At 71.6% G+C, this 55,499-nt stretch carries 50 protein-coding genes, 1 other RNA gene and 2 pseudogenes (1 of these 53 running past the window's edge); 36 read left to right on the top strand and 17 right to left on the bottom strand.

Annotation, left to right across the window (positions count from 1 at the left end; all coding sequences use genetic code 11):
• The 3 genes from ACLBYG_RS23995 to ACLBYG_RS23985 form a co-directional block, all read right to left on the bottom strand.
• On the bottom strand, window positions 1-89 hold the 5' end (the start) of the coding sequence (locus tag ACLBYG_RS23995) for a hypothetical protein (protein ID WP_447683137.1). Its footprint begins 601 nt before the window's first position; the window shows 89 of its 690 coding nt (coding positions 1-89); its start codon is at window positions 87-89; the stop codon falls past the left edge of the window.
• Between the two features lie 153 nt (window positions 90-242).
• On the bottom strand, window positions 243-464 hold the full coding sequence (locus ACLBYG_RS23990) for a hypothetical protein (RefSeq protein WP_447683136.1): 222 nt from the start codon (window positions 462-464) through the stop codon (window positions 243-245).
• 104 nt (window positions 465-568) lie between these two features.
• Window positions 569-1,393, bottom strand: a complete 825-nt coding sequence (locus tag ACLBYG_RS23985) for a cobalamin B12-binding domain-containing protein (RefSeq protein WP_447683135.1) — start codon at window positions 1,391-1,393, stop codon at window positions 569-571.
• Window positions 1,394-1,782: 389 nt separating this feature from the next.
• Here ACLBYG_RS23985 and ACLBYG_RS23980 point away from each other — a divergent pair, with 389 nt between their 5' ends.
• Complete coding sequence (locus ACLBYG_RS23980; RefSeq protein ID WP_447683134.1) at window positions 1,783-2,013, top strand: DUF6894 family protein; 231 nt, start codon at window positions 1,783-1,785, stop codon at window positions 2,011-2,013.
• Window positions 2,014-2,310: 297 nt separating this feature from the next.
• Here ACLBYG_RS23980 and ACLBYG_RS23975 read toward each other — a convergent pair whose 3' ends face one another.
• Both ACLBYG_RS23975 and ssrA read right to left on the bottom strand, forming a co-directional pair.
• Window positions 2,311-2,604: a hypothetical protein gene (locus ACLBYG_RS23975; protein ID WP_056530538.1), complete on the bottom strand. Its 294-nt coding sequence runs from the start codon at window positions 2,602-2,604 to the stop codon at window positions 2,311-2,313.
• A 264-nt stretch (window positions 2,605-2,868) separates the two neighbouring features.
• Window positions 2,869-3,041: a transfer-messenger RNA gene (ssrA, locus tag ACLBYG_RS23970) on the bottom strand.
• A gap of 163 nt (window positions 3,042-3,204) precedes the next feature.
• Here ssrA and ACLBYG_RS23965 point away from each other — a divergent pair.
• Both ACLBYG_RS23965 and msrA read left to right on the top strand, forming a co-directional pair.
• A complete protein-coding gene (locus tag ACLBYG_RS23965; RefSeq protein ID WP_447683133.1) occupies window positions 3,205-3,360 on the top strand; it encodes a hypothetical protein in 156 nt (51 codons plus the stop codon).
• Window positions 3,361-3,522: 162 nt separating this feature from the next.
• A complete protein-coding gene (msrA, locus tag ACLBYG_RS23960; protein ID WP_447683132.1) occupies window positions 3,523-4,041 on the top strand; it encodes a peptide-methionine (S)-S-oxide reductase MsrA in 519 nt (172 codons plus the stop codon).
• A 226-nt stretch (window positions 4,042-4,267) separates the two neighbouring features.
• On the opposite strand, the gene ACLBYG_RS23955 is transcribed toward msrA, so the two are convergent.
• From ACLBYG_RS23955 to ACLBYG_RS23940, 4 genes are all read right to left on the bottom strand, one after another.
• On the bottom strand, window positions 4,268-5,023 hold the full coding sequence (locus ACLBYG_RS23955) for an ABC transporter ATP-binding protein (protein ID WP_447683131.1): 756 nt from the start codon (window positions 5,021-5,023) through the stop codon (window positions 4,268-4,270).
• Between the two features lie 8 nt (window positions 5,024-5,031).
• A complete protein-coding gene (locus ACLBYG_RS23950; RefSeq protein WP_447683130.1) occupies window positions 5,032-6,867 on the bottom strand; it encodes a branched-chain amino acid ABC transporter ATP-binding protein/permease in 1,836 nt (611 codons plus the stop codon).
• Window positions 6,864-7,739, bottom strand: a complete 876-nt coding sequence (locus ACLBYG_RS23945; protein WP_012329745.1) for a branched-chain amino acid ABC transporter permease — start codon at window positions 7,737-7,739, stop codon at window positions 6,864-6,866. The genes ACLBYG_RS23950 and ACLBYG_RS23945 overlap by 4 nt, the downstream gene beginning before the upstream one ends.
• A 63-nt stretch (window positions 7,740-7,802) precedes the next feature.
• On the bottom strand, window positions 7,803-8,966 hold the full coding sequence (locus ACLBYG_RS23940; protein WP_020094897.1) for an ABC transporter substrate-binding protein: 1,164 nt from the start codon (window positions 8,964-8,966) through the stop codon (window positions 7,803-7,805).
• Between the two features lie 510 nt (window positions 8,967-9,476).
• Between ACLBYG_RS23940 and ACLBYG_RS23935 the strand changes: the two genes are divergently transcribed.
• Window positions 9,477-10,670, top strand: coding sequence for an alpha-hydroxy acid oxidase (locus tag ACLBYG_RS23935; protein WP_447683129.1), 1,194 nt, complete (start codon window positions 9,477-9,479; stop codon window positions 10,668-10,670).
• 627 nt (window positions 10,671-11,297) lie between these two features.
• On the opposite strand, the gene ACLBYG_RS23930 is transcribed toward ACLBYG_RS23935, so the two are convergent.
• The gene (locus ACLBYG_RS23930) at window positions 11,298-11,834 is read right to left on the bottom strand and encodes a DUF2059 domain-containing protein (RefSeq protein ID WP_100251818.1); all 537 of its coding nucleotides are present in this window, start codon (window positions 11,832-11,834) and stop codon (window positions 11,298-11,300) included.
• A 207-nt stretch (window positions 11,835-12,041) separates the two neighbouring features.
• On the opposite strand from ACLBYG_RS23930, the gene ACLBYG_RS23925 reads away from it, so the two are divergent.
• A complete protein-coding gene (locus tag ACLBYG_RS23925; protein WP_026605213.1) occupies window positions 12,042-12,335 on the top strand; it encodes a hypothetical protein in 294 nt (97 codons plus the stop codon).
• 63 nt (window positions 12,336-12,398) lie between these two features.
• Here ACLBYG_RS23925 and ACLBYG_RS23920 read toward each other — a convergent pair whose 3' ends face one another.
• The gene (locus tag ACLBYG_RS23920) at window positions 12,399-13,061 is read right to left on the bottom strand and encodes a ribonuclease H family protein (RefSeq protein WP_020094902.1); all 663 of its coding nucleotides are present in this window, start codon (window positions 13,059-13,061) and stop codon (window positions 12,399-12,401) included.
• A 275-nt stretch (window positions 13,062-13,336) separates the two neighbouring features.
• On the opposite strand from ACLBYG_RS23920, the gene ACLBYG_RS23915 reads away from it, so the two are divergent.
• A complete protein-coding gene (locus tag ACLBYG_RS23915; protein WP_447683128.1) occupies window positions 13,337-14,548 on the top strand; it encodes an MFS transporter in 1,212 nt (403 codons plus the stop codon).
• Between the two features lie 85 nt (window positions 14,549-14,633).
• Here ACLBYG_RS23915 and ACLBYG_RS23910 read toward each other — a convergent pair whose 3' ends face one another.
• Window positions 14,634-15,044 carry a group III truncated hemoglobin gene (locus ACLBYG_RS23910; RefSeq protein WP_447683127.1) on the bottom strand — a complete coding sequence of 137 codons (411 nt, stop codon included), beginning with the start codon at window positions 15,042-15,044 and terminating at the stop codon, window positions 14,634-14,636.
• Window positions 15,045-15,234: 190 nt separating this feature from the next.
• On the opposite strand from ACLBYG_RS23910, the gene ACLBYG_RS23905 reads away from it, so the two are divergent.
• From ACLBYG_RS23905 to ACLBYG_RS23895, 3 genes are all read left to right on the top strand, one after another.
• Complete coding sequence (locus ACLBYG_RS23905; protein WP_091978509.1) at window positions 15,235-16,320, top strand: efflux RND transporter periplasmic adaptor subunit; 1,086 nt, start codon at window positions 15,235-15,237, stop codon at window positions 16,318-16,320.
• The gene (locus tag ACLBYG_RS23900; protein ID WP_447683126.1) at window positions 16,317-19,430 is read left to right on the top strand and encodes an efflux RND transporter permease subunit; all 3,114 of its coding nucleotides are present in this window, start codon (window positions 16,317-16,319) and stop codon (window positions 19,428-19,430) included. The genes ACLBYG_RS23905 and ACLBYG_RS23900 overlap by 4 nt, the downstream gene beginning before the upstream one ends.
• Before the next feature lie 246 nt (window positions 19,431-19,676).
• Entirely contained in the window at window positions 19,677-20,219 is a 543-nt protein-coding gene (locus ACLBYG_RS23895) for a TetR family transcriptional regulator (RefSeq protein WP_447683125.1), read from the top strand.
• A gap of 174 nt (window positions 20,220-20,393) precedes the next feature.
• Here the strand turns inward: ACLBYG_RS23895 and ACLBYG_RS23890 are convergent, their stop codons facing one another.
• Window positions 20,394-22,091, bottom strand: a complete 1,698-nt coding sequence (locus ACLBYG_RS23890) for an IlvD/Edd family dehydratase (RefSeq protein WP_447683124.1) — start codon at window positions 22,089-22,091, stop codon at window positions 20,394-20,396.
• A 471-nt stretch (window positions 22,092-22,562) separates the two neighbouring features.
• On the opposite strand from ACLBYG_RS23890, the gene ACLBYG_RS23885 reads away from it, so the two are divergent.
• The 10 genes from ACLBYG_RS23885 to ACLBYG_RS23840 all read left to right on the top strand — a co-directional run bounded on the left by ACLBYG_RS23885 (window position 22,563) and on the right by ACLBYG_RS23840 (window position 32,541).
• Entirely contained in the window at window positions 22,563-23,486 is a 924-nt protein-coding gene (locus ACLBYG_RS23885) for a CDP-diacylglycerol diphosphatase (protein ID WP_447683123.1), read from the top strand.
• 434 nt (window positions 23,487-23,920) lie between these two features.
• Window positions 23,921-24,943: an ABC transporter substrate-binding protein gene (locus tag ACLBYG_RS23880; protein ID WP_056530566.1), complete on the top strand. Its 1,023-nt coding sequence runs from the start codon at window positions 23,921-23,923 to the stop codon at window positions 24,941-24,943.
• On the top strand, window positions 24,940-25,692 hold the full coding sequence (locus tag ACLBYG_RS23875; protein ID WP_447683122.1) for a succinate dehydrogenase/fumarate reductase iron-sulfur subunit: 753 nt from the start codon (window positions 24,940-24,942) through the stop codon (window positions 25,690-25,692). Before ACLBYG_RS23880 ends, ACLBYG_RS23875 begins: the two co-directional genes overlap by 4 nt.
• Window positions 25,689-26,018, top strand: coding sequence for a succinate dehydrogenase membrane anchor (locus ACLBYG_RS23870; RefSeq protein ID WP_020094913.1), 330 nt, complete (start codon window positions 25,689-25,691; stop codon window positions 26,016-26,018). The genes ACLBYG_RS23875 and ACLBYG_RS23870 overlap by 4 nt, the downstream gene beginning before the upstream one ends.
• Window positions 26,015-26,392 carry a succinate dehydrogenase, cytochrome b556 subunit gene (locus ACLBYG_RS23865; protein WP_091978503.1) on the top strand — a complete coding sequence of 126 codons (378 nt, stop codon included), beginning with the start codon at window positions 26,015-26,017 and terminating at the stop codon, window positions 26,390-26,392. The genes ACLBYG_RS23870 and ACLBYG_RS23865 overlap by 4 nt, the downstream gene beginning before the upstream one ends.
• A gap of 30 nt (window positions 26,393-26,422) precedes the next feature.
• Complete coding sequence (locus tag ACLBYG_RS23860; RefSeq protein ID WP_447683121.1) at window positions 26,423-27,295, top strand: fumarate hydratase; 873 nt, start codon at window positions 26,423-26,425, stop codon at window positions 27,293-27,295.
• A 10-nt stretch (window positions 27,296-27,305) separates the two neighbouring features.
• Window positions 27,306-27,917, top strand: coding sequence for a fumarate hydratase C-terminal domain-containing protein (locus ACLBYG_RS23855; RefSeq protein WP_447683120.1), 612 nt, complete (start codon window positions 27,306-27,308; stop codon window positions 27,915-27,917).
• Entirely contained in the window at window positions 27,914-29,638 is a 1,725-nt protein-coding gene (locus tag ACLBYG_RS23850) for an L-aspartate oxidase (RefSeq protein WP_447683119.1), read from the top strand. Before ACLBYG_RS23855 ends, ACLBYG_RS23850 begins: the two co-directional genes overlap by 4 nt.
• Before the next feature lie 13 nt (window positions 29,639-29,651).
• The gene (locus tag ACLBYG_RS23845) at window positions 29,652-31,277 is read left to right on the top strand and encodes a thiamine pyrophosphate-binding protein (protein WP_447683118.1); all 1,626 of its coding nucleotides are present in this window, start codon (window positions 29,652-29,654) and stop codon (window positions 31,275-31,277) included.
• Between the two features lie 259 nt (window positions 31,278-31,536).
• On the top strand, window positions 31,537-32,541 hold the full coding sequence (locus tag ACLBYG_RS23840; protein WP_447683117.1) for an ABC transporter substrate-binding protein: 1,005 nt from the start codon (window positions 31,537-31,539) through the stop codon (window positions 32,539-32,541).
• Window positions 32,542-32,558: 17 nt separating this feature from the next.
• On the opposite strand, the gene ACLBYG_RS23835 is transcribed toward ACLBYG_RS23840, so the two are convergent.
• On the bottom strand, window positions 32,559-33,305 hold the full coding sequence (locus tag ACLBYG_RS23835; RefSeq protein WP_056530594.1) for a sulfite exporter TauE/SafE family protein: 747 nt from the start codon (window positions 33,303-33,305) through the stop codon (window positions 32,559-32,561).
• A 338-nt stretch (window positions 33,306-33,643) separates the two neighbouring features.
• On the opposite strand from ACLBYG_RS23835, the gene ACLBYG_RS23830 reads away from it, so the two are divergent.
• The 10 genes from ACLBYG_RS23830 to ACLBYG_RS23785 all read left to right on the top strand — a co-directional run bounded on the left by ACLBYG_RS23830 (window position 33,644) and on the right by ACLBYG_RS23785 (window position 45,354).
• Window positions 33,644-33,973 carry a UxaA family hydrolase gene (locus tag ACLBYG_RS23830; protein ID WP_447683116.1) on the top strand — a complete coding sequence of 110 codons (330 nt, stop codon included), beginning with the start codon at window positions 33,644-33,646 and terminating at the stop codon, window positions 33,971-33,973.
• Window positions 33,974-33,980: 7 nt separating this feature from the next.
• On the top strand, window positions 33,981-35,261 hold the full coding sequence (locus ACLBYG_RS23825) for a UxaA family hydrolase (protein WP_447683115.1): 1,281 nt from the start codon (window positions 33,981-33,983) through the stop codon (window positions 35,259-35,261).
• Between the two features lie 136 nt (window positions 35,262-35,397).
• Window positions 35,398-36,762 (top strand): cation:dicarboxylate symporter family transporter, encoded by a 1,365-nt coding sequence (locus ACLBYG_RS23820; RefSeq protein ID WP_331289321.1) that lies wholly within the window; start codon window positions 35,398-35,400, stop codon window positions 36,760-36,762.
• A gap of 12 nt (window positions 36,763-36,774) precedes the next feature.
• Entirely contained in the window at window positions 36,775-37,716 is a 942-nt protein-coding gene (locus ACLBYG_RS23815; RefSeq protein WP_447683114.1) for an NAD(P)-dependent oxidoreductase, read from the top strand.
• A 4-nt stretch (window positions 37,717-37,720) separates the two neighbouring features.
• The gene (locus ACLBYG_RS23810; RefSeq protein WP_447683113.1) at window positions 37,721-38,710 is read left to right on the top strand and encodes an Ldh family oxidoreductase; all 990 of its coding nucleotides are present in this window, start codon (window positions 37,721-37,723) and stop codon (window positions 38,708-38,710) included.
• 75 nt (window positions 38,711-38,785) lie between these two features.
• Window positions 38,786-39,610, top strand: coding sequence for a GntR family transcriptional regulator (locus ACLBYG_RS23805; protein ID WP_447683112.1), 825 nt, complete (start codon window positions 38,786-38,788; stop codon window positions 39,608-39,610).
• Between the two features lie 89 nt (window positions 39,611-39,699).
• Entirely contained in the window at window positions 39,700-40,905 is a 1,206-nt protein-coding gene (gene sorA, locus ACLBYG_RS23800) for a SorA family sulfite dehydrogenase catalytic subunit (RefSeq protein WP_447683111.1), read from the top strand.
• 13 nt (window positions 40,906-40,918) lie between these two features.
• A complete protein-coding gene (gene sorB, locus ACLBYG_RS23795; RefSeq protein WP_447683110.1) occupies window positions 40,919-41,251 on the top strand; it encodes a SorB family sulfite dehydrogenase c-type cytochrome subunit in 333 nt (110 codons plus the stop codon).
• A gap of 28 nt (window positions 41,252-41,279) precedes the next feature.
• Window positions 41,280-42,404, top strand: a complete 1,125-nt coding sequence (locus ACLBYG_RS23790; protein ID WP_447683109.1) for a YeiH family protein — start codon at window positions 41,280-41,282, stop codon at window positions 42,402-42,404.
• Between the two features lie 619 nt (window positions 42,405-43,023).
• A complete protein-coding gene (locus tag ACLBYG_RS23785; RefSeq protein ID WP_447683108.1) occupies window positions 43,024-45,354 on the top strand; it encodes a putative bifunctional diguanylate cyclase/phosphodiesterase in 2,331 nt (776 codons plus the stop codon).
• Here the strand turns inward: ACLBYG_RS23785 and ACLBYG_RS23780 are convergent.
• Entirely contained in the window at window positions 45,343-46,356 is a 1,014-nt protein-coding gene (locus ACLBYG_RS23780; protein ID WP_447683107.1) for a crotonase/enoyl-CoA hydratase family protein, read from the bottom strand. The genes ACLBYG_RS23785 and ACLBYG_RS23780 overlap by 12 nt on opposite strands.
• 487 nt (window positions 46,357-46,843) lie before the next feature.
• Here ACLBYG_RS23780 and ACLBYG_RS23775 point away from each other — a divergent pair.
• From ACLBYG_RS23775 to ACLBYG_RS23765, 3 genes and pseudogenes are all read left to right on the top strand, one after another.
• Window positions 46,844-47,743: pseudogene (locus ACLBYG_RS23775) on the top strand (MASE1 domain-containing protein); the annotation flags it as partial.
• Window positions 47,744-47,794: 51 nt separating this feature from the next.
• Entirely contained in the window at window positions 47,795-48,292 is a 498-nt protein-coding gene (locus ACLBYG_RS23770; protein WP_447683163.1) for a GGDEF domain-containing protein, read from the top strand.
• A gap of 146 nt (window positions 48,293-48,438) precedes the next feature.
• Window positions 48,439-48,978 (top strand): L,D-transpeptidase family protein, encoded by a 540-nt coding sequence (locus ACLBYG_RS23765; protein ID WP_100251803.1) that lies wholly within the window; start codon window positions 48,439-48,441, stop codon window positions 48,976-48,978.
• Window positions 48,979-49,038: 60 nt separating this feature from the next.
• Here the strand turns inward: ACLBYG_RS23765 and ACLBYG_RS23760 are convergent, their stop codons facing one another.
• Window positions 49,039-49,992, bottom strand: a complete 954-nt coding sequence (locus tag ACLBYG_RS23760) for a LysR family transcriptional regulator (RefSeq protein ID WP_447683106.1) — start codon at window positions 49,990-49,992, stop codon at window positions 49,039-49,041.
• 95 nt (window positions 49,993-50,087) lie between these two features.
• Between ACLBYG_RS23760 and ACLBYG_RS23755 the strand changes: the two genes are divergently transcribed.
• The 4 genes from ACLBYG_RS23755 to ACLBYG_RS23740 all read left to right on the top strand — a co-directional run bounded on the left by ACLBYG_RS23755 (window position 50,088) and on the right by ACLBYG_RS23740 (window position 55,222).
• Window positions 50,088-51,269, top strand: coding sequence for an alanine racemase (locus tag ACLBYG_RS23755; RefSeq protein ID WP_447683105.1), 1,182 nt, complete (start codon window positions 50,088-50,090; stop codon window positions 51,267-51,269).
• Between the two features lie 179 nt (window positions 51,270-51,448).
• Window positions 51,449-52,090: an HAD-IA family hydrolase gene (locus tag ACLBYG_RS23750; protein WP_447683104.1), complete on the top strand. Its 642-nt coding sequence runs from the start codon at window positions 51,449-51,451 to the stop codon at window positions 52,088-52,090.
• Window positions 52,091-52,251: 161 nt separating this feature from the next.
• A complete protein-coding gene (locus tag ACLBYG_RS23745; RefSeq protein WP_447683103.1) occupies window positions 52,252-53,370 on the top strand; it encodes a metallophosphoesterase in 1,119 nt (372 codons plus the stop codon).
• 358 nt (window positions 53,371-53,728) lie between these two features.
• Window positions 53,729-55,222, top strand: a complete 1,494-nt coding sequence (locus tag ACLBYG_RS23740) for a diguanylate cyclase domain-containing protein (protein WP_447683162.1) — start codon at window positions 53,729-53,731, stop codon at window positions 55,220-55,222.
• A gap of 75 nt (window positions 55,223-55,297) precedes the next feature.
• Here ACLBYG_RS23740 and ACLBYG_RS23735 read toward each other — a convergent pair.
• Window positions 55,298-55,499: pseudogene (locus ACLBYG_RS23735) on the bottom strand (hypothetical protein); the annotation flags it as partial.

The following is a 55,499-nucleotide window of genomic DNA, read 5'->3' as shown; positions in this document are numbered from 1 at the left end:
GGGGACAGGTCGTCGAAGAGGGGAAGGCGGGCGCCGACCTCGGCCATGAGGTTGTCGGACCAGACGGCGCGGAGGGATCGGTCGGGCATCACCGCGGCCGATAGGGCACTTGCCGGGTGTCCGCAACGAACCGTCACCGCGGGCCCGAGGGACGGGCGCGGAACGGACCGTCGGACGCGGCATCGCTGGTCGCTCGCGACCGGCCCTGTCCCGCGCGTCGCCGCGGAAACCGTCCGATCAGACTACGATCTCACCGCGGTCAGTTCCTGGAGAGCGCAGTCGATCGCCCGGATGATCTGCTCGCTGGTTCGAACTACGTCAGCGTCTCGCGATAGAGCGACGACCGCTTGCTGCAACGCCCGGAACTGATCGAGCCGGATGGCCGGATCGAGACCGCGCGCGACGGCCGACTGTACGAGGCCGCGGACGAATTCATGCGCCAGTTGCTCGTCGAACGCCTGCAAATTCCGGATCTCTGCCTCTCAACCGCGACATGTCTAACACCGTCGGGATGAGAAGAGATCCGCGCAGCGCCGAGGCGCCGGATCCGGCCCCCGGCCGCACGGCGTCATCGCGCGAGGGTGGCCTCCGCGATCCGGACGGCCGATTGCGCGTCCGCGGCGACGGCGTCCGCGCCGACGACACGGGCGCTGGCAGGCTCCCGCACGAAGAGCGGCCCGCCGACGATGACGCGCAGGTCCGGGTTGCACGACGCGGCGCGCAGTTTCGCCACGGACACCGCCATCACCGGCAGGAGGATGTCGCAGGACAGCGAGATGCCGACCAGATCGAACTGTTCGGCGCGGACCAAGCTGGCGGGGTCCTCGTCCGCTCCGTTGGTCAGGACCACGTCCCACCCCGCCTCGCGGAAGAAGCTCGCCACGAGCGCGAGGCTGAAGAGATGGGTCTCACCGGGACAGGGCATCAGCAGGACGCGGCGACCGTTCGCCGTCACGTCCACGCCCTCCAGATCCGCACACAGGGCGCGGGTCAGGTTCTGGAGGCGACCGAGCGCGAGCGCCACGTCGAGGAAGTCGGCGGCATCGTCTTCCCAGAGCTCGCCCAGATACCGCGCTGCGGGTGCGAACAGGTCGAGCAGCAGGGCATCCAGCGACAAGCCCTCTTCCAGGAGCGCGCGCACCCACTCGGCGTGCGGTTCGCCCTCCATCAGCGCTTGAGCGAGAGCGGCAACGCGCTCAGGCGTCGGTGATCGCGTCGTCGACGCGGGCGACGGCGGATCCGCCCGATGCGCGAGCGCCAGACGCGGCAGGATCTCGTCCTCGACGATCCGGGCGAGACCGGCCTGGATGATGGCCGAGTTGCGTTTGGCCGCTCCGTGAACGGACCAAGTCCGTCGGTCGACGCGGGCGCGCGCGACACCGATACCGGCCATTTCAGGCATTGGCTCCCCCGCCGACGCGGCACTATATGTTTTGTATCGGCACTAGGCAACTCGATTAGCGAAATATAATTCCGATCGCGGACGGATGATTTTGGCTACAGCCTGACGGAACTCACGCGCGCCGCGACCGGTGCGGGCTGTACAGGTCGGTACCGGCACAGAACTGCCGCCTCGGATGACGGTTCCCGTCAATCCGGCACGGTGGACAGGGCGCTCCGGGGCGAACGATCTCTTCACCGAGAGAGCCGGTCCTTCCGCGCCGCGGCGATTGATCCAGGTGAGTGCCCGCGCGCCGCCTTTGTGCGAGCGTAGACGATTGTGGGCTCGGCGGCCGGTGACCGCGTGATGCGCGCTGCTATGTCCAGTCGGCGGAGAGCCCGATGCCGCGATATGTCATCGTCACATCCGATCACATCACGGTCAAGGACGACGAAGGCGTGCAACTTTCCGGTCGGGACGCGCTGCGCGACACCCTTCGCCGGCTGCTGACCGACATCCTGCGCGATGAGGGCTATCGCACCGAGGTGAACGCGTTCACCGCTCAAGCCTACGACGAAGCGGGCAAGCTCGTGATGAGCGCGAGCGCCAGCTTCTCGGCGACAGATGTGTAGGTTGCAGCCTGTCCGTCGCCGAGGCGCGGGCGCTCCGTGGCCGCGGAAGCAGATCGGGTTCTCGCTGATCGACGGTGCGGCGGGTACAAGATCAGGGATGACGGAAGGCCTGCCGCGCTCGGCTGGTTTCACCGGCGGTCACCCCGATTCCCTTGTCCTCGGCCGGGATCGCGGTCTCAACATTCCCGAGACGGAGCTTAGCCCAGGAAGATGGCGAGCAGTTCGCCGGAAACTGTCGCCGTGCGCGGACCGCCTGGACGGGCCCGCGCCCGGCGGCAGGCGCATCCACGGAGTGCCTCAGTCGCGCGCCGCCTCGACGCTGGCGCGATCGACCACGGCGCGCAGCGCCTCACCGCCCTCCATGGCGAACCAGGCCCGCAACATGTCCGTCGTCTCCGGCGTGTCGCCGGGCCGCTCGCGGAACAGGTCGGCGCAGCGAGCCAGCTCGCGCGCCACGAAGATCTCCAGGAAGGCCGCACCGCGGGTTCTCGCGAGTTCGGCGAGAGCGTCCTCCAGGACGCGCCGCATCATCTCGCCGACCATGGCCGAGATGTAGACGGCCTCCGCGCTGCCCTGTTCGGGCTCGTTCAAGCAAGTCTCCGATCTGCCCGGACGCGACCCCGAACTGAACAACGGGCAGACGATAAAGGCGGGTCCCGAGGCCGAAGCCTCGGGTTCTGTTGCTAGGCGTACCCACGCCCCGGAAGATTACGCCGCGAGGCGCATCTCCATGCCGACGTTGTCGTTGGCATTTAGAGTTTTGGTCAGGTGCCCGGAACGAGGGTTGCCCGCGCCGAGCCGGTCGAGTCCTTACCGAAAGCCGCATCTTACCCTGCCGAGGCAGGGCAGAACTCGCGATCCCTTTACCGCCCAGTCGAACCTGTTTCACCCCCAGCAGAAGCACCCTGGCAGCGCGCGATCCGCAACGCCGGACGCTCGCCCTCGTCCCCGCGCGGTATCCGGGGCAAGATGCTTCTGGTGGAGGCGCCGGGTACCGCCCCCGGGTCCTGAAGCGTTATTACGAACCGGTCATCAACCTCGCAGCCACCGTAACCCATCCCGGCCCGCCGGTCCATCGCGTGCACGCAGCGATCTCGGCCGGACATCGGTGGCGCCGCGGCCGCCGCGTGCCCATATGCGTGCGATCCCTCCGCGCAATCCCGTGCTCTGGGCTACGAAGCGGAGGCCGAGATGGCACGCGAACTCAAGACCGGCAAAGCGCAGGGCGTCACGCCCGAGGACTTCAACGAGCGCGTGAAGCGGCTCCTCGCCGACAAGCCGGATCCCCGCAAGGCCGAGCCGGCGCGGAAGAATTTCAAGGTCAACACGCCGCTCGTGCGGAGCTGACAGGCCGCTTCGGAGACGTTCGCCCGGCAGCGAACGTCTTCTCGGAACCCCGCGCGTGCTCGTGCAGGCATCGCAGGCATGGCAAGCTACGAGGCCGCAGCGCGAAGCGCCTCGGGATCCCTATATCTGCGCGATCAGTGGAACGGCTCAGGAGGAGCGACGATGGAAACCGAGAGGGCGGTGCTGGCCGGTGGTTGCTTCTGGGGCATGCAGGACCTCATCCGGCGCCAGGAGGGCGTCGTGTCGACCCGCGTCGGCTACACGGGCGGCGACGTGCCGAACGCGACCTACCGCAACCACGGCACCCATGCCGAGGCCATCGAGATCATCTACGACCCGGCGCGGACGAGTTTCCGGCGCATGCTGGAATTCTTCTTTCAGATCCACGACCCGACGACGCCGAACCGCCAGGGCAACGACAGGGGCCCGAGCTATCGTTCGGCCATCTTCTACACCGACGAGGGCCAGCGCCGCGTCGCCGAGGAGACCATCGCCGACGTCGACGCTTCCGGCCTGTGGCCGGGCAAGGTCGTGACCGAAGTGGCGCCGGCCGGCCCGTTCTGGGAGGCAGAGCCGGAGCATCAGGACTACCTGGAGCGGCGTCCCGACGGATATACCTGCCACTTCATCAGGCCCAACTGGGTGCTGCCCGCGCGCGCGCCCGCCACCCAGAACGCGTAGGCATATCGGCCCGAGGCCGCCGGACGGTCGGCGGCCTCGGGCTTCACGGTCGCGACGGTACCGCCGGCGGCCGCCGAGACGCGCCGGTCGTGACGCCGGCGGGCTCGCGGGCCGAGGCGCGTCCGACCGCCGCCGGACCGCCGCGTCGCGGACGCAATTCCGTCCGGCGGTGGTTGCGCGCGCCTCACCGCGCGAGCGACGAAGTCGCCGACGAGGCCCGGTGCGGTCAGCCCGCGAGTTCGGGCCTCGTCCGTCCGCCGAGATAGGCCGACCGGATCTCGTCGTTGGCCCAGAGGGCGTCGGGGGCGCCCTGCAGGACGAGCCGGCCCGTCTCCAGCACGTAGCCTCGATCGGCGACCGAGAGCCCCATCCGGGCGTTCTGCTCCACCAGCAGCACGGTGGTCCCGCGGCGGCGCACCTCGGCGATGATCGCGAACACCGCCTGGACGATCACGGGGGCCAGGCCGAGCGAGGGCTCGTCGAGGAGCAGGATGCGGGGCTTGGCCATCAGGCCGCGTGCGAGGGCCACCATCTGGAGCTGGCCGCCCGACAGCGTCCAGCCCAGGGCGTCGCCGAACCGGCGGATGTCCGGGAAGAGGTCGAACATCGCCTCGACCTCGTCGCGCAGCACCCGCTTGCCGAGGCCGGCGCGGTTGGACGCGCCCAGCATGATGTTCTCGCGCACCGTGAGCCCCGGGAAGACCCGGCGCCCCTCCGGGACATGGGCCACGCCGAGCCGCACGATCGCCTCGGGCTTCAGGCCCTCCAGCGGCCGCCCCTCCAGCAGGATCGTGCCGGCGGCGGGCCGCACCAGCCCGGAGATCGCCTTGAGCGTCGTCGACTTGCCGGCGCCGTTGGACCCCAGCAGCGTCACCACCTCCCCGGCTCCGACCGAGAAGGACAGGCCGCGCACGGCCTCGATCTCGCCGTAGCGGACGACGAGGTCGCGGATCTCGAGGAGTGGCGTGGCGGGCGTCGTCATCGCTGGGGTCACGCCGGGGCGAGGTCGGTCTTGAGGCTCGCCGCCGGACCGGCGGCGGCGTCCTCGCCGAGATAGGCCTGGATCACCGCCGGCTCGCGCAGCACGGTCGCCGTGACGCCGTCGGCGATGCGGCGGCCGAAGTTCAGCACGGTGACGTGGCTGGCCACGTCGCTCACCAGCGTCATGTCATGGTCGATGATCAGGATGGTCAGGCCCTTGGCGGCCATCCGGCGCAGGAGCACCGTGAGGGCGTTCTTCTCGCTCGAATTGAGCCCCGCGGCGGGCTCGTCGAGGAGCAGCAGCGCGGGGTTGCCGGCCAGCGCCCGCGCGATCTCGATCAGGCGCTGGTGGCCGTACGAGAAGCCGGAGATCGGCTCCAGCGCCCGCTCCTCCAGCCCCACGAAGGCCAGCGCCGCCCGGGCGCGGGCCTCCAGGCTCGCCCGGTCGCGGGCGCCCGAGGGGTTGTTGGGCCGCTCGGCGCCGATGACCACGTTCTCGAGGGCGCTCATGGAGCGGAACAGGCGGATGTTCTGGAAGGTGCGCCCGATCCCGGCCGCCGCCCGCCGGTGCGGGGACAGGCGCGTGACGTCCTGCCCGGCCAGCCGCACGGTGCCGCCCGTGGGGCTGTAGAGGCCCGACAGGACGTTCAGCGTCGTGGTCTTGCCGGACCCGTTCGGGCCGATCAGCGCGTGGATGCCGCCCCGCGCCACCGTGAAGCTCACCGCGTCCACGGCCTTGAGGCCGCCGAAGTGCTTGGACAGGTCCGACACCTCCAGCATCGGCGCGGCGGACGCCTCGCCCTGGCTCAGGGTCAGTTCGGCGGCGGGTGGTGGGACCGGGCGGCCGCGGCGCAGGCGCCGGACCTGGTCGCCGAGGAAGCCCCAGATCCCGTCGGGCATGAACACCACGATCAGGATCACCGCGAGCCCGTAGATCGCGAGGTAGAGCCCGGGGATCTCCTTGAGGAAGCGGAGCCATTCCGGGATCAGGATCAGCAGGGCCGTGCCGATGACGGCGCCCACCGGCGAGCCGACGCCGCCGAGCAGCGCCATCGTCAGGAACACGATCGACTCGGCGAAGGCGAACTGGTCCGGGCTGATATAGGTGAAGCTGCCGGCGAACAGCCCGCCGCCGAGCCCCGCCAGCAGCGCCCCGAGGGCGAAGGCCGCGACCTTGGTGCGGTAGATGTCGATGCCCGAGACCCCCGCCGCGAGCTCGTTGTCGCGCACCGCCCGCATGGCGCGCCCGAGCCGCGTCCGCGGCATGTGCCAGACGAGCCAGCCGACGACGGCCAGCACGAGCACGCACAGGGCGAGGTAGCTCTGCCCGTCCGCGAACAGGGCCGGGCGGCGGATGTTCGGCACGCCGTCGGGCCCGTGCGTGACGGGGATCCAGTTGGTGAGGACCAGCGTCAGGATCTGCTGGAACGAGATCGTCACCATGGCGAGGTAGTGGCCGCCGAGCCGCAGCGTGGAGGCGCCGAGCGCGGCGCCCAGCACGACCGCGAGACCGAGGCCGGTGAGCAGGCAGATCCAGAAGTTCAGGCCCCCGTCGACCGTTCCGAGCCCGACCGCGTAGGCACCGATCCCGAAGAAGGCGGCCTGGGCGAGGTTGATCTGCCCGCACAGGCCGAGCACCACGGTGAGGCCGATCACCGCGATGGCGTAGGTCGCCGCCTGCATCAGGATGTTGAGGGCGTAGCCGCTGAGCGGCGTCGTGGCGGCCACCGTCACCAGGGCGGCGGCCAAGACCGCGTAGGCGAGGCTCCCGAGGGGCAGGCGGCGCGGCGGGCGCGCCGGAGCCGCTGCGGCCGGGCCGGCGACGGTGGAGGGGCGACCGCTCATGCCTTCTCCGCCACGCGCTCGCCGAACAGGCCCTGCGGGCGCACGACCAGGAACACCACCAGCACCAGGAACGCGAAGGCGTCCTTGTAGGGGACCGAGATGTAGGCCGCCCCGAAGGTCTCGATGATGCCGAGCGCGAGGCCGCCGATGATCGCCCCGGTGACATCGCCGAAGCCGCCGATGATCGTCGCCGCGAAGGCCTTGAGGGCGATCGTGGCCCCCATCTGGATCGACACGAACAGCACCGGCGCCACCAGGATGCCGGCGATGCCGCCGAGCACCGCGCTGTACACGAAGGTCAGCATGATCATGCCGGCCACCGGGATACCCAGGAGGGCGGCCATCTCTTTGTCCTGGGACGTCGCCTGAAGCTTCTTGCCGACCAGAGTGTGCTCGAAGAACCAGTACTGGAACGCCACCAGGGCCGCCGTCACCGCGATGATCAGCAGGTACTGGCTGTCGAGGAAGACCGGCCCGAGCAGGAACCCTTGCGTCTCGAAGACGGGCGGGAGCACCTGGGGCTGCGGCCCGTAGAGGGCGAGCGTCGTGTTCGCCAGGAAGATCGAGGCGCCGATGGTCGAGATGATCACCGGCAGGTAGCTGCGGTGCCGCAGAGGGTAGTAGACGCCGAGATTGAACAGGGCGCCGAGCAGCGCCATCCCGCCGAGCGTCAGGAGGAGGGAGAGCCAGTAGGGCCACTGGAGGTCGACGGCGAAGACCACCATCAGGAAGGCCGCCACCATCGAGAACTCGCCCTGCGCGAAGTTCACCACGTTGGTGGCGCGGAAGATCAGCACGAAGCCGAGCGCCACCAGGGCGTAGACGGAGCCGATGCCGATCCCGGTGAAGAGGAGCTGCAGGATCAGGTCCATGCGGTCCGCACTCTCGCCTCCTTCTCCGGATGTCGTTCACGCACCCCGAACACGTCGGCCGGCTCACCCTTGGTAGAAGTCGATCCGCCGGTCGAAGACGATGTTGCCCTTGTCGTTGCGCACGACGTTGTAGCCGTGCAGGCCGTCGCCGTTCTTGTCGAAGTTGTAGGTTCCCTCGGCGCCCTCGTGGCCGCGCACCGCCAGGATCGCCTCGCGGACCGCCTGCGGGTCGGTCTTGCCCGCCGCGTTGATCGCCTTGGCGAGCACCGTGACCGCGTCGAAGGTCCAGGAGGACTGGTTGTCGGGCGCGATCTTCATCGCGGCGCGGTAGGCCTTGCCGTAGGCGCGCGCGGCGTCGCCCGACTCCTCGGCGTAGTCGGCCACGCCGTAGGTGCCGTAGAGGGACGGCCCGGCGAGCTTCAGGGCGGTGACGTTGGTGATCGAGGGCGAGCCGACCCAGGGCGCGGTGACGCCGAGCTGGCGCAGCTGCCGGGCGAAGATGCCGATGTCGTTCTCGAAGGTGAAGTACGAGCCGATCACGTCGGCGCCCGACTGACGGATCGCCAGCACGACCGGCGTGAAGTCCTGGCTCTGGTTGGTGTAGCCCTGGTCGAGGGCGACCGTGGCACCGCCCTTGGCGAGGCTCTCGGTCAGCGCCTTGGCGCCGCTGGTCCCGAAGGCGTCGGTGGAGTGGATGATCGCCCACTTCTTCTTACCCAGCCCGTTGACGCCGTGCTCGGCGATCACCCGGGCCGAGAAGGTGTCGTTGGGGCGGAAGCGGAACAGCCAGGGATTGCCGAGCTGCGTCAGGACCGGGTCGGTGCCGCCGAAGCAGACGGGTTTCCCCGTCTTCAGGATGTCGGGCGCCATCGCGTGGTTCTGGGTCGAGCGGATCGAGCCGAGGAAGCCGACGAGGTCGCCCTGCGACGCCAGTTTCGAGAAGGCGAAGACCGCGCCGGGATTGGTGGTCTGATCGTCCTCCGTGACGATCTCCAGGGGCTTGCCGAGCACGCCGCCGGCCTTGTTGACCGTCTCCAGGGCGATCTTGGCCCCGGCGAGCGCGTAGCGGCCGGCATCCGCGCCGGGCCCCGTCACCGGGAGCACCATGCCGATCCGGACGGTCGACCCGGCGCCCTGAGCGCAGGCCGAGCGGATCACCCCCGGCGCCAGGCCGCCCGCGACTGCGGATGCGGCCCCCGTCAAGAAAACGCGGCGCGTCGTCCTCATTGGCGTATCCGTCCCACCGCCGATGCTCAGGCCCGGCGTTGGCGACGATGGTCCCTATTCCGCGCGCCGATGTCTATCCTGCAAACCTTCGACGCTCAGCTTCGATGAGAAGAAGCTCTCGGATCGTCACTCGACCGCTTTCGCTGCGGTGCGGCGAAGGCGAAGACGATGACGGCGAGATACCGCTCGCATACACTCTGTCCTGACGCGCGCTCGGAACGCGAAGATCCGAACAGGCGCGATCCGGAATGTGTACTTTCAGGCAGAGATCCGGCGTTCCTCTGCGGCGCGGGCGAGCGCAACAGGCGCTATAGGATCGGTGTACGCGCGGGAGAGGCCTGACGCGACCGGCGCATTCGGCGAGGAGGCGCTTCCGTTTTCCAGCGAACCGTTGCACCGTCGAGCTTCCAGCACGGGGCATCGCGGCCTGAAGCGCGCGGCGTACGAGCGGGCGCGAGCCCGCCTCAACCGCGACCGGCCCCGTCATCCAGTCGCGAGGCCGAACCTCCCATGGCGCCCATCATCACGACGGTCGAGGATCTGCGGCGGGTCGCCAAGCGGCGGGTGCCGCGGATGTTCTACGATTACTGCGATTCCGGTTCGTGGACGGAGTCGACCTACCGCGCGAACGAGGCCGATTTCGCCGACATCAAGCTCCGCCAGCGCGTCGCGGTCGACATGACCGACCGTACCCTCGCCACGACGATGGCCGGTCAGGCCGTCGCGATGCCCGTCGCCCTGGCGCCGACGGGGCTCACGGGCATGCAGCACGCCGACGGCGAGATCCTGGCGGCACGGGCGGCGGAGGCGGCGGGGGTGCCGTTCACGCTGTCGACGATGAGCATCTGCAGCATCGAGGACATCGCGGAGAACGTCAGCAAGCCGTTCTGGTTTCAGCTCTACTTCATGCGCGACCGCAGCTTCAACGACCGCCTCATCGACCGCGCGAAGGCGGCGGGCTGCTCGGCCCTGGTCCTGACGCTGGACCTCCAGATCCTCGGGCAGCGCCACAAGGACATCCGCAACGGCCTGTCGGCCCCGCCGCGGCTGACGCCGGGCACGGTCCTCGATCTCCTGACCAAGCCCCGCTGGTGCTGGTCCATGCTGCGCACGCAGCGCCGGACCTTCCGCAACATCGTGGGGCACGTGGACGGCGTGCGGGATACCCGCTCCATCTCGGCCTGGACGGCGGACCAGTTCGACCCGCGCCTGGACTGGGACGACGTACGGCGGATCCGCGACCGGTGGCAGGGTCCCCTGATCCTGAAGGGCATCCTGGACGTCGAGGATGCCGAGAGGGCGACCGCGACCGGGGCCGACGCGCTCATCGTCTCGAACCATGGCGGGCGGCAGCTCGACGGCGCGCCCTCGTCCATCGCCGCGCTTCCCGGAATCGCGGACGCGGTCGGCCGGCGCGTCGAGGTGCTGATGGACGGCGGGATCCGCTCGGGCCAGGACGTGCTGAAGGCCGTCGCCCTGGGCGCGAAGGGCGTGTTCATCGGCCGCGCCTTCCTCTACGGGCTCGGCGCCTACGGCCAGGCCGGCGTCGCCCGCTCCCTGGAGATCATCCGCACGGAACTCGACATGACGATGGCCCTGTGCGGCCATCGCGACATCCGCGCCGTCGACCGGTCGATCCTCTGGACGCCCTCAGCGCAGGAGACCCGGGAGGATGCGCCGCCCGTGCGGCGCATCGGGCCCTGACGGCGGGCGACCGCCGGTCCGATGCGGGCCTTCACGGTGTCGCGGTTCCCGATCCGAATCCCTCGCCAATCGCGCGTCGCCGCGGCCGAGGCGTCCAGCGCGGCACCGGGCCGGGCCCTCGCGCCGAGCCCGGGCCACAACGACAACGGCGCAGCGACCCGTGGGGTCGCTGCGCCGCTGGATCGGGCCGCCGAGGGGGGAAAGACGGCCTGCTGAATTCAATATGCCAGAAGAGCCGTCCGGGAGGTGCGCCCGAGCACATCCAAAAGGATGTGGCGCGGCAGCGACAGAGATCGGCCATCACCTGTGGACAGCGCGAAGCGCCCTCGATCCGTCAAGGTTCAGGAGCGAGCGTGATGCCCTCACCACCGATCCGACCCAGCCATGTTCGCCAGCCCGCACGCCTTCGTCCTGCACCATCGCGAGCGCCTCGCCGTGCTCGTCTCCTCGGCCCTGTTCCTCGCGGGCGCGCTGCCGCTGTTCTGGGCCATCGGCTGACCGTTCAGGCCCGCCGCGCTGACCGAGCGTCCGGGTACGCCGTCCCGGCGCCCCGCATCGTGTCCGGCCTATCGACGCCTTCGAAGCAGGGCGCCGCTCCGCTCGGAAGGCGTCGCGGCCCGGGGAGGCTCAACGCGGCTTCGCCGGTCCGCCCGGCGCCCAGCCGTGGGCCTGGATGGCCGTCGTCAGCTTGCCCTGCATCTCGGGCATCACCGACTGGATCCATTGCTGCATGCCCGCGAGCTGGATCTGAGCGAGCTGCGGCTGGGCCGCCGCGAGGCGCTTCCCGGCGGGGGTCGCGTAGAAGGCGGCGATGGCCTGCAACTCGTCCTTGTTCAGCACGGTGGCGAAACCGCGCGCCTGGATGTCGAGCAGCTCGTCGTAGTGTGCCGTGAGCGTCGGCATGACGACCTCCTGCACCAGCACCTGCGCCTTGTCGGGCTCCTTGATCCCGATCTGCTGCATCATGCCGATCATGGGGGCCGCCATCGAGCCGAGCGTCGCGGCGCGATCACCCTGCATCTGCGCGACGGTCTCCCGGGCAACCTTCAGCAGGGCCGGATCCGGCGCGGTCGTGGGCGCGGGCTTCGGGGCCGGTTGTGCCAGTGCCGCACCGATCGGGAAGGAGGTCAGGCACAAACCGACGACGAGGGCAGAGAAGCGCATGGCGGTCCCGTTCACGAGCGCCGCGCGGTCCTCAAGGCCGCGCGGCCGGTCCGGGTAGCTACCACAGCTCCGAACAGGATCGATGACAGCGCCGGATCGCCCGGCACCGCGTCGCGCGCGGCGGGCCCTGAACTCGGGGTGCCGATCAGCACCGAGATCCGGCGGTCGCGGGCTCATGGTGTCCGCATCGAGGAATGGGAGGACACCATGCGTCAAACGTTTCTGCGGACCGGCGGTGCGGCCGCGCTGGTCGCTCTGGCACTCTGCGCCACCCCGCCGGCCGCTCAGGCGCGCGGCATCGGCGTCGGCGGCGCCGTGGCGCTGGGCATCCTCGGCGGCGTCGTGGCCGGGAGCGCCATCGCGTCCGCCAACAGCGGGTACTACCCGGGTCGCCCCGTCTACGCCGCGCCCGACCCGTACGGCGCCTGCCACTTCGAGCGCCGCGCGTACATCGACCCGTACGGGTACGAGCACATTCGGCGGATCGAGGTCTGCGAGTAGGCCGAGCCCCGTCCCGGAGATCGCGGAACGGCGACCCGGCGTCGCCGCGCGCGGCCTCGCCCGCTAGGCCCGGCCTGATCGCAGGCGTGCGACCTCGCTCGGCCCGATCTCCAGGTAAAAGCGGATCGCATCGTCGACGAGTGCGTCGGGCGTGACACCCGCCGCCTTCGCGGCCCGAGCGACCTGGAGGCCGAGCGCGAGGTCGATCCGCAGGTCGGCGCCCCGGCTCGACGGCGCCGGTGCGGCGGTCGGGGCCGGTACGGGCGCGGCGCTGCTCCGCGACTCGAGCTTGCCGAGCTTCGCTTCGCGACGCCCCCTGTGGACGAGCGCGTCGGCGCGCTCGTTGAGGCGGTCGCCGGCATGCCCCCGGACCCAGGTCCACTTCACGTCCCGCGCCGCGTTCAGTTCGTCGAGGCGCTTCATGAGATCGACGTTCTTCACGTCACCCGTCGTCGAGCGCCAGCCCCGCGCCTTCCAGCCGCGCATCCACTCGGTCACCGACTTGACGACGTACTGGCTGTCGCACCGCATCTCGATCGCGGCCCCGGCGGGGAAATGCTCGAGGCCCTTGATCGCGGCCGTCAGTTCCATCCGGTTGTTGGTCGTGGTGCCGGGCTCCCCGCCGCACAGCTCGATCGTGCCGTCCGGGGCCGCGATGACGACGCCCCACCCCCCCGGCCCGGGGTTCGGGTCGCAACCGCCATCGGCATAAACGATCGTTCGCATCGTGGCGTCAGCCCTCTCGTACGGGTGGTCGGTGGACGGGCGCCATCGAGGCCCGACATCGGCCGACCGATGGTCGCCCCGGCCCGAGCCGGCATCGCCGGCGAGCGCGGCGGCACCTCTAGCACCGATCGCGCGCCGCGGCAGGGCCGGGTGAGGCGCGCGTCGGCGAGCGAGCGGTGTCCCGAAGGCCCGCGCCGACGGGCGGGCCCGGTGCTGGCGACGAAGGCGCATTCGTGTGAAACGCGCCGCACGGACGGAGATCGATGTGCGCCGGAATGGCTGAGGATGGGATTGCCGATTCGGGCCGCGCCTGGCGTCGGCTCGCCGCGGCGACGGCGCTCGGCACGGTCGGGGGCGTCGGCATGTGGTCGGTCGTCGTCGTGTTGCCCGCGGTTCAGGCCGAGTTCGGGGTCGATCGGGCGGCGGCCGCCCTGCCCTATACCCTCACGATGGTCGGCTTCGCGGTCGGCGGCCTCGTGATGGGCCGGCTCGCGGACCGCATCGGCATCGTGCCCCCGCTGCTCCTCGGCACCGTCTGCCTGGCCCTCGGCTACGGGCTCAGCGCCCTCGCGACGAACCTCTGGCAGTTCGCCCTCGTGCACGGCGTGCTCGTCGGGGCGCTCGGCAGCTCGGTCGCCTTCGGACCGCTGATGGCCGACGTGTCGCGCTGGTTCTGGCGCCGGCGAGGGCTCGCCGTCGCGCTTTGCGCGTCCGGCAATTACCTCGCGGGCACGCTCTGGCCGCCGGTGGTGGAGCGCGCGGTCCACGCGTACGGCTGGCGCGCGACGCAGGCCGGCATCGGCCTGTTCTGCCTCGTCGCCATGCTGCCCCTCGCGCTGCTGATGCGGGGCCGGCCGCCGCGGGCTTCGGTGACGCCCGCGGCCGGTCCTCAGGCCGTGACGACGCTGTCGCCCGCGGCGCTGCAGGGCCTCCTCGTCGTGGCCGGCACCGCGTGCTGCGTGGCGATGGCGATGCCGCAGGTCCACATCGTGGCGTACTGCAGCGATCTCGGGTACGGCGTCGCCCGCGGCGCGCAGATGCTGTCGCTGATGCTCGGTTTCGGCATCGTCAGCCGGGTCGCGTCGGGCTTCGTCGCCGACCGGATCGGCGGTCTCGCGACGCTGCTGGCCGGTGCGCTGCTGCAGGCGGCGGCGCTCGCGCTCTACCTCGCGTTCGACGACCTGACCTCGCTCTACGTGATCTCTGCCCTGTTCGGCCTGTTCCAGGGCGGCATCGTGCCGGCCTACGCGATCATCGTGCGCGAGTACCTCCCGGCCGAGGAGGCCGGGGCGCGGATCGGTGCGGTGCTGATGGCGACGCTGGCCGGCATGGCGCTCGGCGGCTGGCTCACGGGGGCGATCTTCGACGCCACCGGCTCCTACCGTGCGGCCTTCGTCAACGGGCTGGCCTGGAACGCCGTCAACGTGGCGATCGTGCTGTGGCTGATCCACTGCCGTCGGGCGCGCACGAGTCCGGCCGCGCTCTGAGGGCTCCGGACCCGCCCCCGGGATCTCGGGCCGTCCCGCCGGTCGCGGCTCCGCGCGCGTCTCACGCGTGCGCCTTCTCCGCGGGTCACGGCGCGGCCGATCCCGCCGCGGGGACGGGCGAGACGTCTGGCCGGAAGAACAGGCCCGCCTTCAGGCTGTCGCCGATGCGGTGCGCGCGCTCGATCAGGAGGGCGGCAGGTTCGGGCGGGAAATGGGCGGAGGCCGTCTCCCCGAACAGGTCGAGCCACCGCGCGAAGTGCTCGGGCTCGAGGCGGCCCAGCGCGAGATGCTTGCCGAACGGGTTGCCCTTGTAGCGGCCTGACTTGAAGAGGACCGAGGACCAGAACGCCCGGACGGTCTCCATGTGCCGGGGCCAGTCCGGGTCGGGGATCGCGGCCGCGAAGACGGGTCCGATCAGCGCATCGCCGCGCACGCGCCCGTAGAAGGCATCGAGAAAGCGGGCGAGGCTGGCTTCGTCGAGCGCGACATCGGGCATGATCGTGAGATGCCGGCAGACCCCGCTCTCTTCAAGGGGGATCGGACGGCCGCCGGATCGGCAGCCGGAGGGGACGACGCGCGTCAGGCCTCGGTCGACGCTGGGCGCGGCCGCCATTGACGGCGGTATCGCGCCAGAATAAATGATGGTCATAATTATTTTGGGCGATCGGCTGCGACGGGGCTCGGTGATGGACGCGCGATGGGTGATCGGGTTCGCCGGCTTGGCACTCGCGGCATGCTCGCCGGCCGAGACCGCCGTCACGCCGGAGCCGCCGCTGGTGCAGACCGTCGCGGTCGCGCCCGCCTCGGCGGCGGTGGCGCGCTACACCGGCGTGATCCGGGCGCGCACCGAGAGCAACCTCGGCTTCCGGGTCGGCGGCAAGATCTTCGAGCGCCTCGTCGACCCGGGCGACCACGTGCGCCTCGGCCAGCCCCTGATGCGGCTCGACCGGACCGACTTCACCCTGGCGCTCAACGCGGCCCGCGCCTCGGTCGAGGCGGCCCGCGCGCAGATGATCAAGGCCAGGGCCGACGAGGAGCGCAGCCGCAAGCTCGTCGGCGACGGGTGGACCTCCAAGCAGACCTACGACCAGAACAAGGCGGCCGCCGACGCGGCCATCGCCCAGTTCGCCAACGCCGAGGCGCAGGCGAGCCAGATCGCCAACCAGGCCGGCTATTCCGAGCTCCAGGCCGATGCCGACGGGGTCGTGATGGAGGTGCCGACCGAGCCGGGCCAAGTCGTCGCCGCCGGGCAGACGGTGGTGAAGCTCGCCCGCGACGGCGCGCGCGAGGCGGAGGTGTTCCTGCCGGAGGGGAGCCGGCAACGCGCGAAGGGCACGGCGTCGGCGACACTCTACGCCGAGGGCGAGACGACCTACCCGGCCAAGCTCCGGGAATTGTCGGCCACGGCCGATCCGGCGACCCGCACCTACCGCGCCCGCTACATCCTGTCGGGCGGGGGCGAGACCGCGCCCCTCGGGGCGACCGTGACGCTCCAGCTGATCCCTGCCCAGGGGCAGGCGCGGGCTTCGGTGTCCGTGCCGCTGGGGGCCCTGTTCGACCAGGGCGGCGGCTCGGCCGTCTGGCGCTACGACGCCGAGACCCAGACCGTCGCGGCGCAGCCCGTCACCGTCGCGCGCCTGTCGGAGGAGACCGCGGAAGTCGCCTCGGGCCTGACGCCCGGTGACCGGATCGTCGCGCTCGGCGCCCATCTGCTGAGAGCGGGCGAGAAGGTCCGTCAGGCCGACGCCAGCGTCGTGGAGGCCGGTCGATGAACGCCTCCGGCTTCAACCTCTCGGCCCTGGCGGTGCGCGAGCGCGCCGTCACGCTGTTCCTCCTGCTCGCCGTCACCGCGGCCGGGATCTTCGCCTTCGAGAAGCTCGGGCGCGCCGAGGACCCGACCTTCACGGTCAAGACCATGGCGGTCTCGGCCGCCTGGCCCGGCGCGACCACCGACGAGATGCAGCGGCAGGTCGCCGACCCGCTGGAGAAGCGGCTGCAGGAGCTCGTTTACTACGACCGCGTCGAGACGACCGTCCGCCCCGGCCTGATGCTGATGAAGGTCTTCTTCAAGGACAGCATGCCGCCGGCCCGGCTCCAGTCGGAATTCTACCAGGCGCGCAAGAAGCTCTCCGACCAGGCCTCCGGCCTGCCGCGCGGCGTGCTCGGGCCGCTGTTCAACGACGAGTTCTCGGACGTCTACTTCGCCCTCTACGCGCTCCAGGCCCAGGGGCTGCCGCACCGGCACCTCGTGCTCCGCGCGGAGGAGCTGCGCCAGCGGCTGCTGCGCGTGCCCGGCGTCGAGAAGATCAACATCCTCGGCGAGCAGGCGCAGAAGATCTTCGTCGAGGTGTCCTACCAGCGCCTCGCGACCCTGGGCATCACCGGCCAGCAGCTCCTGGCGGCGCTGGCCAACCAGAACGACGTGACGCCGGCCGGCTTCGTCGAGGCCGACGGCCCGCGGGTCTACCTGCGCCTCGACGGCGCCATCGACGGCCTCGACGCGATCCGCGACCTGCCGGTGGCGGCCGGCGACCGCAGCCTCAAGCTCGGCGACATCGCCGAGGTGAAACGCGGCTACGAGGACCCGAAGACGTTCGCGATCCGCAACGACGGCGCGCCGGCCCTGGTGCTCGGCCTCGTGATGAAGCCGGGCTTCAACGGACTCAGCCTGGGCGAGGCGCTGAACGCCGAGGAGGTCGCGATCCATCGCGACCTCCCGACCGGCATCACCTTCACGAAGATCACCGACCAGGCGAGGGTGATCGACGACGCCATCCACGAGTTCATGGTGAAGTTCTTCACCGCGCTCTCGGTGGTGATCTTCGTCAGCCTCGTGGCGCTCGGCTTCCGGGTCGGCATCGTGGTGGCGCTGGCGGTGCCGCTCACCCTCTCGGCCGTGTTCGTGGTGATGATGATCACCGGCCGCGACTTCGACCGCATCACGCTCGGCGCGCTCATCATCTCACTGGGCCTCCTCGTCGACGACGCCATCATCGCCATCGAGATGATGGTGGTGCGCATGGAGGAGGGCGCCGACCGGGTCTCGGCGGCGACCCATGCCTGGAGCGCCACCGCCGCGCCGATGCTGACCGGCACGATCGTCACCATCGCGGGCTTCCTGCCGGTGGGCTTCGCCGCCTCCACGGCGGGCGAGTATGCCGGCAACATCTTCTGGGTGGTGGCCTTCTCGCTGATCGTCTCGTGGGTCGTGGCCGTGACCTTCACGCCCTACCTCGGCGTCAAGCTCCTGCCGAACATCGAGACGGTCGAGGGCGGCCACGCCGCGATCTACGCCACGCGGAACTACCAGCGCCTGCGCCGGGTCGTGCGGCTCTCGGTCGACCACAAGTGGATGGCCGCAGGCATCACCGTGGCGCTGTTCGCCGCGGCCGTCGTCGGCATGGGCAAGGTCGAGAAGCAGTTCTTCCCGAACTCGGAGCGCTCCGAGCTCATCGTCGAGGTGACGCTGCCGACCGGGTCCGCCTTCGCGACCACCGAGGCCAGCGTCCGGAAGGTCGAGGCGGCCGTACGCGCGCTGCCCGAGGCGGGCGAGATCACGAGCTATATCGGCCAGGGCATGCCGCGCTTCGTGCTCTCGTTCGACCCGGAGCTGCCGGACCCCGCCTTCGCGCAGATCGTCGTCCAGACCGCCGATTCCCACACCCGCGACGTGCTGCGCGGCAAGGTGCGCAAGCTCGTGGACGACGGCCGCTTCCCCGAGGCGCGGGTGCGGGTGCTGCAGATCGTGTTCGGGCCGCCGGTGCGCTTCCCCGTCGCCTTCCGGGTGGTCGGGCCCGAGCTCACCGTCATCCGGGGCATCGCCGCCGAGGTGCGCGACGTGATGATGGCCAACCCCAACATGCGCCTCGTCCATCTCGACTGGGGCGACAGGACGCCGACCCTGCACCTCGCCCTCGACCAGGAGCGCCTGCGCCTGATCGGCCTGACGCCGAAGGAGGCCGGCCAGCAGTTGCAGAGCTACCTCAACGGGACGCCGGCGACCCAGGTCCGCGAGAACCTGCGCTCCGTGGACGTGCTCCTGCGCAGCCCCGGCCCCGAGCGCCGCTCGCTCGGCGACATCGGCGACCTGACGTTGGCCACGCGGGACGGGCGGCAGGTGCCGCTCTCGCAGGTCGCGCACCTGGAGAGCCGCAACGAGGACGCGGTGCTCAAGCGCTACAACCGCGAGACCTACATCCGCGTGCAGGGCGACGTGATCGACGGCAAGCAGCCGCCGGACATCCACGCGCAGATCGTCCCCGAACTCGCGGCCATCAAGGCGAGGCTGCCGCCCGGCTACCGCATCGACACGGCCGGCTCGGTGGAGGAGAGCGAGAAGGCGATGAAGGCGCTCGTCACGGTCTTCCCGCTGATGCTGATCGTGACCCTGACGGTCATCATGCTGCAGGTCCGCTCGTTCACCACGATGGTCATGGTGTTCGCGACCGCGCCGCTCGGCCTCGTCGGGGCGGTCCCGACGCTGCTCGTCTTCCACCAGCCCTTCGGCTTCAACGCGATCCTCGGCCTGATCGCGCTGTCCGGCATCCTGATGCGCAACACGCTGATCCTGGTGGACCAGATCCACCACGACCGCGCGGCGGGCCTGTCGGACTACGAGGCCATCGTCGAGTCGACGGTGCGGCGGGCCCGACCGGTGATCCTGACGGCCGCCGCCGCGATGCTCGCCTTCGTCCCGCTGACCCACTCGGTGTTCTGGGGGGCGCTGGCCTACGTGCTCATCGGCGGCGTCGGCGTCGGGACCCTGCTGACCCTGCTGTTCCTGCCGGCGCTCTACGCTCTCTGGTTCCGGGTGGCGCGGGACGCGCGCGCGCCGCGGACCGCACCCGGCCCCGCACCGGTGCCGGTGCCGGCCGAGCCCTGACTCGGCCGCACCCCACCGATGCCCCGCTCGGGGCATCCCGCGATCGCGCGCTCGGGTCCCGGGCGCGGGGTGCGTCGACCGGCCCGCGCTTCGCCCCCTCGCGCGGGCCGGTCGGCAGCCCTGAACGGCCGCCGCGGCGCGACCGCGACGCCGCTCTCCGCCCGGCCTCGGGCATCCGCGGGTCGCCGTCCCTTCAATAAATGACATCTCGCATCTATGTGAGGAGGCGGAGCGGAGGACGGTACGATGCCGAGGGTCTCGCAGGAGCAAGCCAAGCTGAATCGCCAGCGCGTGGTCGAGGTCGCCTCGGCCCTGTTCCGGGAGCGCGGCCTGCACGGTATCGGCGTCGTCGACATCATGGCGGCCGCGGGCCTGACCCATGGCGGCTTCTACGGTCAGTTCGCCAACAAGGATGCCCTCGCCGCGGAGGCGTTCGACGCGGCGATCAGCGCCGAGTACCGGGCCAACCTCGACGCCTTCATCGAGAATTACCTCTCTCTGGGGCATGTCCGCACGCCGGGGAGAGGCTGCCCCGTCGCGGCGCTGGTGAACGACGTCGGGCGCGAGCCGCCCGGAAGCGCCCTGCGGGCGCGGTTCACCCAGGGGGTCAAGGGACTCGCCGCCCTCATCGCGGACAGGCTGCCCAGAGCGTCGAAGGAACGCCGCCGGCAGCGCGCCCTGATCGCGCTGTCGACCATGGTGGGGGCGGTGGTGCTGGCCCGGGGCGTCGACGACGAGGCCCTGGCCGGTGAACTGCTCGAGGCGGCGCGCTCCACGATCCCGGGCTGAGCCGGTCCGAGGCGGCACCCGGCTCGGGCCGCCTCACCGCCGGGACAGGGACGGGCGATGCGACGGCCCCGGATGCCGCGACGGCGCGCGGCCCGCAGTCGGGCGGGCCGCGGGTTTCGGATCGACGGTGTCCGTCACGGCCGTCCGGCGCGTCCGGACGGAGGGCGCGGGCCGTCAGCCCTCCGCCTTGGCGAGGAAGTCGAAGTCGCAACCCTCCGGAGCCTGCGTGACGCTGCGCCGGTAGAGCGCCTTGTAGCCCCGGGCCGGAACCGGCGGCGGCCGGTGGTCGGCGAGCCGGCGGGCGATCTCGTCCTCCGCGACCAGGAGATCGACGCGCTTGTCCCGGATCGACAGGCGGATGCGGTCGCCGTCGCGCACCGCGGCCAGCGGTCCGCCCACCGCGGCCTCCGGGGCCACGTGGAGGACGATCGACCCGAAGGCCGTGCCCGACATCCGCGCGTCGGAGATGCGCACCATGTCCTTCACGCCCGCCTGCGCCAGCTTCTTGGGGATCGGCAGGTAGCCCGCCTCCGGCATGCCGGCCGCGTGCGGGCCGGCATTCTGCAGGACGAGGATGTCGCCGGGCGCCACGTCGAGCGCGGGGTCGTCGACGCGCGCCGACAGGTCCTCCAGGCCGGTGAACACCACCGCCCGGCCCTCCGACTCGAACAGGTCGGGCGTCGCCGCCGCGCGCTTGAAGATCGCCCCGTCGGGCGCGAGGCTGCCGGACAGGGCCACCAGGCCGCCGACCGGCGACACGGGATCCGCCGCGGTGCGGATGACCGCGCGGTCGACCCAGGACTCCGGCTCGTCCAGGCGCTCGGCGAGCGTCCGGCCCTCCACGTCCACGGTGTCGAGATGGAGGAGCGGGCGCAGTTCGCGCAGGAGCGCGCCCATGCCGCCGGCGGCGTGGAAATCCTCCATGTAGCCCTGCCCCACGGGCTTCAGGTCGACCAGCACCGGCGTCTCGTCGGAGATCTGGTTGAAGCGCTCGGGCGAGATCCGGACGCCGAGCCGCCCGGCGATGGCGGTGAGGTGCACGATGGCGTTGGTCGAGCCCGACACCGCCATCAGCACGCGGATCGCGTTCTCGACCGACTTCTGCGTGATCACCTGGGAGGGCCGGATCTGCGTCTCGATCAGCCGCACCGCCGCGCGGCCGGTCTCCTCGGCGGCCACCAGCCGGTCGGAATGCACCGCCGGGATCGCGGCGGTGCCCGGCAGCGACATGCCGAGCGCCTCGGCGATGCACGCCATGGTCGAGGCTGTGCCCATCACCGCGCAGGTGCCGGCCGTGACGGAGAGCCGACCCTCGACCTCGGCGATCTCCTCGGCGTCGACGGTGCCGGCCCGGTACTTGGCCCAGAAGCCCCGGCAATCCGTGCAGGCGCCGAGCCGCTGGCCCCGGTGGCGGCCGGTCGACATCGGGCCGGTGACGAGCTGGATCGCCGGCAGGTCGGCGGAGGCCGCGCCCATGAGCTGGGCCGGCACGGTCTTGTCGCAGCCGCCGATCAGCACCACCGCGTCCATCGGCTGGGCGCCGATCATCTCCTCGGTGTCCATGGCCATGAGGTTGCGGTACATCATGCTGGTCGGGTTGAGGAAAACCTCGCCGAGCGACACGGTCGGGAACGGCCGCGGCAGGGCGCCGGCCGCCAGCACGCCGCGGGAGACCGCCTCCACCAGCTCCGGCATGCCCCGGTGGCAGTTGTTGAAGCCCGACGGCGTCATGGCGATGCCGACCACCGGCTTATTCAGCAGGCCGACCGAGATGCCCATCGAGCGCGCGAAGGAGCGGCGCAGGTAGCGGGCGAAGTCGCGGTCGCCGTAGTTGGTCAGGCCGCGGTCGAAGCCGTGCGGTTCGTCGGTCATGGTCGTCTCCTCGCGTGGGCGGCCCGGGTTGCCCCGGCCGTCCGGTCTGTCTCAGCGGTCGCCGGGCTCCCGGCTCCCGGAGCGCGCGTCGAGCAGGTCCTCGCGCGCGTCGTCCCACCCCTGTCGTTCGCGCCGCGTTCCCGGCGGAGCGCCGCCGGATCGGTTGCGGCCGCCGACGGCATCGGGGTGCGGACAGGCATGTCCCAGTCCGGCGCCGATGACGAGGCCTCTCAAGGCATGGCCCATCGGATAGGTGTCCGAGAAGGGGCCGCGCGGGTTCCGGAGCGCGAAAAGCGCGGCCGCGTCACCGCGTCCGGTGCCGGGCCCCACGGCGGCGCCCGCGTTCCGCACGCTCCGTCCGGCGTTGCATCCGTAGCGGGACAGAGATCGCTCAGGCGGCGGGCGATCTGTAAGACGGTTCCGGCGTCGGCGGCCCCGGCGCTTCGCGGCAACGGGCTACCGGGTCACGTCATGGATTTGCGCAGAGCCGCGGTCGGGCTCACCCGTCAGGTGCGTGACGCCGTCCGCGGCCGGCCGGGCACCGTGTCACCGCGCGGCTCGACGGGGCGCGCGAGGACCGGGCTGTCGCGGCGATCGCTGGGCATCCTGCTCGTCCTCGCGGCGACGGTCGTCTGGCTGGCCGTCGCCCTCGTGCCCAACCTCCTCGGGAAGGGCGGAGCCCTGTGGGCGATCGTGCACGGCGCGTGCGTCCCCCACGCATTGCGCGGACAGGGCCCCGCACCGTGCAGCCTGGTCGACCTGGAGGGCGGGGTCGAGAAGGGATACGCCATCCTCAAAGACCTTCGCGGGCGGGCGCAGTTCCTCCTGATCCCGACGGCGCGCATCACCGGCATCGAGAGCCCCGTGCTCCTCCAGCCCGGCACGACGAACTACTTCGCAAAGGCGTGGCGCGCCCGAACCTTCGTGGAGGAGCGTCTCGGCCATCCGCTCGACCGGCGGGACGTCAGTCTCGCGGTGAATTCGCGGCTGCGGCGGACTCAGGGGCAGCTGCACATCCACATCGACTGCGTCCGCCAGGATGTCCGCGACACCCTCCGCCGCCTCGCACCCACGATCGGGGATCGCTGGGCCCCTCTCGCGGAGCCGCTGGTGGGTCGCCCGTACAGGGCGATGCGCGTGCTCGGCGAGGATCTCGGCACCGCGGACCCGTTCGACCTGCTGGCGCGCGACGACGGGGCGCGCTCGGCCATGGGCGAGCACGCCCTGGCTGTCGTGGGCGCTGAGTTTCCGGGCGCGAAGCCGGGCTTCGTGCTCCTGGACGGTCTGGTGACCAGCCGCTTCGGCAAGGCCTCCAACGGCGAGGTCGTGCAGGACCATACCTGCGCCGTGGCGGCGGAGCCCGCATCGAGCGGGCTTCGGCCACTGGAAGACTGACGCGGGCGGATCCGGCTTCCGCCGCGGGTCGGGTTGCGCGGTGCCGGCCGCGGGCCGCGTTCCGGCCGGCCCTCGCGTGAGCAACGTCGCGGCGGCCGGCAGCGGCGCGCCTGCGCGTAAGTCTTATAAATGACCTTAAATCTGCGCCGACGCCCGCAGCGGGGCGGGTAGCCCGAGACAAGGGCCGACTCTGACGCGTGCCAAGTCGACGATCATCCCGACGAGAGCGTCCGCGAGAGCCGGTCGCACTCCGCCCATCCGCCGCCGGTCCCCTCGCGCACGGGGCGTCTCGGTGCAGCCACCGGGGGCTCGGTACTCAGGTCATATATATGACACATGAATATTGACAGACCTTCTCGGGGGCGTATCCTCGATCCGACGCCGACGAGGTCGCGGACTTCGCAAGATCGGCGCGCGGACAGGTGAGGAGCGCCATGACGGCACGGAGCATCATCCGGCTCGTCGGGACGGTCGCGGTCCTATGGGGGGCGCTCGGCGCCGCCCGGGCCGAGGTCTCGACCGTGCGGCTCGCCAAGCAGTTCGGGATCTCCTACCTGCCGCTCACCGTGATGGAGGAGGAGGGCCTGCTCGAGAAGCAGGCCAAGCAGCGCGGGCTCGACGTCAAGGCCGAGTGGCTGCGCTTCACCGGCGGCTCGGGGATGAACGAGGCCCTGCTCTCCGGCAACCTCGACCTCGCCTCCGGCGGCGTCGGCCCGTTCCTGACGATCTGGGGCCGGACGCAGGGCAATCTCAAGGTCAAGGGCGTGGCGGCGCTGAACGCGATGCCGCTCTGGCTGGTCACCATCAACCCGGCGGTGAAGGCGATCACGGATTTCGGACCCCAGGACAAGATCGCCCTGCCGACCGCCAAGACCTCGATCCAGGCCATCACCCTGCAGATGGCCGCCGAGAAGGCCTTCGGGCCGGGCCAGCAGGCCAAGCTCGACCCGCTCACCGTCTCGATGGGGCATCCGGACGCGCAGACCGCCATGATGGGCGGCCGCTCCGAGATCACCGCCCATTTCGGCTCTCCGCCCTTCCAGGAGATGGAACTGAAGGACCCGCGCGCCCGCAAGGTGCTCGACAGCTACGACGTGATGGGCGGCCCCCACACCTTCAACCTCGTCTGGGCGACCAGCCGCTTCGTCACCGAGAACCCCAAGGTCACGGCGGCCTTCCGGGCGGCGCTGGAGGAGAGCCTCGCGCTGATCCGCGACGACCCGGCCCGGGCCGCCGCCCTGTGGATCAAGGCCGAGGGGGCGAAGATCTCGCCCGAGGAGGCCGTGGCCATCATCCGCGCGCCGCAGAACGCCTGGACCACCAAGCCCGAGCGGATGCTCGCCTACCTCGCGTACATGAACCGGGCCGGGCTGGTCTCGGCCAAGGCCGACAGCGAGAGCGAGCTGTTCTTCCCCGATCCGACCGCTGCCGGCGCCCCGAAGGAGGCCAACCGGTGACGGCTCCCGTCGGCCACGCGGCCGTCGACCCGGACGCAGGCGAGACGCTGCGGGTGCATGTCCGGCGCGGCGAGACCGTCGCGGACTACGCGGTGCCGCGCCGGGCCAACCAGACGGTGCTCGACGTCGTCACCGAGATCCAGCGCGACCAGGACCCGACCCTCGCCTACCGGTTCGCCTGCCGGGTCGGCATGTGCGGCTCCTGCGGCATGACGGTGAACGGGCGCCCGCGCTGGACCTGCCGCACCCGGGTCGCCGCCGTGGCGCCCGACGGAGAGCTTCTGCTGGAGCCCCTGCGCAACCTGCCGGTGGTGAAGGACCTCGCGGTCGACATGGAGCCCTTCTTCGAGAAGTGGCGCCGGGCCCACGGCTTCTTCGAGCCGGGCGAGAACCCGCCCGAGGATTTCGCGGTCGTGGAACCGGAATCCGCCGCGCGCCGGGAGGTCGATGCCGGCATCGAGTGCATCAATTGCGGCGTCTGCTACGCCGCCTGCGATCTGGTGACGTGGAACCCCGACTATCTCGGGCCGGCGGCCCTCAACCGGGCCTGGACGCTGGTCAACGACGTGCGCGACCGCGACCGGGATCGGCTCGCCGCGGTGGCGGGCGATGCCGGCTGCCACTCCTGCCACAGCCACATGAGCTGCACCGAGCATTGCCCGAAAGGCCTGAGCCCGACCTTCTCGATCGCGGGCCTCAAGCGCGAGACCGGCAAGGCGGCGCTGCGCCGGTTCTGGAGGCGCGGATGAGCCCGCTCCTGTACCTCGCCCAGCGCGGCACCGCGGCGATCCTGGCGGTCACGGTCGCGGTCCATCTCGGCACGATCCTCTACGCGGTGCGCGGCGGGCTCACGGCCGGCGAGATCCTGGGCCGGACGCAGGGCAACCTCGCCTTCCTGCTGTTCTACGCGGTCTTCGTCCTGGCCGCCGCGATCCACGCGCCGATCGGCCTGCGCAGCGTCCTGCGCGAGTGGACCGGCTGGCGCGGCCGCTCCCTCGACGTCGCCATGATCGCCCTCTCGGCCCTGCTCGCCGGGCTGGGCCTGCGGGCGGCACTCGCGGTGTACGCGGCATGAGGACCGCCCCGGGCACGGCCGGGCGGGCCGGCATCACCCGCGCGTCCCTGCGCCGGCCCGGCTTCGCCGCCGCGCTGATCCACCGGCTCTCGGGGATCGCCCTGGCGCTGTTCCTGCCGATGCACTTCATCGCGCTCGGCACCGCGCTCCAGGGTGCCGACCGGCTGGAGAGCTTCCTCGGCCTCACCCATAACGGCCTCGTCCGCACGGCCGAATGGGGCCTCGTCTGCGCGCTCGCCGTCCACATGGCGCTGGGGTTGCGCGTGCTCGCCATCGAGTGGCTGCGCTTCCGCGAGCGCAATGCCCGCGTCGTGGCGGGCTGTCTCGCGGCCGCCTTCGCGGTCGGCCTGCTGTTCCTCCTGAGCGGGGCCTGATCCCCCGACCGTCACCAGCGGAGACCCGCCATGGATCTCGACATCCGCGAATTCGAGGCCGTCTGCCGCGACCTCTACGTCCGCGCCCTGAAGATCCTGCCCCCCGACATCAAGGCGGGCTTCGCCGACCTGCAGCGGGCCGAGACCAGCGCCACCGGCCGCGCCATCCTCGACACGATGGTGGAGAACGTCGCGGTCGCGGAGCGCACGAAGAATATCCTCTGCCAGGATACCGGCATCCCGATCTACAACGTCGTGATCGGCGCCGACGTGCGCTTCGACGGCGCTGCGCTCAAGGCCGCGATCCGGCGCGGCTGCGAGCGGGCGACCAAGGACTTCTCCCTGCGCTCCTCGGTGGTCCACCCGATCACCCGCAGGAACGAGCAGACCTCCTGCGGCATCCGCGTGCCGATCATCCACGTCGACTTCGACGATCGGCCCGAGACCGTGGCGGTGGAGATGATCCCGAAGGGCTCGGGCTCCGAGAACGGCTCGTTCCTGCAGATGCTGCTGCCCTCGGACGGGATCGGCGCGGCCAAGCGCTTCGTCATCGACCGGGTGATCGAGCTCGGCGGCCGGGTCTGCCCGCCGACCATCGTGGGCGTCGGGCTCGGCGGCACCTCCGACCTGTGCATGCACCTCGCCAAGGTGGCGGCGACCCGGCCGCTGCGCTCAGTCTGCGCCGATCCCGAAGGCGCCCGGATCGAGGCCGAGCTGTCGCGGGCCGTGAACGAGCTCGGCATCGGCCCGCAGGGGCTCGGGGGCCGGTCGACGAGCTTCGCCGTCCATGTCGAGCTCGCCGCGACCCACATCACCCAGAACCCGGTCGCCGTGAACATCCAGTGCCACTCGGCCCGCCGCGCCCGCGCGACGCTCACGCCCGGCGGCATCGCGTTCGATTGAGGAGCAGACCGTGGCCCACCACGTCCTCGACATGCCGGCCACTGAGGCCGAGATCCGGGCGCTCCGGATCGGCGACACCGTCACCCTGCGGCGCTGGCTGTTCGGCATCCGCGACGCGACCCTGATCCACATGTTCGACCGGGACCGCCGCACCCGGCTCGACCTCGACGGCCACGCGGTGATCCACACCGCGCCGAACGTCCACCGCGTCCCGGTCTCCAACGCGGCGCCGGTCGGCTTCGCGCCGTTCTGCATCGGCACCACCACGTCGATGCGCATGGAGCGCTTCACCGACGCGCTGATGGAGCGCGAGGGCGTGCGCCTCATCGTCGGCAAGGGCGGCATGGGGCCGGCGACCCTCGACGCCTTCGCGCGGCGCGGCGGCGCCTACCTGGCAATCGTCGGCGGCGCGGCGGCGCTGGAGACCACCTGGATCGAGACCATCGTGGACGTCGACCTCGACGATCTCCATCCCGAGAGCCTGTGGCAGTTCGCGATCCGCGATTTCGGGCCGCTGCTGGTCGGCATGGATTCGCACGGCGGCTCGCTCTTCGCCGACGTGCAGCGCGACGTGGCCGCCCGGCGCGACGCCGTCATCGCCTCCCTCGAGGACGCCCGATGAGCCCCGAACAGGTCGAGACCGACATCCTGATCCTCGGCTCCGGCGGGGCCGGGCTGTTCGCGGCGCTCCACGCCAAGAAGGTCGCGCCGGACCTCGACGTCACCGTCGCGGTGAAGGGTCTGCTGGGGAAATGCGGCTGCACCCGCATGGTCCAGGGCGGCTACAACGTGGCGCTGGCGCCGGGCGACTCGGTCGAGCGGCACTTCATGGACACGATCGAGGGCGGCAAGTGGCTGAACGACCAGGGACTCGCCTGGACGCTCGTCACCGAGGCGCAGGTGCGGATCCGCGAGCTGGAGACCGAGCTCGGCTGCTTCTTCGACCGCAACCCGGACGGCAGCGTCCACCAGAAGGCCTTCGCCGGCCAGACCTTCGACCGGACGGTGCACAAGGGCGACCTCACCGGCATCGAGATCATCAACCGCCTGTCCGAGCAGGTCTGGCGCCGGGACGTGCGCCGCCTGGAGGACCACCGCGCCCTGGAGCTGATCCCGGCCCGGGACGAATCGGGGCTGGCGGGCGTGCTGATGCTCGACATGCGCACCGGCGAGCCGAAGCTGGTGCGGGCGAAGGCCGTGCTGCTCGCCACCGGCGGCGGGCCGACCATGTACAAGTACCACACGCCGTCCGGCGACAAGTCCTGCGACGGGCTCGCCATGGCTCTGCGCGCCGGGCTGCCGTTGCGCGACATGGAGATGGTGCAGTTCCACCCGACCGGGCTGCTCGCCGGCGCCGGCACCCGCATGACCGGGACGGTGCTGGAGGAGGGCCTGCGCGGGGCCGGCGGCTGGCTCCTCGACTCCACCGGCCAGCGCTTCATGGAGGCCTACGACCCGCGGGCCGAGCGCGCGACCCGGGACGTGGTCAGCCGCTCGATCATGCGGCGGCTGCGCGAGGGCTTCGCCACGCCGAGCGGGGGCGTCCACATCCAGATGAGCCATCTCGGCCCCGAGGACGTGCGCCGCCGGTTCAAGGGCATGGTCGAGCGCTGCGCCGATTGCGGCTTCGACCTCGCGGGCGGGCTCGTCGAGGTCATCCCCACGGCCCACTACATGATGGGCGGCCTCCAGTTCGCGGTCGATTGCACCACCGCGCTGCCGCGCATTTACGCTGCCGGCGAGGATACCGGCGGCGTCCACGGGGCGAACCGTCTGGGTGGCAACGGCGTCGCGAACTCCACGGTGTTCGGGGGGCTGGCCGGCCAGTCCATGGCGCGGGCCGTGACGCGCGAGGGCCGCCTCGCCGAGCCGGATCCCGCCGCCATCGAGGCGGGCCTCGCCCGCGCCTACGGCCCGCTCGGCCGGCCGGCGGAGTCGCTGCCGGAGATCCGCGAGGCGCTCTACGAGACGATGTGGGCCGATGTCGGCATCCTGCGGGACGCGGCCGGGCTGACCCGGGCGCTCGCCACCCTCGACGGGCTCTCCGACGCGGTCGCCCGGGCCGGCGCGCCGGACGGCGACCGCCGCTACGCGCTCACCTGGATGGACCGGCTGAACCTCGAGAACCTCGTGCTGGTCTCGCAGGCGGTCGCCCGGGCGGCGCTCGCCCGCACCGACAGCCGCGGCGCCCATTTCCGCGAGGATTTCCCGGAGGCCTCGGACCTCGCGACCTCGCACTTCACCGTGGTGCGCCAGCGCGGCGGGGCGCTCGACCTCGCGATGGAGCCGGTGCACTTCACGCATGTGCGGCCCGGCGGCTCGCTCCTCGACGCCGCCGCCTGAGGAGAGCCCGTCCATGCAGACCCTGCGCGGCGCCGACATCGTGGCCCGGACCTTGGAGGCGCTCGGCGTCACCCGGATCTTCACCCTGTCGGGCAACCACATCATGCCGGTCTTCGACGCCCTGCTGGAGACCGGGATCGGCCTCGTCCACACCCGCCAGGAGGCGGCCTGCGTCCACATGGCCGACGCCTGGGGCCGGCTGACCGGCGAGGTCGGCGTCGCCCTGGTGACCGGTGGGCAGGGCCACACCAACGGCGCGGCGGCGCTCACCACGGCGCTCGCGGCCGAGTCGCCCGTGCTGCTGCTCTCGGGCCATGCGGGCCTGTCGGAGCTCGGGCGCGGCGCCTTCCAGGAACTGGCCCAGGCCGACATCGCCCGGCCGATGACCAAGGCTGCCTGGACCGCCGGGTCGGTCGCCGCCCTCGGGCCGGACCTCGCCCGGGCCTTCCGGATCGCCCGGGAGGGGCGGCCCGGCCCGGTCCATCTCAGCCTGCCGGTCGACCTGCTGGAGGCGGCCGTCCCCGCCGCCTCGGTGCGGATCCCGGACCGCGCAGCGGCCGCCATCCGGTCCGCCGAGCCGGCGCCGGATCTCGTGGCCGACCTCCTCGCCGCTCTCGCGGGGGCGGAACGGCCGCTGATCGCCTGCGGCCCGGCGCTGTGCGACGCCTCCGGCCGGGCTGCCATGGCAACGCTTGAGGAAACCCTCGGCCTTCCGGTCGTCGGCATGGAGAGCCCGCGCGGGGTCAACGATCCGGCGCTCGGCGCCTTCGCCGAGGTCCTGGCGCGGACCGATCTCCTCGTGCTCCTCGGCAAGCCGCTCGACTTCACCCTGCGCTTCGGCGCGGCGCCCGCCCTCGCGCCCGACTGCCGCTTCGCCGTCGTCGATCCCGATCCGGCGCTGCTGGCCCGCGCGCCGGCCGACCGCCTCGCGGTCTCGGGGCTCGCCGATCCGCGGCCGGTGCTGGCGGCGCTGACCGCGTGCGCCACCGCCCTCCCCCGCCGGGACGCCTGGCACCGGGAGGCGCGGGCCGCCCTCGCCTACCGGCCGCCCGCCTGGGCGGATTTCCACGGGACGGGTCAGCGCCTGCACCCGGTGGAGCTGTGCCGGGCGGTCGACGCCTTCCTGGAACGCCACCCCGACGGCACGCTGATCTGCGACGGCGGCGAGATCGGGCAATGGCCCCAGGCCCTGGTCCGCGGCGGGCGCCGGCTGATCAACGGCGTCTCGGGCACGATCGGCGCGTCGATCCCCTTCGCGATAGCCGCCGCACTGGAGCGGCCCGGCGCCCCGGTGGTCGCGGTGCTGGGCGACGGCACCTTCGGCTTCCACATGGCCGAGTTCGACACCGCCGCGCGCTACCGGATCCCGTTCATCGCGGTGGTCGGCAACGACGCGCGCTGGAACGCCGAGCACCAGATCCAGCTGCGCAGCTACGGCCCCGAGCGGACGCGCCACTGCGACCTGCTCCCGACCCGCTACGACGCGGTCGTCCAGGCCCTCGGCGGCTTCGGGGCGCTGGTGACCGAGGCGGCCGAACTTCCGGCGGCGCTGGAGGCGGCCCAGGCCAGCGGCCTGCCAGCCTGCATCAACGTGATGATCGCGAGCGTGGCGGCGCCGGTGATCCGCCGCCCCGGCTGAGGGGGCGAGCACGATACATGACGGCGACGCCGTCTTGCCGAATGAGGCGCGGGTCCCCTCTCCCGGGCGGGAGAGGGACAGGGTGAGGGATGAGACCTATCCGGACGAGGCGCGCCCCGTAGGCGGTTCGAGGGCGGGCTTAATCCTGAACCTTCTCATCCCTCACCCCAACCCTCTCCCGCTCGGGAGAGGGGGCAGGTCGCGCCCGCCACGTGCGCCGGCGCGACGGTCGCGGACCTTGGGCTCATGGAGGGGAATCATGCGCAGACGCGACGTTCTGGCGGGGGCCGCGGCGCTCCTGGCGAGTCCCGTCCCGGGGCGGGCCGACGAGGTCGGCGCGGTGGCGATCGCCCGCCAGCCGAGCCTCGGCCACCTGCCGCTGATGCTGATGGAGGAGCAGGGCCTGCTCCAGAAGGCCGCGGCCGCCCGCGGCGTGGCGGGGCTCCAGGCGCGCTACCTCACCCTCGCGGGTGGGGCGGCGATGAACGACGCCCTGCTCTCCGGGACGATCCAGTTCGCGGCCGGCGGCGTGCCGCCCCTCGTGCTGCTCTGGTCGAAGACCGAGGGCACCGCCATGGCGGTGAAGGGCGTGGCGGCGATGAACAGCATGCCGCTCCTGATGAACACCAGCAATCCGAAGGTGCACCGGCTCGCCGACTTCACCGACCGGGACAAGATCGCGCTCCCCGCCGTGAAGGTCTCGGTCCAGGCGATGTTCCTGCAGATGGCTGCCGAGAAGGAGCTCGGCGCAGGCCGCCGCACCGACCTCGACCGGCTCACCGTCACCCTCTCCCATCCCGACGGCATGGCGGCGCTCCTCGGGGGCAGCGAGGTGACAGCCCACTTCACCGCCGCGCCGATCCAGGAGCTGGAGCTGCGCCGGCCCGGCATCCGGACGGTGCTGAACAGCTTCGACGTGCTGGGCGAACCCTCGACCTTCAACGTCGTCTGGGCGTCCTCGGCCTTCGCGGGCGCCAACCCGCGGGTCGTCGCGGCCTTCGGCGCCGCCCTGGACGAGGCGCTCGCCGCGATCACGGCCGATCCGTCGGAGGCGGCGCGCGCCTACGTGCGGCTCGCCCGGGACGGGAGCGATGTCGGGCTGATCACCGAGATCCTGAAGGACCCGCAGGTCTCCTTCACGGCGACGCCCCGGGCGGTCGGAAAGGTCGCCGACTTCATGGCCCGCACCGGCACGATCCGTCGCCGGCCGGAGAGCTGGAAGGACCTGTTCTTCGCGGGCGTCCACGACAAGGCGGGCAGCTGACGCCCCACCGGCCGCGCTCAGTTCTGGAGCAGGCCGGGCAGCGCCAGGGCCGTCGTGGTCAGGCCGATCGCGGCGAGCAGCGCGAGGACGAGCGTGCGGAAGCGGCGCTGGTCGATCCGGGCGAACAGCGAGAGCCCGGCGAGCACGCTCACCAGCACCACCGGCAGCGCCAGGGCGAGGTCGCCGACGAGTTCGGGCGGCAGCGGATCGAGATAGAGGAGGATCGTCAGGGCCCAGACCTGCATCACCAGGGTGAAGGACTGGTAGACCGCCCGCTGGGTGCGCGGATCCCAGCCGCGCACGAGGCTCCAGGCCGTCGGCAGGGCGCCGGACAGGCCCGCGATGCCCCCCAGCACGCCGCCGAGGAAGCCGATCGCGCCGTCGCTCCAGCGATTGCCGAAGCCGACCCGGTAATCGGCGCGCAGCAGGGCGACGCCGCCGCTGTAGAGGACCAGGAAGGCGCCGATCGCGACCTTGATGAAGCGCGGATCGAGATCGTGCAGCAGGTGGATGCCGATCGGCGCGCCGACGAGGCCCGGCAGGATCATCGCGAAGGCGGTGCCCCGCGGCGGCCAGGTCCGCAGGCGCAGGATCGAGATCACCTGCGAGAGGATGCTGCAGACGAGGACCAGGGCGGTCGCCTCCACGGGCGTGCGGATCGACAGCAGCGTGCCGGAGGCGATCAGCGCGAAGGCGAAGCCCGTCAGGCCCGAGATCACGCCGGCGCAGCCGACGCAGAGGACGAGGAGGAGCGTCTCGTTCACCGGGGGCGCCCGGCCCGGCCGATGCCATCCGCGCGCGCACCCGCCATTCTCGTCCTCCCGGCCCGCGTCCCGCCGGGGCGGGCTCTATTTCCATGTATCTTATATAAGACCGGTCCGACTGGGCAAGGCGCATGCCTCTGCGGCGCGACAGGGCTGCCCATCCGGATCCGGCCCGCGACCTCCCATCGCCACAGAGGACGATGAAGGCGCTCGGTGCCGTCCCCGAACCAGTGAAATCACCCGCACCCCGCGATCACCCGTTGACGCCGGCCATCTCATTGGTCTTATATAAGACCAGTCGCCGCCGAGAAGCCGACGACGCAGATCAGGAGGACCGCATGAGCAGCCACGCCGCGTCCGGCGAAGGGCATCGCGAAGGGCGCCGCAAGCCGCATCTTCTCGCCCATTCCCCCCAGGACAACGTCGCCGTCGCGGTGATCGAGGGCCTGAGCGCGAGCACCGACGCCTTCGGGGTGGTCACCGAGAACGACAGCACCTTCGAGGTCCATGTCCGCCACGACATCCCGATCGGCCACAAGGTCGCGCTCACCGACCTGAAGGCCGGCGACACGGCGATCAAGTACGGCCAGGACATCGGCAAGGTCATCAAGGACGTCGCCAAGGGCGAGCACGTCCACGTCCACAACGTCAAGACGAAGCGCTGGTGAGGTGACGATGTTCAAGGAAGCCGCTCAGCTCGAACACGAGATCGCCACCCCCTTCGTCGGCGGTGCGCCCGATCAGTTCGCCACCAAGGCGCTCGCGACCGGGCGCGCCTCGGAGAACTACACCTCCGCCACCTTCATGGGCTGGCGCCGGGAGAACGGCCGGGTCGGCGTGCGCAACCACGTCGTGCTCCTGCCGCTGGACGACCTGTCCAACGCCGCCTGCGAGGCGGTCGCCAACAATGTGAAGGGCACGATGGCGCTGCCCCACGCCTACGGGCGGCTCCAGTTCGGCGAGGATCTGGACCTCCACTTCCGCACCCTGATCGGCATCGGCTCGAACCCGAACGTCGCCGCCGTCGTGGTGATCGGCATCGAGGACCAGTGGACCAACCGCGTGGTCGAGGGCATCGCCAGGACCGGCAAGCCGGTCGTCGGCTTCGGCATCGAGGGCCACGGCGACATCGCGATCGTCGCCAAGGCGAGCTACCAGGCCAAGCGCTTCGTGCAGTGGGCCACCGAGCTCCAGCGCGAGGAATGCCCGATCGCCGACCTCTGGGTCTCGACCAAGTGCGGCGAGTCCGACACCACCACCGGCCTCGCCTCCTGCCCCACCGTCGGCAACATGTACGACAAGCTGATCCCGCACGGGATCTACGGGGTGTTCGGCGAGACCTCGGAGATCACCGGCGCGGAGCACCTCTGTCGCGAGCGGGCGATCAGCCCGGAAGTCTCCGACAAGTGGTACACGATGTGGAAGGCCTACCAGGACGACGTGATCGAGGCCCACAAGACCGACGATCTCTCGGACTCGCAGCCGACCAAGGGCAACATCGCGGGCGGCCTCACCACGATCGAGGAGAAGGCGCTCGGCAACCTCGAGAAGATCGGCCACGAGTGCCGCTTCATCGACGCGCTGCAGCCCGCGGAGGCGCCCGCCAAGGGGCCCGGCCTGTACTTCATGGACACGTCCTCGGCGGCAGCCGAGTGCGTCACCCTGATGGCGGCGGCCGGCTACGTGGTGCACACCTTCCCGACCGGCCAGGGCAACGTCATCGGCAACCCGATCGTCCCGGTGATCAAGATCACCGGCAATCCCCGGACCGTGCGGACCATGGGCGAGCATATCGACGTCGACGTCTCGGGTGTGCTCACCCGTGAGATGACGATCCCGCAGGCCGGCGACGCGCTGATCGACATGGTGGTGCGCACCGCCAACGGCCGGCTCACGGCGGCCGAGTCCCTCGGCCACCGGGAATTCGTGATGACGAAGCTCTACCGCAGCGCCTGACGCACAAGTCCCCCGCCCGCGGACCGCGATCCGGTCCGCGGGTGCAGCCCCGACGCCACGGGGTCAGGACCACGCCGGAGCGCGCGACCGCGGGCGAAACCGCGGCGGCCTCCGTCCCGTCATTCTGGAGGAACGCATGAGGCTGCTTCGGTCGATCTACGGCCAGGTCCTGCTCGGCATCGCGCTGGGCATCGCGGTCGGGGTGGTGGCCCCCGATTTCGCCGTGGGCTGCAAGATCCTCGGCGACATGTTCATCAACCTGATCAAGATGATCGTCGCCCCCGTCATCTTCTGCACGGTCGTGGTCGGCATCGCGCATGTCGGCGACATGAAGAGCGTCGGCCGGATGGGCCTGAAGACCATCCTGTACTTCGAGGTCGCCACGACGGTGGCGCTCGCCGCGGGCCTCCTGTTCGTCAACCTGCTGCGGCCGGGCGACGGCGTGAACGCCACGGTCGACAGCCTCGACGCCAAGCTCGTGGCCGGCATCGCCGGCAAGGCCCACGCGCAGTCGCCGATGGAGATCGTCGCCAACATCATCCCCCACAGCGCGGTCGACGCCTTCGCCAAGGGCGACCTGATCCAGGTGATGTTCTTCTCGGTGCTGGTCGGCATGGGGCTCGCGATGCTGGGCCGGCGCGGCGAGTTCCCGCTCAAGGTGGTCCACGCCTTCGGCGACGTGCTGATGAAGGTCGTCGGCCTGATCATGCACTTCGCGCCGATCGGCGCCTTCGGGGCGATGGCGTTCACCATCGGCAAGTTCGGGCTCGGCATCCTCGCCCAGTACGGGATGCTGATCGTCTCCCTCTACCTGACCTTCATCGTGTTCATCGCGGTCTTCCTCGGCGGCGTGATGCGGTTCTACGTCGGCCTGAGCCTGTGGAAGCTGTTCCGCTACAGTCGCGAGGAGCTGTTCATCCTGCTCGGCACCACGAGTTCGGAATCGGTGCTGCCGCGGATCATGGCCAAGCTCAACGGCCTCGGGGTCGACAAGAGCGTCACCGGCCTCGTGATGCCCGCCGGCCTGTCCTTCAACATGGACGGCTCGTGCATCTACCTGACCATGGCGATCGGCTTCATCGCCCAGGCCCTCAACGTGCCGCTGACCTGGGAGCAGGAGCTCGGCATCCTCGCCATCGCGCTGGTGACCTCGAAGGGCGTGGCGGGCGTGGCCGGCGCCATCCTGTTCGTGCTCGCCGCGACGCTCCAGGCCTCGCAGCTCCTGCCGGTGGCGGGCATCGCCCTGATCATCGGGGTGGACCGCATCCTGAACGAGCTGCGCTGCGTGACCAACGCGGTCGGCAACATGGTGGCGACCCTCGTGATCGCCCGCTGGGAGGGCAAGATCGACCTCGCCCACGCCCGGGCGGTGCTCGACGGCCGCATCACCCCGAACCTCGACCTCCTCGACGACGAGGACGAGGCGGCGGACGCGATCCCCGCCCGCGAGCCGGCGGCGGCCTTGCGCCGCCCCCTCCCCGCTGCCGTGCCGGCGACCTGAGAAGGATCCTCCATGCCCAAGGTCATCATCAGCGAGTTCATGGACGAGGCCGCGATCGCGGCCGAGCTCGCCGGCCTCGACGTGCAGTACGATCCCGGCCTCGTCGACCGGCCCGGGGACCTCGCCGCCGCCGTGGCCCGGGCCGACGCCCTGATCGTGCGCAACCGGACGCAGGTCCGCGGCCCCCTGCTCGACGCCGCCCGCGACCTCAAGGTCGTCGGACGCCTCGGGGTCGGCCTCGACAACATCGACGTCCCGGCCTGCCGGGCGCGCGGCATCGCCGTCTACCCGGCCACCGGCGCCAACGACGGCGCGGTCGCCGAGTACGTGGTCGCCACCGCGATGCTGCTCCTGCGCGGCGCCTACGGGGCGAGCGCCGCCGTCGCCGCCGGCACGTGGCCGCGCAACGCGCTGATGGGCCGCGAGATCGCCGGCAAGCGCCTCGGCCTCGTCGGCTTCGGGTCGATCGCCCGCGAGACCGCCCGGAGGGCGGCGGCCCTCGGCATGACGGTCGCCGCCCACGACCCCTTCGTGGCCGAGGGCGACCCGGCCTGGAACCCGGCCACCGGACCCGTGCAGCGGCAGGCGCTCGACGCGCTGATCGCGCAGAGCGACGTGCTCTCGCTGCACGTGCCGCTCACCGATCAGACCCGCGGACTGATCGACGCGGCGGCGCTGGCGCGGATGCCGAAGGGCGCGATCCTGATCAACGCGGCGAGGGGCGGGGTGGTGGACGAGGCGGCCGTGGCGCAAGCCCTGCGCTCCGGCCATCTCGGCGGCGCGGCGCTGGACGTGTTCGACCGCGAGCCCCTCGACGCGGCGGCGGGCGCCGTGTTCGCGGACGTGCCGAACCTGATCCTCACGCCGCACATCGCCGGGGTGACGCAGGAATCGAACGTGCGCGTCTCCGCCGTCACGGCCGCGGCCGTCCGCCGCCATCTCACGGAGCGCTGAGCCGATGCCGAACCTGACCCTGTCGGAGGCCGAGGCCCTCGCCGCCGACGCCCTCGTCCGCTGCGGCACGGCCGAGGCCGCGGCCCGGAGCGTCGCCCGCGCCCTGGTCGGCGCCGAGGCGGACGGGCTCAAGGGCCACGGCCTGTCGCGGGTCGCGCCCTACGCCGCGCAGGTGCGTGCCGGCAAGGTCGCGGGCGACGCGGTCCCGCTTGCGTCGCGCCCGCGGCCGGGCCTGCTCGCGATCGACGCCGCCCACGGCTTCGCCTACCCGGCGATCGATCTCGCCCTGGAGGCGCTGCCGGACGTCGCGCGCCAGCAGGGCGTGGCGGCGGCGGGCATCCGCCGCTCGCACCATTGCGGCGCGGCCGGCCGGCCGGTCGAGGCCCTGGCCGAGCAGGGCTGCGTCGCCCTGCTCTTCGCCAACACGCCCGCCGCGATGGCCCCCTGGGGTGGGCGTCAGGCGGTGCTCGGCACCAACCCGCTGGCCTTCGCCTGCCCGCTGCCGGGCCGCGCGCCGATCGTGGTCGACCTCGCGCTGTCGAAGGTGGCCCGCGCCAACATCGTCGGGGCGGCCAAGCGCGGCGAGCCGATCCCCGAGGGCTGGGCCCTCGACGCGGAGGGACGCCCGACGACCGACGCCACGGCCGCCCTCGACGGCACCATGGTGCCGCTGGGCGACGCCAAGGGGACGGCGCTCGCCCTGATGGTCGAGCTGCTGGCCGCCGGGCTCGTCGGCGCGCGCTTCGCCGGCGAAGCCTCCTCGTTCCTCGACGCCGCGGGCGACCCGCCGGGGACCGGCCAGCTGATCCTCGCCCTCGACGCTTCGGCGCTCAGCCCGGACGCGCCGGAGCGCTTCGCGGCGCTGGCCGGCGCGATCGAGGCGCAGGACGGCGCCCGGCTCCCGGGCAGCCGCCGGCTCGGGCTCCGCCGCCGGGCCGCCGAGGCGGGCCTCGACGTGGCCGAAGCCCTCGTGGCCGAGATCCGGGCGCTTTGAGGCGTAACGCCTGTGCGGAGGAAGAACCCGTGATTGCTCCCGTCGGCAGGGCGACGTAAGCGAGAGGAGGGAGAGGTGCTGGACACAACCTTCGACGCTCTACCCACGGATGGGGCTCTGCGTCGTCACGCGATGGAACGGTCAGGCGAAGGGCAGGCAGGTTCGGGGCGCGCAGACTCGGGACGCGCCGGCGCGGTCGGCTTCCGCCCGCTCTACCGGCAGGTCTACGACACGCTGCTGAAGCGCCTGGCCGACGCGGTCTGGCAGCCCGGCCAGATCCTTCCGAGCGAGGGGCAGCTCGCCGCCGAGCTGGGCGTCAGCCAGGGGACGGTGCGCAAGGCCCTCGACGCGCTCACCGCCGACAGCCTGCTGGTGCGCCGCCAGGGCCGCGGGACGTTCGTGGCCGACCACGACGACAAGCAGAGCGTCTTCCGCTTCCTGAAGCTGCGGCCGGACGGCGACGGCTCCGGCATGCCCACGAGCCGGGTCACGGGGATCGCGGAGGCGGCCGCCAGCGCCGACGAGCGCGGGCGGCTCGACCTCGTGCGGTCCGCCCGCGTGGTCCGGATCGAGCGCGTGCGCGCCGTCGACGCCAAGCTGTGCGTGGTCGAGACGATCAGCGTGCCCGCCGGCCTGTTCCCGGGCATCGCCCAGATCGAGCTGCCGAACACCCTCTACAGCCTCTACGCCACCCGCTACGGCATCACGATCGCCACCGCCAACGAGCGCCTGAAGGCCGTGGCGATCGGGCCCCGCGAGGCCGAGCTGCTCCAGGTGCCCGCCGGAACCCCCGCCCTCGAGATCGACCGCGTCGCCATCGACCTCGAGGAGCGGCCGGTCGAGTGGCGCCTCTCGACCTGCCTGACGCAGGACATCCACTACCTCTCGGTCCTTCGCTGACCGGGATCCCCCGACGCGCCGCCCCGCAGTCGAAGGCGGGGCGCGCCGAACCGGACCTCCGCTGCCACAGCCTGAACGGGGAGCGCGCGATGACCGATCGCGGAAGACGGGACTTCATGCGGCTGAGCGCTCTCGGCGCCCTCGCCGCGCTCGGGGGCGTGCCGCGCGCACGGGCGGCCGACGGGGGGACGCTGCCCTTCGGCAACGGCGAGCGGCCGCTCGTGGCCTATCCGGGCAAGCGGCCGCTCCTGCAGATGACCGCGCGCCCGCCGCAGCTGGAGACGCCGTTCGCGGTCTTCGACGGCGGCGCGATCACGCCGAACGACGCGTTCTTCGTCCGCTACCACCTCGCCGACATCCCGACCGAGATCGACCCGCAGGCCTTCCGCGTCGCCGTGACCGGGCAGGTCGAGCGCCCGCTGTCCCTGTCGCTCGCCGACCTCAAGGCGATGCCCCAGACCGAGATCGTCGCGGTCAACCAGTGCTCGGGCAATTCCCGCGGCTTCTTCGAGCCGCGCATCGCCGGCGGCCAGCTCGCCAACGGCGCCATGGGCTGCGCCCGCTGGACCGGCGTGCCGCTCAAGACGGTGCTCGGCCGGGCCGGCGTGAAGGCCGGCGCCGTGCAGGTCGCCTTCGACGGCCTCGACGGGCCGGTCCTGCCCGAGACGCCGGACTTCGCCAAGGCGCTGACCCTCGACCACGCCCAGGACGGCGCGGTGCTGATCGCCTGGGGCATGAACGGGCAGGACCTGCCCTGGCTCAACGGCTTCCCGCTCCGCCTCGTGGTGCCGGGCTACTACGGCACCTACTGGGTCAAGCACCTCGACAGCATCGCCGTCCTCGATCACCCCTTCGAGGGCTTCTGGATGAAGACGGCCTACCGCATCCCCGACAATCCCTGCGCCTGCACCGAGCCCGGCAAGGCGCCGGACAGGACCGTCCCGATCGGCCGCCTCAACGTCCGCTCCTTCCTGACGAACCTGACCGACGGCGCGCCGGTGAAGGCGGGTCCGGTCGCCCTGCGGGGCATCGCGTTCGACGGCGGCTCGGGCATCCGGGACGTCGCGGTCTCGGCCGACGACGGCCGGACCTGGAGCGCGGCCCGGCTCGGCCAGGATCTCGGCCCCTACGCCTTCCGCACCTGGACCGCGGAGGTCGATCTCGCGCCGGGCGTGCACGCCCTGCGCGTGCGGGCCACGGGCAACGACGGCGCGACCCAGCCGATGGAGCCGCGCTGGAACCCCGCCGGCTACATGCGCAACGTCGTCGAGACGACCCGCGTGCGCGCGGCCTAGAGGGAGGATCGGCATGTTCAGCACCCGCCCACCCCGCGCGTCGGTCGTCGCGATCGCCGCCGCGCTGGCCGCGACACCCGCGCTGGCCGCGCCCGAGACCTACGCGCTGCCGGAGCCGACGGCGCAGTTCCGGCCGGCCCCGGATGCCGCGCACGCGGCCGGCTTCCAGGCCGCGCAGGCGAACTGCCTGACCTGCCACTCGGCCGACTACGTCGCCATGCAGCCGCCCCGGAAGGGGCAGGCGTTCTGGGACGCCGAGGTCGCCAAGATGATCAAGGTCTACCGGGCGCCGATCACGGAGGAGCAGGCCCGGGCCATCGCCGGCTATCTCGGCGCGGCCTACTGAGCGCCGAGACCGGGCAGGAGGCCGCGCGATGACCGTCAGAACCGCCGTACCGGACCGGTCCGGGGCCGCGCCGACCGGGTCGCGGGGGGCCTCCGCCTGGGCCGGGGCGACCGGCACCCTGATCCCGGGCCTGCTCCTGTGCCTGGGCATCACCGCGGTGGCGCAGGCGCTGCAGGCCGGCGAGGAGCACCTGACCGGCCATCCCTATGTCGAGGCCCTGGTCCTGGCCATCCTGCTGGGAACGGCCGTGCGGACCGCCTGGGTGCCGGGCGCGCGCTTCAAGGCCGGGATCGCCTTCTCGGCCAAGCAGGTGCTGGAAGTGGCCGTCACGCTGCTCGGCGCCGCGGTCAGCCTCGGGGCGATCGTCGCCTCGGGCCCGGCACTGCTGGCCGGCATCGTCGGGGCGGTGGCGCTGACCATCCTGGCGAGCTGCGCGCTCTGCCGCGCCCTGGGCCTGCCGGTGCGCATGGCGCTGCTGATCGCCTGCGGCAACGCCATCTGCGGCAACTCGGCGATCGCCGCGGTGGCGCCGGTGATCGGGGCGGACAGCCGGGACGTGGCGGCGGCCATCGCCTTCACGGCGGTGCTGGGCGTGCTGATGGTGCTGGGCCTGCCGCTGTTCGTGCCGCTCGTCGGCTTCAGCGAGCACCAGTACGGCGTGCTGGCGGGCCTGACCGTCTACGCGGTGCCGCAGGTGCTGGCCGCGACCGTCCCGGTGGGCCCGCTGGCCACGCAGGTGGGCACGCTGGTCAAGCTGGTCCGGGTGCTGATGCTCGGGCCGGTGGTGCTGGCGCTCTCGCTCCTCGCCCCGCGCCTGCCGGCGGCGGGAGCGACCGCCAAGCCTGCCGCGGGGAGCGCCCCGGGGAGCGCCCGGCGCCGGCCCGGCTTCTTCAAACTGGTCCCGTGGTTCATCCTCGGCTTCCTGGCCCTGGCGAGCCTGCGCTCGCTCGGGCTGATCCCGGACGCCTGGGTCGCGCCGATCTCCCGGCTCGCCGGCTTCCTCACCATCGTGTCGATGGCCGCACTCGGCCTCGGGGTGGACGTGCGCGTGCTGGCCCAGGTCGGCGGCCGGGTCACGGTGGCGGTCACCGCCTCGCTCGGCGTGCTGCTGGCCATCGCCGTCCTGCTCATCCGCGGCCTCGGGATCGGCTGAGCCGGTCGCCAGCGGCGCGCCGCACCCGCCGGCGTCCACGCGCGAGTGGCCCGGGCTCCGCGAGCGCGATCGCGCCGGGGAGGCGGCTCACACGCAACGGCGGCGGTCGCATACGGCGGACAGCGATGTCGCGCGCTCGGGAGCGCGAAAGTCCTCGACGAGACGACATCATCCGGGCGCCGATGTGGACGTCGAGCGCGCAACGGGATCGGCGGTGCCACGATGCCGCCGGGGCAGGATCGCGCGATCGCCGCGACGTCTGACGAACAGGCAGACGTCTTCGCGCCGAACGCGGCCGAGCAAGACGACAGCTCCGAATGTGGGGTGTCCGCGGCGCAACGCCCGACGGGATATGAGTGAACCCTCCGCGCCCGTCCCGTCCGTACATGCGCCGGACTGCCCGGCGCGGCACCGATATTCGGCCTCGTGAACGACGGAGATCACCGAATATTTGCGCAGAGGAGACAAATATTCGAAGCAGAGTTTTGCCCCGCGCGCGCCGTTAACCACGGTTTTCAATATTTCTGAAATTCTACGCCGCTAATATGCGGATATAACCTGGGATTGAACTGCTACAATGATGACCCCCTCGACGAGAGCGAAGTAGCGAGACGCCGCGTTGGGACTGTATTCCAAGCTGCGGGCCGCACTCGCTGAAGATGCCCTCCTCGCGCGCGGCGTGAAGCGCTCGCTCGTCGACGGGCTGTATCAGCCCTTCGCGTCGCTCGCGGTCGGCGCCGCGTCCGGGACGATCGTCGCCACGGCCGCGGCGTTCTGGTCCGACGATCGCGCGATCACGGTGACCGCGTTCGCGGTCGGCCTGATCGGCCTGACCCGCATCGTACTGGCTCGGATCTACCTGACGAAGGGGCCGCAGAAGCACGATCGTTACGAGCTCTGGGAGACCTACTTCTCCCTCGGCGCGTTCGCCTACGCCGCGTCGCTCGGCATCCTGTCGTTCCTCATCACGACGCGGTCGTCCAACCTCGCGCTCCAGGTCATCACCCCCACGTTCACGATCGGTTACGCCGCGGGCATCTCGGGCCGCAATGCGGGCCGCCCCCTGCTGGCCATCGCGCAGGTGCTCCTGTCGGCGATGCCGCTGTCGGCGGGCCTGCTCGTGTCGGGCGACGGCGAGCGGGCCTCGCTCGGCATCCTCTCGCTCCTGTTCGCCTACGGCATGATCGACATCACGCTCAGCACGCGCGAGATCATCGTGTCGGCCCTGGTGACGACGCGCGAGAAGGAGGCGCTCGCCGAGAAATTTCAGGCCCAGGCCAATCTCTTCGACATCGCGTTGCGCAACATGTCGCACGGGCTGTGCATGTTCGACGCGCGCGGCCGGCTCCAGGTCTGGAACGACCAGTTCCTCTCGATATCGGGCATTCCCTCGAACCGCATCCACACCAATTCGACAGCCAAATCGCTGTACGCATTGAGCCGCGCCATCATCGATGAGCGAACCGCGGGGCGCGGCGCGACGCTCTCGACATTCTCGGCGGCGTCGAACGCGTTGAGGTCGGGAAACCTGGTCCTGATCCTCCCCGACGATCGCGTGGTCTCCCTGATGCAGCGGCGGACCGCCGAGAAGGGCTACGTGATCATCTTCGAGGACATCACCGAGCGGCGTCGGAGCGAAGCCCGCATCCAGCAGATGGCGAGTTACGACGATCTCACCGGCCTGCTCAATCGCAGCAGCTTCAAGGCCAAGGTCTCCCAGGCTCTGCGAGCCAGCGCCAGCAGCAAGGGCGATTTCGCGGTCCATCTGCTCGATCTCGACCACTTCAAGGTCATCAACGACACGCTGGGGCATCCGGCCGGAGACAGATTGTTGCAGATGGTGGCGGACCGGCTGCGCGGGATCGGGGCGCTGTCCGGATCGGTCGCCCGCCTCGGCGGCGACGAGTTCGTCATCGTCCAGCAATCCGTCACGTCGCCGGCCGTCGCGGAGGATCTCGCGCAGCGCGTCCTGCACGAGCTGGAGCGACCTTTCGATATTGACGGCACTCACGTCACGGTCGGCGCCTCGATCGGCATCGCGATCGCCCCGTTCCATGCCAACGACGAGGACAGGCTGCTGAAATGCGCCGATATCGCCCTCTACGCCATCAAGGGGGCCGGCAGGAGCGGGTTCAAGATCTTCCAGCACGAGATGGAAGCGGCCACGCGCGCGCGGCACGCCCTCGAGTCCGATCTCCGAGCCGCCCTGACCAACGGCGAACTGGAGCTGCACTATCAGCCGATCGTCGACGCGAGCACCGGGGCGATCGTGAGCTGCGAGGCCCTGCTACGGTGGCAGCACCCCGTCTCCGGCTACATCCCGCCGTCGGATTTCATCCCGGTGGCCGAGGACACGGGGCTCATCGTCCAGCTGGGCGACTGGGTTCTGAACGAAGCGTGCCGCGAGGCCCGGAACTGGCCGTCGACCGTGAGCGTCGCGGTCAACATGTCGCCGCGTCAGTTCGGTGATCCGCAGCTGGCCTTCCACGTCATCGGCGCGCTGAACCGCTCCGGCCTCCCGGCGCATCGCCTGGAGCTCGAGATTACGGAGAGCGTGACGCTGGGCGCGACGCACAAGATCGTCGAGACCATCCACACGCTCCGCCAGCTCGGGATCCGCCTGTCGATCGACGATTTCGGAACCGGTTACTCGTCCCTGAGCTCCCTGAGAAACTTCGCCTTCGACAAGCTGAAGATCGACCGGTCGTTCGTGTGTGACCTGGACAGGAAGGCCGAGTCGACCGCGATCATCCGGGCGATCGTCGGGATGGGAAGGAGCATCGGGATGGCCATCGTCGTCGAGGGCGTCGAGACGGAGACGCAGCTCTCCATCCTCCGGGCCGAGGGCTGCGATCTGATCCAGGGCTACGTGTTCAGTCGTCCGGTCGCCGCACCCCAGATCCGGGCCATGCTCGCGGCCGCGGAGCCCGTGACGAAGCTAGCGAGCTGACCCCGCCGGCCCCCGCGCGGTCACCGTGCGGGCCTGAGCGGCCTGGGCTCTTCCCCTGAGCCTGTCCTGAGCCAGGACGAGCCGCTCCATGATGCTCAGATCCCTGTCCGTGAGATTCATCGCGGCGGCCGCCCAGACCGAGACGATCTTTCTCAGCTCCTCCAACGATATGCGATTGACCTCCCGGGCGGCTCGATAGATCGCCTGCTGCCCGTTGCGGCGCCGGTGGTTGCCGGCGATGTACGCGCGCACGGCCGCCTCGCCCTGGCCCCGCTCGGCGAGGACGTGAACGATCCCCAGTTCGTGCATCTCCTCCGCGGTGTAGGTTCTCCCATCGAGGATCATCTCCTGAGCCCTGATGGTCCCCAGACGCCGGGCGAGGAAGCTGTAGGCCCCCATACCGGGGAAGAGCCCGAAGAGGATCTCCGGGAAGCCGAACTTGGTGCCCTTCTCGGCGATGATCACGTCGAACGAGAGCAGGCCCTCGAACCCCCCGCCCAGCGCGTCGCCCTGAACGAGGCCGATCGTGATGATCGGCAGGTTCAGCGCGTTCATGTTGCGATGAAGAACATCGACGCACGCGTTGCCGTAACCGACCAGCGCGGCCTCGTCGCCCGCGCGGATCTTGCTCGCGAACAGGCTCAGATCACCGCCGAGACTGAACACGCCGGGAAATCGTGAACCGAAGACAAAGTAATTCAGGTCGAGGCTGCCGTTGCCGAAACCGCGCTCGATGCCATCCTGAAGCCGGCTGAAGTCGGCCAGCATCTCGGGATTCTGGCACGGGCGGCCCTCCGGGCGCATGAAGGCCCACAGGGTGCTGGTGTCGGTTTCGAGATTGACTTCGATCTGAGCGAGTTCGGAAAGGCCGTGATCGGGAGACGAGACGGTCGGCGCGATCCGCTTCTCGCTCGGCCGCCGCGCGGCCGTCGGACGCCGTCGCAGCGGCACAGGACCAGGGTATGGCACCAAGTCTTTGGCGAGACCTGTAATAGACGCCATCGTATTCGGATCCGTTAAGTGATCCTTAACCGTATCTCAGCCGGCGTTGCGGAGCTAGGCAGCCGGAGCGGCCCTCCTCAGATAATTAAGCTTTGGTTAATGCCGGCCTTTTAGCCACCTTTGCTTGCGAGGCGGGCCTCTCCGGACGAGAGGCCCGCCGACGCCCCGGCGGCTGCCCTGACCCTCGACCTCCACGGCCTCGACGGCGCCGGCTCGGTCCGGCGGGATCGCGGACGGCAGGCGTGAAGCGGCACGCCCGCCGCTCCCGCGCGAGACCGGGTCCGCCGCGGGGACGAGCGGTCAACCGCGCGACGGACGCCTCAGCGGCACCCCGTAACGGCTCCGATCTCCGATCATGCGAGTCGGCGCAATGCTCGCTGCGCCGATCGCCGATCATGACGATTGCTGTCTCCATCCCCAGCAGTTGTATTATATACGAGTAGCGTACCAATAGTTGCACAATCTTATCTGTTCGTTATAAATTTTCATGTCTATCGAGACCATGATCCGAAAGCGATCCGACGACGAGAGCGACGAGAGGCCGGCACTCTATCTATGGTTGACGACAGCGTTTCTCTATTTCTGCACCGCAGCTTCGACACTGAGCCTGGCCAGTAGCGGACACGACATCGCTGCCCTATGGCCGGCCAATGCCATTCTGGTCGCCCTGCTGCTCTCTCATGACAGGGTCCGATCGGGCACGGTGCTGAGCGCCGGATTGGCCGCGAACATCGCGGCCAATGTCCTGACGCGGGGGACTTTGATCGGCCCCTTCCTGTACAGTCTCGCCAACCTCGCCGAGGTGATGTTGGCCGTCCGTCTCCTGCGAAGGACCTACGAGCAGGACGCCCTGCTGCAATCCACGAGATCCGCCCTGCGGTTCCTCGCGATCGCGGGATTGCTGGCACCGGCCGCGAGCGGCGTCCTGGGAGGCTAGACGGCGCATCTCGTCTTCGGCGAGCCCCTGTTGCGCTCGTTCGGCACCTGGGTCGCGAGCGACGGCCTGGGACTCATCGTCTTCACGCCCTTCCTGCTCTCGCTGTTCCGAGGCGATTACGCGCGTGCGCTCGCGGAGCGGAGCTGGCGGGACCGGCTCGAAGCGGCCGCCTTGCTCGTCCTCGCAGGCTCGGTCGCGTACGCGACCTTCTTCTGCACCAGCCGCCCCTTGCTGTTCCTGATCTTCCCGCCCCTCATCCTGATCGCTTTCCGGCTGGGCCGCCTGGGTGTCACCGCGGCCGTGATGGTCGTGGCCGTCATCGGAGGCGTCGCAACGATGTACGGTCGCGGGCCGATGGTCCTGATCGCGGCCGACGCCGTCACGCAGGCGCAGGCGTTCCAGGTGTTCCTGGCCTTCATCCTGCTGACCTGCCTGCCCGTCGCGGCGGAGGTCTCCGCGCGGGCGCGGCTCACGGCCGAGCTGGCCGCGCACGATCGGGAGATGACGAGGAGCGCCTTCACCGATTCCCTGACAGGACTGCTCAACCGTGCGGGCTTCGAGCATCAGATCGAGACCATCCTGCCCGTCAGGGCACTCCCGCCCGTCAGCCTGATCGCGATCGACATCGATCACTTCAAGCAGATCAACGACCGCTGGGGGCATCCGGCGGGCGATCGCGCGCTCGAGATTCTCGGATCGCTGCTCGCATCGCAGATCCGCCCGGGGGATCTGGTCGCGCGCCTCGGCGGCGACGAGTTCGTGATCCTTCTCCGCGAGAGCGACCTCGCGCGCGCCAGGGCGGTGTGCGAGCGGATCCGCGCGAGCGCACGCGCCTTGCCGTTCTCGACCGGTGCCGGGACCGAAGCGCCGGTCAGCCTGAGCATGGGCCTGGCCGTCGCGCGCGTGGGCGAGGGCTACGAAGCGCTGGCTCAGCGGGCCGATCGAGCTCTGTACGAGGCGAAGCACGCCGGCCGCGACGCCCTGAGATGGGCCGCCTGACTCCGGGATCGACCCTGAGCGCTCCCGCCGGCCGGCAGCCGCGGCAGCCGGCCCGCGACCTCGCGGCCGCGCGGCTCATGCCCGGACCGGCGGCGATCCAAGCCCGGCCGTTTGGCCGCGAACCGCCTGTCCCATAGGATCGGCCGATGAGACGCCGCTACCTCGTCGGATCGCTGCTGTGCGTCGCGCCGCTCGCCCTCCTCTTCGGCACGGCCGACGGGCCCGCGGGCTCCACGGCCCCCGGCCTGGTGCCGCAGGCCGAGCGCGCTGATCTCGTCCGCGTGGAGAAGGCGCAACGGCGCCTGACGCTGCTGCGCGGCGGACGCGTCCTGGCGGTCTACCGCGTCTCGCTGGGCTTCGCGCCGATCGGCCCGAAGGCGAGGGAAGGCGACGGCCGAACACCCGAGGGTCGCTACCGCATCGCGGGCAAGAACCCGGACAGCATCGCCCACCTCGCGCTGCGGATCTCCTATCCGGACGCCGCCGACCGCGCCGCGGCGTCCGCGGCCGGCGTGCCGCCCGGTGGGGACATCATGATCCACGGTCTGAGGAACGGGTTCTCCTGGGTCGGTCGCCTGCATCGTCTGATCGACTGGACGGATGGCTGCGTGGGCGTGACCAACGCCGAGGCCCGCGCGATCTACGCGCGGGTCGAGGTCGGCACGCCGATCGAGATCCGGAGCTGAGCGGGATCGGGCGTCGTCGGGCGGAGCGTTCGGGGCCGGACGGCGCGCGGCCGGGGCGCCTCAAGGCGCCGCATCCCCGGCGGCCGCGCCCGGCCCCGCGGGCGGGCGCCACGGGAGCGGATCGAACGAGCGCCGGAGCGCCTCGAGGAACCGCTCCGTCCGGGCCGCGCGCGACCGCCGTTCCGAGCCGAGCAGGGCGACGACCGGCGCCGACGGCAGGGCGTAGCCTTCGAGCAGGCGCGCCAGCCGCCCCGCGCGCAGGTCGTCGGCGACATCCCATTCCGAGCGCACGATCACGCCGAGGCCCGCGAGGGCCCAGCCCCGCACCACGTCGCCGTCGTTGCTGACCAAGGCCGCATCCACCCTGACGCGGACCTCGGCGCCCTCCGCCGCGCGGAAGCGCCAGAGCGTCACGTCCTCGTCGTTCTCGCGCAGCGCGATGCAGGTGTGATCCCGCAGGTCGGCCGGCACGCGCGGGGCCGGATGCCGGGCCAGGTAGGCGGGCGCCGCACAGAGGATCCGGTCGTTCGGCGCGAGGGCGCGCACGGTCAGGCTCGGGGTCGCTTCCCTGATCTCACCGACGTGGATCGCGAGGTCCCAGGTCTCGGACGGGATGCGGCCCAGGCGATCCGAGAGCAGCAGGTCGATCCGCACGCCCGGATGCCGCAGCCGGAACGCCGTCACGACCGGGGCCACGTAGCGGCGCCCGAAGCCGAGCGGGGCGACGACGCGCAGATGTCCGGTCACCGCGCCGACGCGCTCGGCCAGGGCGTCGGCGAGATCGTCGAAGGCGCCGAGGAGGTCGCGACCGCGCTCGGCCAGCAGCTCCCCCTCGTCGGTCAGCGTGAGGCCGCGGCCGGACCGGTCCACCAGATGGACCCGCAGCCGCTTCTCCAGGCTGCGCAGCCGCTGCGTCACGGCGGGGGGCGACACGTTCAGGCTGCGCGCCGCGGCGGCCAGGGACGGGCTGGCCGCGACCGCGACGAAGAAGCGGAGATCGTCGGTGTCGAGCATTAAGGCCGACCTTAATCCAGAATGCCGAACAGATTAATGGCGTCTCGCGGTCCGGCATGATCTGTCACCCGGAAGCGAGACAGGGAGGCGTGGACATGCCGGACACCGGAGTCGGGACGCAGGTGCCGTCAGCGGAGGCCGACGGGGCGTCGGGTCCTCTCCAGACACCGTGCCTCCTCCTGGACGAGGCGCGGCTGCGCGCGAACCTCGCGGGGCTGCGGGCGCACCTGGACCGGCTGGGCGTTGCCTTCCGGCCGCACCTGAAGACGGCGAAGTCGATCGACGTCGCCCGACTGGCGATGACCGGTCCGGCCGGCCCGGCGATCGTCTCGACCCTGCGCGAGGCCGAGTACTTCGCCGAGGGCGGGGTCCGGGACATGATCTACGGCGTCGGCATCGCCCCGCAGAAGCTCGCCCGCGTCGGAGCGGTCCGGCGCCGCTGGGGTGCGGACCTCGCCGTGGTGCTCGACTCGATCGAGCAGGCGGACGCGGTCGCCGCCTGGGCCGCGCGGACCGGCGACCGTCTGCCGGTCCTGATCGAGGTCGACGCCGACGGGCATCGCTCCGGCGTGAAGCCGGCCGACGCGGCGCTGCTGGTGGCGATCGGGCGCGCGCTCGGCGCGGGGGCGGACCTGCGCGGCGTGCTGCTCCACGCCGGCGACAGCTACGGCCTCAGCGATCCCGAGGCTCTCGCCGCGGCCGCGGAGGGCGAGCGCTCGGCGGCGGTGACGGCCGCCACCCTCCTACGCGCGGCGGGCCTGCCGTGCCCGGTGGTGAGCGTCGGCTCGACCCCGACCGCGCGCTACGCCCGGAACCTCGACGGGATCACCGAGGTCCGTGCCGGCGTGTTCATGTTCGGCGACCTGTTCCAGGCCGGGGTCGGCTCCGTCGCGGTCGACGACATCGCGGTGAGCGTGCTCGCCACCGTGATCGGGCACCGCCGCGACAAGGGCTGGATCATCACCGATGCCGGCTGGATGGCGCTGTCGCGCGACCGGGGCACGGCCCGGCAGGCGGTCGATCAGGGCTACGGCCTGGTCTGCGACCGCGCCGGCCGGCCCTACCCGGACCTGATCGTCGCCGACGCCAACCAGGAGCACGGCATCCTCGCCCTGCGCCCGGGCTCCCGCGCCGCCCTCCCCGACCTGGCCATCGGCGACCGTGTGCGCGTCCTGCCGAACCACGCCTGCGCGACGGGCGCCCAGTACGACCGCTATCACGTCCTCGACGCCGACGGGCGGGTCGCCGCCGTCTGGCCGCGCATCAATGGCTGGTAGGCGGCACCGACCGTGACGTCGCGGATCGGGCGCCTCGCGAGCGCCCGGCGGCGCCGGACGCGGCGGGAGCCCGCCCGGACACCGCGAGGCGCGTGACCGCCGCCCTCCTCGGCGCGGCCCGAGGCCCCCGGCACCGACGCCGCCCGATGCGGCGCCCGATACGGAAGGAGAAGCCCATCATGACAGCCCACCGGTTCGACGCCGTCCTGTTCGACCTCCTGACGGCCCTGCTCGACAGCTGGTCCCTGTGGGACTCGGTCGCCGGCAGCGAGGAGGCCGGCCGCCGGTGGCGGGCCGAGTACCTGCGGATCACCTACCGGACGGGGGCGTACCGGCCCTACGAGGATCTCGTGGCGGAGGCCGCCACGGCGGTGGGCCTGCCGCGCCGCCTCGCGGCGGACCTCGAGGACCGCTACGGCGAGCTCCGGCCCTGGCCCGGCGTGACGGAGACCCTGCAGGCGCTCGCGGCGCGCTCCGTGCGGCTCGGCGTCGTGACCAACTGCTCCGAACGTCTGGGTCGCATCGCCGCCGGCTGCCTGGGGGTCGAGCTCGACGCGGTCGTCACGGCGGAGCGCGCCGGGTTCTACAAGCCCGATCCGCGTCCCTACCGGCTGGGACTGCAGGCCCTCGGGGTCGAGCCGGCGCGCTGCCTGTTCGTCGCGGGCTCGGCCTTCGACCTCGTGGGTACGGCGCGGGTGGGGCTGGCGACGTACTGGCACGACCGCGTGGGCATGGCGGCCCCGGACGGCGCGTCGCCCCCGCTGGCGCACGAGACCACCCTCGATCCGCTGCGCGCCTGGTTCGATCCGGGCGCGCGCTGACGCCGACCTTCTCCGGGCGCGGCAGGGGGAAGGCGGGGCGGGCGACGGGCCGGCAGAGGGCACCTCCCGACCCGCGCGAGGCGACCGCATGTGCCGCCGCGCACCGGGCGGCCCGGCGCGAGCTTTGCCTTTCGGCCGTCGCCCGGTCCATGTAGCCGCCCATGATCCGCCTCATCCCCAGCCTGCCCGCGGCCTACGTCATCGCGCGGGTGGTGTGGCCCCTGCCGGTGCCGCTCGTGCTCAGGCTCGGCCTCGCCGGGCTCCTCCTGGTCGCCTCCCAGTACCTCCTGTGGAGCCGCCTCTCCTCCGGGTCGGTCTTCGCGCCCGAATTCCCGCGCCCGATCGTGATCCTGTTCAACTGGGCGTTCGGTGCGATCGCGCTGGCGGCGGTGATGCAGCTCGGCCTCGATGCCGTCGCGCTGATCTCGCTGGCGCTGCCCGGGGGCGGCTGGGCGATCCCGACCGCCTGGCGCATCGCGGTGGCCTCGACGGCCGCCGGCCTCTCGGCCGTCGCCGTGTGGCAGGCCGTGCGCGTGCCGCCCCTGAAGGACGTCCCGGTCGCGATCGCGGACCTGCCCCCCGGCCTCGACGGCTACACGATCCTGCACCTGACCGACCTGCATATCAGCCGCCTGTTCCCGGCCGCCTGGGCGCGGGCCGTCGTCGCGCGGGCCGACGCCCTCCAGGCCGACCTGATCGTCGTGACCGGCGACTTCATCGACGGTTCGCTGGAGGCCCGGCGAGACGACGTCGCGCCGCTGCGGGCCCTGCGCGCGCGCGACGGTGTCTGGGCCGTGCCCGGCAACCACGAGTACTTCTTCGACCACGACGCCTGGATGCGCCATCTCGCGGGCCTGGGGATCCGCGTCCTCGCCAACGCCCACACGATCCTGAGGCGCGGGGGCGACGCGCTGGTGCTGGCCGGCGTCACCGACCGCTCCGCGCCCGCCACGGGACATCCGGGGCCCGACCTCGACGCGGCCCTGGCGGGCGCACCGCCGGGCGCGCCGATCGTTCTGCTGGACCACCAGCCGGCCAACGCCGCGCGGGCCGCGGCGCGCGGCGTCGCGCTCCAACTCTCCGGCCACACCCACGGCGGCATGATCCGCGGCCTGGACCGGCTGGTGGCGCGCGGCAATTCCGGGTTCGTCTCGGGGGCGTACCGGGTCGGGGCCATGCGGCTCTACGTCAGCAACGGCACCGGGCTCTGGCCCGGCTTCGCCCTCCGGCTCGGGCGTCCGTCGGAGCTGACGCGGATCACCCTGCGGGCAGCCACCTGACGCGCGCGCGCCGCCGCGCGGCTTCCCGCACGGGTCAGCGATCCAGGCCCGGGAGGCCCCAGCGCCGGCCGAAGCCCGCATCGCCGGACACTCGGCTGTTTCCCCCGGGAGGGGCCATGTTCGTCGGAACGGCTACCCCGGGTCGCTGCCGGATCGCCCCCGCTCGGAAGCTGCCAGCCGGCTCGCGGGAGAAGAGCGGTGAGAGCGGCCCCTGCGCGCGTGCCGGACAGCGCCAGTCCCAGGACGAAGCCGGGCCTCGACGAAAGGTCAGGCCATCGCACCCTCGATTAAACCTTCTCGTCGTATCCCCCGGATACCCTCTTGGCTCCGGCGAGGTCGAACAGTGCTGCAGGGGACCATATCGAATACCCAGCGCGAGGCACTCCGCCAGCAGGCGCTGGCCGAGATCGCCCTCCTCGACACGCCGCCGGAGCGCGAGTTCGACGCACTCGCCAAGCTCGCGCAGCGCATGCTCGGCACCGGCATGTCCTCGATCACCCTGATCGACCCGGAGCGCCAGTGGTTCAAGGCGCGTTGCGGTCCCTTGGCGGCCGAGACGCCGCGTGCCCAGGCGTTCTGCCCCGTCGTGTTCGAGACGGAGGCTCCGCTGATCGTGGCGGATGCCAGCCTCGACCCTCGCTTCGTGGCCAGCCCCTTTGTCACGAACGCCCCGTACATCCGCTACTACGCGGGCGTGCCGGTCCGCGTCCGGCAAGCCGACGGCGACAAGATCACGATCGGCACGCTCTGCGTCCTCGACGAACAGCCCCGCGAGCCGACGACAGACCTGGAGGTGCTCGAAGAGCTGGCCTGCGTCGCGGAGGCCCTGATCGAGGCGCGCGCCGTGGCCCTGCGCGCAGCCGAGGCTGCCGAAGAGCGCCGGATGGCCGTCGAGGGCCTGGAGCGTGAGCGCCGCCAGTTCAAGCAGGCGGAGCGCATGGCCGAGATGGGCTCGTACCGCTACGATATCGAGACGCGGTCGACCTCCTGGTCGGACGGCGTCTTCGTCATTCACGAGCTGCCCGTCAGCGGCGGTGTGCCGATTGGCGCGATCATGAACTTCTTTCCCGAGCCCGATCGCGCCCTCTTCCGCGCGGCCGTCAGGCGCGTGCTGGACACGGGCGAGCCGTTCGAGATGGACGCCGATTTCGTGACCGCCAAGGGCAATGCCCGGCGCGTGCGGTGCTCCTGCGAGATCGAGTTGGTTAAGGGTAAGCCCGTCGCCCTCATCGGCCTGATCCAGGACATCACCGAACGGCACAGCCTGGAGCAGCGGCTTCGCCATCAGGCGCGCACCGATGACCTGACGCAACTCGCCAACCGAGCCGAATTCCACCGCGCGCTCGACGCGCGGCTGCGCGAGGCGCGCGCTTCCGACGACGATGTGGCTGTCCTCCTGATCGACCTCGACGGCTTCAAGGGCGTGAACGATCGCCTCGGGCACGCGGCCGGCGACGAGGTTCTGCGTTGCGTAGCCGAGCGGTTGCGCGCGCCCTGCTACGCCGGTTGCTTCCCGGCACGGTTGGGGGGCGACGAGTTCGCGATCCTGGTGCCTGCCGGCTGCGATGGCGCGGGCGTGCAGGCGATGGTGCGGCGCCTCCTGCACGACCTCGAGATGGTCGTGAAAGGGCAGGGTCAGATCGCGCGGGTGACGGGAACGATCGGCCTCGCGCGGTCACGAGAGGCCGGACAGGACCGCGACGTGCTGCTGCGCCACGCCGACGCGGCCCTCTACGCCGCGAAGCGTAAGCAGAAGGGGACGGCTGAAACCTACTCGGCCGCGACGGATCCGACTGCCACGCCGGTTCGCGGCGCGTCCGCTCTCGAGTTGGCTCCTCACCGACGCCTCTGACGCGGAGTCGGCCACACGACCCTCTGGCCCGGGTCCGGCGGACGAGGGCGCGGACGGGATGGGCGAAGGCGCGCGGAGATCGTCGCGCCGCCCGGAGCGGATGGCGAGGCGGCGGAAGCGCGCCGACCACGCCGGCGTGCGCGACAATCCAGCGGTGGCGTCCGAGATCCTCGCTGCCCTCGCCGCCGCGCCGTGCGATGCGCGGCGTGATGCTGCGGGATCGGCACGGGTGCCGGGAGCGACCCGGCCGCGACGAGGAGCGTGGCTCAAGAGGCCG

This window comes from Methylobacterium sp. D53M (assembly GCF_053345625.1).
Note: the sequence above shows the minus strand (reverse complement) of the source record. Positions and strands in the feature narration are given on the sequence as shown.

What these genes read in the sequence shown, in the direction of transcription:
- ACLBYG_RS23985 (WP_447683135.1), bottom strand. Translation starts at nt 1,393, where the DNA reads ATGGCCGGTATCGGTGTCGCGCGCGCCCGCGTCGACCGACGGACTTGG.
- ACLBYG_RS23980 (WP_447683134.1), top strand. Translation starts at nt 1,783, where the DNA reads ATGCCGCGATATGTCATCGTCACATCCGATCACATCACGGTCAAGGAC.
- ACLBYG_RS23965 (WP_447683133.1), top strand. Translation starts at nt 3,205, where the DNA reads ATGGCACGCGAACTCAAGACCGGCAAAGCGCAGGGCGTCACGCCCGAG.
- msrA (WP_447683132.1), top strand. Translation starts at nt 3,523, where the DNA reads ATGGAAACCGAGAGGGCGGTGCTGGCCGGTGGTTGCTTCTGGGGCATG.
- ACLBYG_RS23955 (WP_447683131.1), bottom strand. Translation starts at nt 5,023, where the DNA reads ATGACGACGCCCGCCACGCCACTCCTCGAGATCCGCGACCTCGTCGTC.
- ACLBYG_RS23950 (WP_447683130.1), bottom strand. Translation starts at nt 6,867, where the DNA reads ATGAGCGGTCGCCCCTCCACCGTCGCCGGCCCGGCCGCAGCGGCTCCG.
- ACLBYG_RS23945 (WP_012329745.1), bottom strand. Translation starts at nt 7,739, where the DNA reads ATGGACCTGATCCTGCAGCTCCTCTTCACCGGGATCGGCATCGGCTCC.
- ACLBYG_RS23940 (WP_020094897.1), bottom strand. Translation starts at nt 8,966, where the DNA reads ATGAGGACGACGCGCCGCGTTTTCTTGACGGGGGCCGCATCCGCAGTC.
- ACLBYG_RS23935 (WP_447683129.1), top strand. Translation starts at nt 9,477, where the DNA reads ATGGCGCCCATCATCACGACGGTCGAGGATCTGCGGCGGGTCGCCAAG.
- ACLBYG_RS23930 (WP_100251818.1), bottom strand. Translation starts at nt 11,834, where the DNA reads ATGCGCTTCTCTGCCCTCGTCGTCGGTTTGTGCCTGACCTCCTTCCCG.
- ACLBYG_RS23925 (WP_026605213.1), top strand. Translation starts at nt 12,042, where the DNA reads ATGCGTCAAACGTTTCTGCGGACCGGCGGTGCGGCCGCGCTGGTCGCT.
- ACLBYG_RS23920 (WP_020094902.1), bottom strand. Translation starts at nt 13,061, where the DNA reads ATGCGAACGATCGTTTATGCCGATGGCGGTTGCGACCCGAACCCCGGG.
- ACLBYG_RS23915 (WP_447683128.1), top strand. Translation starts at nt 13,337, where the DNA reads ATGGCTGAGGATGGGATTGCCGATTCGGGCCGCGCCTGGCGTCGGCTC.
- ACLBYG_RS23910 (WP_447683127.1), bottom strand. Translation starts at nt 15,044, where the DNA reads ATGCCCGATGTCGCGCTCGACGAAGCCAGCCTCGCCCGCTTTCTCGAT.
- ACLBYG_RS23905 (WP_091978509.1), top strand. Translation starts at nt 15,235, where the DNA reads ATGGACGCGCGATGGGTGATCGGGTTCGCCGGCTTGGCACTCGCGGCA.
- ACLBYG_RS23900 (WP_447683126.1), top strand. Translation starts at nt 16,317, where the DNA reads ATGAACGCCTCCGGCTTCAACCTCTCGGCCCTGGCGGTGCGCGAGCGC.
- ACLBYG_RS23895 (WP_447683125.1), top strand. Translation starts at nt 19,677, where the DNA reads ATGCCGAGGGTCTCGCAGGAGCAAGCCAAGCTGAATCGCCAGCGCGTG.
- ACLBYG_RS23890 (WP_447683124.1), bottom strand. Translation starts at nt 22,091, where the DNA reads ATGACCGACGAACCGCACGGCTTCGACCGCGGCCTGACCAACTACGGC.
- ACLBYG_RS23885 (WP_447683123.1), top strand. Translation starts at nt 22,563, where the DNA reads ATGGATTTGCGCAGAGCCGCGGTCGGGCTCACCCGTCAGGTGCGTGAC.
- ACLBYG_RS23880 (WP_056530566.1), top strand. Translation starts at nt 23,921, where the DNA reads ATGACGGCACGGAGCATCATCCGGCTCGTCGGGACGGTCGCGGTCCTA.
- ACLBYG_RS23870 (WP_020094913.1), top strand. Translation starts at nt 25,689, where the DNA reads ATGAGCCCGCTCCTGTACCTCGCCCAGCGCGGCACCGCGGCGATCCTG.
- ACLBYG_RS23865 (WP_091978503.1), top strand. Translation starts at nt 26,015, where the DNA reads ATGAGGACCGCCCCGGGCACGGCCGGGCGGGCCGGCATCACCCGCGCG.
- ACLBYG_RS23860 (WP_447683121.1), top strand. Translation starts at nt 26,423, where the DNA reads ATGGATCTCGACATCCGCGAATTCGAGGCCGTCTGCCGCGACCTCTAC.
- ACLBYG_RS23850 (WP_447683119.1), top strand. Translation starts at nt 27,914, where the DNA reads ATGAGCCCCGAACAGGTCGAGACCGACATCCTGATCCTCGGCTCCGGC.
- ACLBYG_RS23845 (WP_447683118.1), top strand. Translation starts at nt 29,652, where the DNA reads ATGCAGACCCTGCGCGGCGCCGACATCGTGGCCCGGACCTTGGAGGCG.
- ACLBYG_RS23840 (WP_447683117.1), top strand. Translation starts at nt 31,537, where the DNA reads ATGCGCAGACGCGACGTTCTGGCGGGGGCCGCGGCGCTCCTGGCGAGT.
- ACLBYG_RS23830 (WP_447683116.1), top strand. Translation starts at nt 33,644, where the DNA reads ATGAGCAGCCACGCCGCGTCCGGCGAAGGGCATCGCGAAGGGCGCCGC.
- ACLBYG_RS23825 (WP_447683115.1), top strand. Translation starts at nt 33,981, where the DNA reads ATGTTCAAGGAAGCCGCTCAGCTCGAACACGAGATCGCCACCCCCTTC.
- ACLBYG_RS23820 (WP_331289321.1), top strand. Translation starts at nt 35,398, where the DNA reads ATGAGGCTGCTTCGGTCGATCTACGGCCAGGTCCTGCTCGGCATCGCG.
- ACLBYG_RS23815 (WP_447683114.1), top strand. Translation starts at nt 36,775, where the DNA reads ATGCCCAAGGTCATCATCAGCGAGTTCATGGACGAGGCCGCGATCGCG.
- ACLBYG_RS23810 (WP_447683113.1), top strand. Translation starts at nt 37,721, where the DNA reads ATGCCGAACCTGACCCTGTCGGAGGCCGAGGCCCTCGCCGCCGACGCC.
- sorA (WP_447683111.1), top strand. Translation starts at nt 39,700, where the DNA reads ATGACCGATCGCGGAAGACGGGACTTCATGCGGCTGAGCGCTCTCGGC.
- sorB (WP_447683110.1), top strand. Translation starts at nt 40,919, where the DNA reads ATGTTCAGCACCCGCCCACCCCGCGCGTCGGTCGTCGCGATCGCCGCC.
- ACLBYG_RS23790 (WP_447683109.1), top strand. Translation starts at nt 41,280, where the DNA reads ATGACCGTCAGAACCGCCGTACCGGACCGGTCCGGGGCCGCGCCGACC.
- ACLBYG_RS23780 (WP_447683107.1), bottom strand. Translation starts at nt 46,356, where the DNA reads ATGGCGTCTATTACAGGTCTCGCCAAAGACTTGGTGCCATACCCTGGT.
- ACLBYG_RS23770 (WP_447683163.1), top strand. Translation starts at nt 47,795, where the DNA reads ATGACGAGGAGCGCCTTCACCGATTCCCTGACAGGACTGCTCAACCGT.
- ACLBYG_RS23765 (WP_100251803.1), top strand. Translation starts at nt 48,439, where the DNA reads ATGAGACGCCGCTACCTCGTCGGATCGCTGCTGTGCGTCGCGCCGCTC.
- ACLBYG_RS23760 (WP_447683106.1), bottom strand. Translation starts at nt 49,992, where the DNA reads ATGCTCGACACCGACGATCTCCGCTTCTTCGTCGCGGTCGCGGCCAGC.
- ACLBYG_RS23755 (WP_447683105.1), top strand. Translation starts at nt 50,088, where the DNA reads ATGCCGGACACCGGAGTCGGGACGCAGGTGCCGTCAGCGGAGGCCGAC.
- ACLBYG_RS23750 (WP_447683104.1), top strand. Translation starts at nt 51,449, where the DNA reads ATGACAGCCCACCGGTTCGACGCCGTCCTGTTCGACCTCCTGACGGCC.
- ACLBYG_RS23745 (WP_447683103.1), top strand. Translation starts at nt 52,252, where the DNA reads ATGATCCGCCTCATCCCCAGCCTGCCCGCGGCCTACGTCATCGCGCGG.